Source organism: Nocardioides coralli (assembly GCF_019880385.1).
Classification (GTDB): domain Bacteria; phylum Actinomycetota; class Actinomycetes; order Propionibacteriales; family Nocardioidaceae; genus Nocardioides; species Nocardioides coralli.
This window is the reverse complement of sequence record NZ_CP082273.1, coordinates 1,012,137-1,068,277: the sequence shown is the minus strand read 5'-3', so window position 1 is coordinate 1,068,277 and position 56,141 is coordinate 1,012,137. Positions and strand designations below refer to the sequence as shown.

The 56,141-nt window shown below is 73.0% G+C and carries 56 protein-coding genes (1 of these 56 only partly in view); 20 read left to right on the top strand and 36 right to left on the bottom strand.

The window, feature by feature from the left end; genetic code table 11:
* The first annotated feature begins 89 nt into the window (after positions 1–89).
* A complete protein-coding gene (locus K6T13_RS05205) occupies positions 90–638 on the top strand; it encodes a 2'-5' RNA ligase family protein (protein ID WP_222897465.1) in 549 nt (182 codons plus the stop codon).
* On the opposite strand, the gene K6T13_RS05200 is transcribed toward K6T13_RS05205, so the two are convergent.
* From K6T13_RS05200 to K6T13_RS05190, 3 genes are all read right to left on the bottom strand, one after another.
* Positions 611–1,285, bottom strand: coding sequence for a lysophospholipid acyltransferase family protein (locus K6T13_RS05200; RefSeq protein WP_249423944.1), 675 nt, complete (start codon positions 1,283–1,285; stop codon positions 611–613). The genes K6T13_RS05205 and K6T13_RS05200 overlap by 28 nt on opposite strands.
* A 1,002-nt stretch (positions 1,286–2,287) precedes the next feature.
* The gene (locus K6T13_RS05195) at positions 2,288–2,668 is read right to left on the bottom strand and encodes a response regulator (protein ID WP_222897463.1); all 381 of its coding nucleotides are present in this window, start codon (positions 2,666–2,668) and stop codon (positions 2,288–2,290) included.
* Complete coding sequence (locus K6T13_RS05190) at positions 2,665–4,755, bottom strand: ATP-binding protein (protein WP_222897462.1); 2,091 nt, start codon at positions 4,753–4,755, stop codon at positions 2,665–2,667. Before K6T13_RS05190 ends, K6T13_RS05195 begins: the two co-directional genes overlap by 4 nt.
* A 152-nt stretch (positions 4,756–4,907) precedes the next feature.
* Between K6T13_RS05190 and K6T13_RS05185 the strand changes: the two genes are divergently transcribed.
* Positions 4,908–5,582, top strand: coding sequence for a hypothetical protein (locus tag K6T13_RS05185; protein ID WP_222897461.1), 675 nt, complete (start codon positions 4,908–4,910; stop codon positions 5,580–5,582).
* Here K6T13_RS05185 and K6T13_RS05180 read toward each other — a convergent pair.
* The 6 genes from K6T13_RS05180 to K6T13_RS05155 are packed head-to-tail and all read right to left on the bottom strand — an operon-like array spanning position 5,522 to position 12,671.
* The gene (locus K6T13_RS05180; protein ID WP_222897460.1) at positions 5,522–6,913 is read right to left on the bottom strand and encodes an amidase; all 1,392 of its coding nucleotides are present in this window, start codon (positions 6,911–6,913) and stop codon (positions 5,522–5,524) included. The two genes, K6T13_RS05185 and K6T13_RS05180, sit on opposite strands and share 61 nt — an antisense overlap.
* Entirely contained in the window at positions 6,910–7,536 is a 627-nt protein-coding gene (locus K6T13_RS05175; protein ID WP_222897459.1) for an SRPBCC family protein, read from the bottom strand. Before K6T13_RS05175 ends, K6T13_RS05180 begins: the two co-directional genes overlap by 4 nt.
* Positions 7,533–9,926, bottom strand: a complete 2,394-nt coding sequence (gene cutA / locus K6T13_RS05170; RefSeq protein ID WP_222897458.1) for an aerobic carbon-monoxide dehydrogenase large subunit — start codon at positions 9,924–9,926, stop codon at positions 7,533–7,535. The genes K6T13_RS05175 and cutA overlap by 4 nt, the downstream gene beginning before the upstream one ends.
* Positions 9,923–10,417 (bottom strand): (2Fe-2S)-binding protein, encoded by a 495-nt coding sequence (locus K6T13_RS05165; RefSeq protein ID WP_222897457.1) that lies wholly within the window; start codon positions 10,415–10,417, stop codon positions 9,923–9,925. The genes cutA and K6T13_RS05165 overlap by 4 nt, the downstream gene beginning before the upstream one ends.
* Complete coding sequence (locus tag K6T13_RS05160) at positions 10,414–11,250, bottom strand: FAD binding domain-containing protein (protein ID WP_222897456.1); 837 nt, start codon at positions 11,248–11,250, stop codon at positions 10,414–10,416. The genes K6T13_RS05165 and K6T13_RS05160 overlap by 4 nt, the downstream gene beginning before the upstream one ends.
* Entirely contained in the window at positions 11,247–12,671 is a 1,425-nt protein-coding gene (locus K6T13_RS05155; RefSeq protein ID WP_222897455.1) for a uracil-xanthine permease family protein, read from the bottom strand. Before K6T13_RS05155 ends, K6T13_RS05160 begins: the two co-directional genes overlap by 4 nt.
* Positions 12,672–13,060: 389 nt before the next feature.
* Between K6T13_RS05155 and K6T13_RS05150 the strand changes: the two genes are divergently transcribed.
* A complete protein-coding gene (locus K6T13_RS05150) occupies positions 13,061–14,479 on the top strand; it encodes an HNH endonuclease signature motif containing protein (protein WP_222897454.1) in 1,419 nt (472 codons plus the stop codon).
* On the opposite strand, the gene K6T13_RS05145 is transcribed toward K6T13_RS05150, so the two are convergent.
* Genes K6T13_RS05145 through K6T13_RS05135 form a run of 3 tightly spaced genes read right to left on the bottom strand, consistent with a single transcriptional unit; the run spans position 14,378 to position 16,562 of the window.
* Positions 14,378–14,974 carry an alpha/beta fold hydrolase gene (locus K6T13_RS05145; RefSeq protein ID WP_222897453.1) on the bottom strand — a complete coding sequence of 199 codons (597 nt, stop codon included), beginning with the start codon at positions 14,972–14,974 and terminating at the stop codon, positions 14,378–14,380. The two genes, K6T13_RS05150 and K6T13_RS05145, sit on opposite strands and share 102 nt — an antisense overlap.
* Entirely contained in the window at positions 14,965–15,306 is a 342-nt protein-coding gene (locus K6T13_RS05140) for an alpha/beta fold hydrolase (protein ID WP_222897452.1), read from the bottom strand. The genes K6T13_RS05145 and K6T13_RS05140 overlap by 10 nt, the downstream gene beginning before the upstream one ends.
* Positions 15,303–16,562, bottom strand: coding sequence for a PucR family transcriptional regulator (locus K6T13_RS05135; protein WP_222897451.1), 1,260 nt, complete (start codon positions 16,560–16,562; stop codon positions 15,303–15,305). Before K6T13_RS05135 ends, K6T13_RS05140 begins: the two co-directional genes overlap by 4 nt.
* A 78-nt stretch (positions 16,563–16,640) precedes the next feature.
* On the opposite strand from K6T13_RS05135, the gene K6T13_RS05130 reads away from it, so the two are divergent.
* The 3 genes from K6T13_RS05130 to K6T13_RS05120 are packed head-to-tail and all read left to right on the top strand — an operon-like array spanning position 16,641 to position 20,163.
* Positions 16,641–17,402 carry an oxamate carbamoyltransferase subunit AllH family protein gene (locus tag K6T13_RS05130; RefSeq protein ID WP_222897450.1) on the top strand — a complete coding sequence of 254 codons (762 nt, stop codon included), beginning with the start codon at positions 16,641–16,643 and terminating at the stop codon, positions 17,400–17,402.
* Positions 17,399–18,772 carry an AllF/FdrA family protein gene (locus tag K6T13_RS05125; protein WP_222897449.1) on the top strand — a complete coding sequence of 458 codons (1,374 nt, stop codon included), beginning with the start codon at positions 17,399–17,401 and terminating at the stop codon, positions 18,770–18,772. Before K6T13_RS05130 ends, K6T13_RS05125 begins: the two co-directional genes overlap by 4 nt.
* Entirely contained in the window at positions 18,769–20,163 is a 1,395-nt protein-coding gene (locus tag K6T13_RS05120) for a YlbE family protein (RefSeq protein ID WP_222897448.1), read from the top strand. The genes K6T13_RS05125 and K6T13_RS05120 overlap by 4 nt, the downstream gene beginning before the upstream one ends.
* Here K6T13_RS05120 and K6T13_RS05115 read toward each other — a convergent pair.
* The 4 genes from K6T13_RS05115 to moeZ form a co-directional block, all read right to left on the bottom strand.
* Positions 20,090–20,470: an MGMT family protein gene (locus K6T13_RS05115; protein ID WP_222897447.1), complete on the bottom strand. Its 381-nt coding sequence runs from the start codon at positions 20,468–20,470 to the stop codon at positions 20,090–20,092. The two genes, K6T13_RS05120 and K6T13_RS05115, sit on opposite strands and share 74 nt — an antisense overlap.
* Before the next feature lie 25 nt (positions 20,471–20,495).
* On the bottom strand, positions 20,496–21,350 hold the full coding sequence (locus tag K6T13_RS05110) for a hypothetical protein (protein WP_222897446.1): 855 nt from the start codon (positions 21,348–21,350) through the stop codon (positions 20,496–20,498).
* Between the two features lie 66 nt (positions 21,351–21,416).
* A complete protein-coding gene (locus K6T13_RS05105) occupies positions 21,417–22,316 on the bottom strand; it encodes a hypothetical protein (RefSeq protein ID WP_222897445.1) in 900 nt (299 codons plus the stop codon).
* A gap of 119 nt (positions 22,317–22,435) precedes the next feature.
* Entirely contained in the window at positions 22,436–23,635 is a 1,200-nt protein-coding gene (moeZ, locus tag K6T13_RS05100) for an adenylyltransferase/sulfurtransferase MoeZ (RefSeq protein WP_222897444.1), read from the bottom strand.
* Between the two features lie 145 nt (positions 23,636–23,780).
* Here moeZ and K6T13_RS05095 point away from each other — a divergent pair, with 145 nt between their 5' ends.
* The 3 genes from K6T13_RS05095 to K6T13_RS05085 are packed head-to-tail and all read left to right on the top strand — an operon-like array spanning position 23,781 to position 24,960.
* On the top strand, positions 23,781–24,419 hold the full coding sequence (locus tag K6T13_RS05095) for a TetR/AcrR family transcriptional regulator (RefSeq protein ID WP_249423943.1): 639 nt from the start codon (positions 23,781–23,783) through the stop codon (positions 24,417–24,419).
* A gap of 24 nt (positions 24,420–24,443) precedes the next feature.
* Entirely contained in the window at positions 24,444–24,665 is a 222-nt protein-coding gene (locus K6T13_RS05090; RefSeq protein WP_222897443.1) for a DUF3107 domain-containing protein, read from the top strand.
* A gap of 13 nt (positions 24,666–24,678) precedes the next feature.
* Entirely contained in the window at positions 24,679–24,960 is a 282-nt protein-coding gene (locus K6T13_RS05085) for a hypothetical protein (protein ID WP_222897442.1), read from the top strand.
* Between the two features lies 1 nt (position 24,961).
* Here K6T13_RS05085 and K6T13_RS05080 read toward each other — a convergent pair whose 3' ends face one another.
* The gene (locus tag K6T13_RS05080; RefSeq protein WP_222897441.1) at positions 24,962–25,675 is read right to left on the bottom strand and encodes a ferritin-like fold-containing protein; all 714 of its coding nucleotides are present in this window, start codon (positions 25,673–25,675) and stop codon (positions 24,962–24,964) included.
* Positions 25,676–25,813: 138 nt separating this feature from the next.
* Here K6T13_RS05080 and K6T13_RS05075 point away from each other — a divergent pair, with 138 nt between their 5' ends.
* The gene (locus K6T13_RS05075) at positions 25,814–27,268 is read left to right on the top strand and encodes a DEAD/DEAH box helicase (RefSeq protein WP_249423942.1); all 1,455 of its coding nucleotides are present in this window, start codon (positions 25,814–25,816) and stop codon (positions 27,266–27,268) included.
* Between the two features lies 1 nt (position 27,269).
* On the opposite strand, the gene K6T13_RS05070 is transcribed toward K6T13_RS05075, so the two are convergent.
* The gene (locus tag K6T13_RS05070) at positions 27,270–27,926 is read right to left on the bottom strand and encodes a L,D-transpeptidase (protein ID WP_222897440.1); all 657 of its coding nucleotides are present in this window, start codon (positions 27,924–27,926) and stop codon (positions 27,270–27,272) included.
* A 2-nt stretch (positions 27,927–27,928) separates the two neighbouring features.
* Complete coding sequence (locus tag K6T13_RS05065) at positions 27,929–28,702, bottom strand: ParA family protein (protein WP_222897439.1); 774 nt, start codon at positions 28,700–28,702, stop codon at positions 27,929–27,931.
* 61 nt (positions 28,703–28,763) lie between these two features.
* Between K6T13_RS05065 and K6T13_RS05060 the strand changes: the two genes are divergently transcribed.
* Positions 28,764–29,522 carry an SDR family NAD(P)-dependent oxidoreductase gene (locus K6T13_RS05060; RefSeq protein ID WP_222897438.1) on the top strand — a complete coding sequence of 253 codons (759 nt, stop codon included), beginning with the start codon at positions 28,764–28,766 and terminating at the stop codon, positions 29,520–29,522.
* A 33-nt stretch (positions 29,523–29,555) separates the two neighbouring features.
* Entirely contained in the window at positions 29,556–30,362 is an 807-nt protein-coding gene (locus K6T13_RS05055) for an alpha/beta fold hydrolase (RefSeq protein ID WP_222897437.1), read from the top strand.
* Here K6T13_RS05055 and K6T13_RS05050 read toward each other — a convergent pair whose 3' ends face one another.
* The 5 genes from K6T13_RS05050 to K6T13_RS05030 form a co-directional block, all read right to left on the bottom strand.
* The gene (locus K6T13_RS05050) at positions 30,363–30,992 is read right to left on the bottom strand and encodes a DUF6758 family protein (protein ID WP_249423941.1); all 630 of its coding nucleotides are present in this window, start codon (positions 30,990–30,992) and stop codon (positions 30,363–30,365) included.
* A 42-nt stretch (positions 30,993–31,034) separates the two neighbouring features.
* Positions 31,035–31,568, bottom strand: a complete 534-nt coding sequence (locus K6T13_RS05045) for a MaoC family dehydratase (protein WP_222897436.1) — start codon at positions 31,566–31,568, stop codon at positions 31,035–31,037.
* A 68-nt stretch (positions 31,569–31,636) separates the two neighbouring features.
* On the bottom strand, positions 31,637–31,810 hold the full coding sequence (locus tag K6T13_RS05040) for a DUF5302 family protein (RefSeq protein ID WP_222897435.1): 174 nt from the start codon (positions 31,808–31,810) through the stop codon (positions 31,637–31,639).
* A gap of 84 nt (positions 31,811–31,894) precedes the next feature.
* Positions 31,895–32,626, bottom strand: a complete 732-nt coding sequence (locus K6T13_RS05035; protein ID WP_222897434.1) for a sulfotransferase family 2 domain-containing protein — start codon at positions 32,624–32,626, stop codon at positions 31,895–31,897.
* Positions 32,627–32,666: 40 nt separating this feature from the next.
* On the bottom strand, positions 32,667–33,722 hold the full coding sequence (locus tag K6T13_RS05030) for a sulfotransferase family protein (RefSeq protein ID WP_222897433.1): 1,056 nt from the start codon (positions 33,720–33,722) through the stop codon (positions 32,667–32,669).
* A 100-nt stretch (positions 33,723–33,822) separates the two neighbouring features.
* On the opposite strand from K6T13_RS05030, the gene K6T13_RS05025 reads away from it, so the two are divergent.
* On the top strand, positions 33,823–36,162 hold the full coding sequence (locus K6T13_RS05025; protein ID WP_222897432.1) for a glycosyltransferase family 4 protein: 2,340 nt from the start codon (positions 33,823–33,825) through the stop codon (positions 36,160–36,162).
* 16 nt (positions 36,163–36,178) lie between these two features.
* Here K6T13_RS05025 and K6T13_RS05020 read toward each other — a convergent pair whose 3' ends face one another.
* Complete coding sequence (locus K6T13_RS05020) at positions 36,179–37,309, bottom strand: hypothetical protein (RefSeq protein WP_222897431.1); 1,131 nt, start codon at positions 37,307–37,309, stop codon at positions 36,179–36,181.
* 145 nt (positions 37,310–37,454) lie between these two features.
* Here K6T13_RS05020 and K6T13_RS05015 point away from each other — a divergent pair, with 145 nt between their 5' ends.
* Positions 37,455–38,582, top strand: a complete 1,128-nt coding sequence (locus K6T13_RS05015; RefSeq protein ID WP_222897430.1) for a hypothetical protein — start codon at positions 37,455–37,457, stop codon at positions 38,580–38,582.
* On the opposite strand, the gene K6T13_RS05010 is transcribed toward K6T13_RS05015, so the two are convergent.
* The 10 genes from K6T13_RS05010 to K6T13_RS04965 all read right to left on the bottom strand — a co-directional run bounded on the left by K6T13_RS05010 (position 38,567) and on the right by K6T13_RS04965 (position 50,889).
* Positions 38,567–39,763, bottom strand: coding sequence for an acyl-CoA dehydrogenase family protein (locus K6T13_RS05010; RefSeq protein ID WP_222897429.1), 1,197 nt, complete (start codon positions 39,761–39,763; stop codon positions 38,567–38,569). The two genes, K6T13_RS05015 and K6T13_RS05010, sit on opposite strands and share 16 nt — an antisense overlap.
* Positions 39,764–39,828: 65 nt before the next feature.
* Entirely contained in the window at positions 39,829–40,881 is a 1,053-nt protein-coding gene (locus K6T13_RS05005; protein WP_222897428.1) for a hypothetical protein, read from the bottom strand.
* Positions 40,881–41,099 (bottom strand): hypothetical protein, encoded by a 219-nt coding sequence (locus tag K6T13_RS05000; protein ID WP_222897427.1) that lies wholly within the window; start codon positions 41,097–41,099, stop codon positions 40,881–40,883. Before K6T13_RS05000 ends, K6T13_RS05005 begins: the two co-directional genes overlap by 1 nt.
* Complete coding sequence (locus K6T13_RS04995) at positions 41,096–42,379, bottom strand: DUF6752 domain-containing protein (protein WP_222897426.1); 1,284 nt, start codon at positions 42,377–42,379, stop codon at positions 41,096–41,098. The genes K6T13_RS05000 and K6T13_RS04995 overlap by 4 nt, the downstream gene beginning before the upstream one ends.
* Positions 42,376–43,926, bottom strand: coding sequence for a class I SAM-dependent methyltransferase (locus K6T13_RS04990; RefSeq protein ID WP_222897425.1), 1,551 nt, complete (start codon positions 43,924–43,926; stop codon positions 42,376–42,378). The genes K6T13_RS04995 and K6T13_RS04990 overlap by 4 nt, the downstream gene beginning before the upstream one ends.
* Before the next feature lie 73 nt (positions 43,927–43,999).
* The gene (locus K6T13_RS04985) at positions 44,000–46,882 is read right to left on the bottom strand and encodes an RCC1 domain-containing protein (protein WP_222897424.1); all 2,883 of its coding nucleotides are present in this window, start codon (positions 46,880–46,882) and stop codon (positions 44,000–44,002) included.
* A 93-nt stretch (positions 46,883–46,975) separates the two neighbouring features.
* Complete coding sequence (locus K6T13_RS04980; RefSeq protein ID WP_222897423.1) at positions 46,976–48,385, bottom strand: phospholipase D-like domain-containing protein; 1,410 nt, start codon at positions 48,383–48,385, stop codon at positions 46,976–46,978.
* A gap of 74 nt (positions 48,386–48,459) precedes the next feature.
* Positions 48,460–48,834 carry a hypothetical protein gene (locus K6T13_RS04975; RefSeq protein WP_222897422.1) on the bottom strand — a complete coding sequence of 125 codons (375 nt, stop codon included), beginning with the start codon at positions 48,832–48,834 and terminating at the stop codon, positions 48,460–48,462.
* Positions 48,835–48,913: 79 nt separating this feature from the next.
* On the bottom strand, positions 48,914–49,789 hold the full coding sequence (locus K6T13_RS04970; RefSeq protein ID WP_222897421.1) for a glycosyltransferase family protein: 876 nt from the start codon (positions 49,787–49,789) through the stop codon (positions 48,914–48,916).
* Positions 49,786–50,889 (bottom strand): endonuclease/exonuclease/phosphatase family protein, encoded by a 1,104-nt coding sequence (locus K6T13_RS04965; RefSeq protein ID WP_222897420.1) that lies wholly within the window; start codon positions 50,887–50,889, stop codon positions 49,786–49,788. Before K6T13_RS04965 ends, K6T13_RS04970 begins: the two co-directional genes overlap by 4 nt.
* An 86-nt stretch (positions 50,890–50,975) precedes the next feature.
* Here K6T13_RS04965 and K6T13_RS04960 point away from each other — a divergent pair, with 86 nt between their 5' ends.
* From K6T13_RS04960 to K6T13_RS04945, 4 genes are read left to right on the top strand one after another with little or no spacing between them, the layout of a single operon-like run.
* A complete protein-coding gene (locus K6T13_RS04960; protein WP_222897419.1) occupies positions 50,976–52,244 on the top strand; it encodes a magnesium transporter MgtE N-terminal domain-containing protein in 1,269 nt (422 codons plus the stop codon).
* Positions 52,237–52,761 (top strand): DUF1003 domain-containing protein, encoded by a 525-nt coding sequence (locus K6T13_RS04955; RefSeq protein ID WP_222897418.1) that lies wholly within the window; start codon positions 52,237–52,239, stop codon positions 52,759–52,761. Before K6T13_RS04960 ends, K6T13_RS04955 begins: the two co-directional genes overlap by 8 nt.
* 54 nt (positions 52,762–52,815) lie before the next feature.
* Complete coding sequence (locus K6T13_RS04950; protein WP_222897417.1) at positions 52,816–53,979, top strand: Mrp/NBP35 family ATP-binding protein; 1,164 nt, start codon at positions 52,816–52,818, stop codon at positions 53,977–53,979.
* Between the two features lie 3 nt (positions 53,980–53,982).
* Positions 53,983–54,318 carry a sec-independent translocase gene (locus K6T13_RS04945; RefSeq protein ID WP_222897416.1) on the top strand — a complete coding sequence of 112 codons (336 nt, stop codon included), beginning with the start codon at positions 53,983–53,985 and terminating at the stop codon, positions 54,316–54,318.
* A 12-nt stretch (positions 54,319–54,330) separates the two neighbouring features.
* Here the strand turns inward: K6T13_RS04945 and K6T13_RS04940 are convergent, their stop codons facing one another.
* The gene (locus tag K6T13_RS04940; RefSeq protein ID WP_222897415.1) at positions 54,331–54,864 is read right to left on the bottom strand and encodes a hypothetical protein; all 534 of its coding nucleotides are present in this window, start codon (positions 54,862–54,864) and stop codon (positions 54,331–54,333) included.
* A gap of 103 nt (positions 54,865–54,967) precedes the next feature.
* Between K6T13_RS04940 and K6T13_RS04935 the strand changes: the two genes are divergently transcribed.
* Complete coding sequence (locus K6T13_RS04935) at positions 54,968–55,663, top strand: LysM peptidoglycan-binding domain-containing protein (protein ID WP_222897414.1); 696 nt, start codon at positions 54,968–54,970, stop codon at positions 55,661–55,663.
* A 2-nt stretch (positions 55,664–55,665) separates the two neighbouring features.
* Positions 55,666–56,141: the 5' portion of an Rv3235 family protein gene (locus tag K6T13_RS04930; RefSeq protein ID WP_222897413.1), read on the top strand. The gene runs 25 nt beyond the window's last position; the window shows 476 of its 501 coding nt (coding positions 1–476); it begins with the start codon at positions 55,666–55,668; its stop codon lies off the right edge, out of view.

Genomic DNA, 56,141 nt, shown 5'->3' with positions numbered 1-56,141 from the left:
GGTCTGCGACGGCACATCCTGCCGACGGACCCCCATCCGCTTGTCAGCACCTGCCAGCCCCGCCGCAGCCGGCGTGCTGGGATGTGGGCATGGTGCAGGCGCTGGACGTGACCTTCGACCGCCCGAGCGAGGCCCGGGTCCGGGCCGCGTGGGAGGAGCTGCGCGACGCCGGGCTGCCGAGCCTGGCGCGGCACACGGCGCCCAGCAACCGGCCCCACCTCACGCTGGACAGCCGCGACGCGGTGCCCGCCGCGGCGGAGGCGGGCCTGGCCGTGGTCGCCGCCCGGCTCCCGCTGGAGGTCCGCATCGGCTCGCTCGTGCTCTTCCGCGCCCGTCAGCGGTGGGTGGTGGCCCGCCACGTGGTCGTCGACCGCCCGCTGCTCGAGCTCCACGAGCACGTGCACGCCGTGCTCGGGCCCGGTGGGTCACCGCTGACCCTGCCCGGTCAGTGGGTTCCCCACCTGACCCTGGCCCGGGGGGTCACGGACGACGACCTCCCGCGGGCGCTCGCGCTCGCCGGCGCGGCACCTCCCTTCACCGCCACGGCCCTGCGGCTGCGCCGCTGGGACGACGAGGCCGGGGAGGCGTGGGACGTCCACGCGGTGGAGGGTCAGACCCCGAGCGAGCGCTCGTTGTAGGTCCCGGCCTGCTCCTGGCCGGACAGCCGCGCGATGGCAGCCATGATCTCGTCGGTCGCCTCCCGACGGGCGCGACCCGAGGGCACCCCGTCGAACCGGCCGGTGAAGTCCAGCGGCTCCCCGAACCGCACCGTGACGTCGGCCAGCCGGGGGCGGCTCGACCCGACGGGTTGGATGTCCTGGGTCCCCTGCAGGCCCACCGGCACGACCGGGCAGCCCGCGGTGAGCGCCAGGTGCGCCACGCCGGTGCGGCCGCGGTAGAGGCGCCCGTCGCGCGACCGGGTGCCCTCGGGGTAGATGCCGAAGGCCTCACCCCGGCCGAGCACCTCCAGGGCGGTGTCGAGGCTCGCGAGGGCGGCGCGGCTGTCGTCACGGTCGACCGGCAGCATCCCGATCCCCTCGAACCACAGCCGCCGGACGGTGCCGCGGACGCCGGTGCCGGTGAAGTAGTCGGACTTGGCGAGGAAGACGACCTTGCGCGGGACGACGCACGGGATGACGACGCTGTCCACGAAGCTCAGGTGGTTGCTGGCGAGGATCACCGGTCCGGTCCGGGGGACGAGGTCGAGGCCCGTCACGGTCGGTCGCCACACCGCCCGGAGCACCGGCGGCACGATCGAGTGGAGCACGCGGTACGTCGCCGTCACCGGCTCATCATGGCACCCCGGCGGAGGAGGTCGACGGAGTCCGGCACGCTGGGGACCTCGGGCGCGCGGGACCCCGCCGACCACCGGGTTTCCGCGACAGGGGGTCCGCGGAAATAGGAGAAGGGCCCTCATAGGTATGAGCTACAAGGGCCCTTCCGACGGTGTCGGCCTCGGCCCGAAGGCTTGCGGCGGCACCGCTGACCGGTACTGGTGACGCTCCCGGTCGATGCACTCCTCGACGCGGGTCCCGGTCGCCCCGTCACCTGGCGGCCGCGGCGGCCCGCCGGCGTACCGGCTGCCGCCCGATGGACCCTCGTCTCCGAGCCATCCCGCCTTCCCTCGCAGGTCGGCGTGGGAGAAGTTCTATGCCCTGCAACCCCCGTGCCACAAGGGGTCTCGCGGAGATTTCTTCACGTACTCCGGGTTCCGGCGTGTCGTCCCCAGGCGGCACCGGGGTTCCCCACAAGATGGCCGGCTCCCTCCACAGCGCTGCCGACGCCCTGTGGATCGATGGCACGCTGGACTGGACAGCCCCGGCGGGGCTCGTGGGACGATTTCCCCGACCGGACGACGGCACCGGGTCGCCTGGCTCCGGGAACGGCGAAGGGCCCTCGTGAGTATGAGTCACGAGGGCCCTCCGGATCGCGGGAGGACGGCGGGCTGAGCCCGACTCCTCCGCGCGCTGCGACCGGTACTGGTGATGCTCCCGGTCGACGTGCTCGGAGGTCCCGGTCCCGGCCACCACATCACCTGGCGGCCGCGGCGGCCTGCCGCCGAAGCAGCTGCCGCCGGACGGACCCTCGTCTCCGAGCTCGTCCCGCCACCCCTCTCGGGTCGGCGTGGGTGAAGTTCTACGTTGCGGAACCCCGCTGCCACAAGGGGTTCGGCGACCTTTTCTTCACGTACTCCGGGTTCCGGCGCGTCGTCCCCAGCATGGAGCGGCTCGTCCCCAGCAACGGCCCCGGCGTCCACATCTTGTCCACAGCCCGCTGTGGATGCCGGTCAGTCGTTCCACCCGAGCAGGTCGCCCACCTCCCGGGCCAGGGTCATGGGGTCGAAGGGCTTGGCGATCACTCCCGCCACGGCCAGGCCCTCCCAGTCGGGGTGCTCGCCGTAGGCGAGCTTGGCCGTCACGAGCACGACCGGGATGTCGCGCGTGGCCGGGTCGGCCTGCAGGAGCCGGAACGTGGTCAGCCCGTCGAGGCCCGGCATCATCACGTCCAGCAGGATCGCGTCGATGCCCGGGCCGGGAGCCATCGCCAGGCAGGCCTGTCCGGAGTCGGCGGAGAGCACCTGCCAGCCGCCGATCGACTCCAGCGCCACGGAGGCCACCATCCGGATCGACTCGTCGTCGTCGACGACCATGACCCGGCGACTGCTCACGCCAGCACCTCGGGCACCCGGTCGCCGGTCGCGGCCGGGAGGGTGAAGAGCATCGTCGTCCCCTGGCCGGGTCGGCTCTCGGCCCAGATCCGGCCACCGTGGTGGTCGACGATGGCCCGGCAGATGGCCAGGCCGAGCCCGGTGCCGCCCTTCTCCCGGGCGTCGGAGGAGTCGACCTGGGCGAACGGCTCGAAGATCAGGCCGAGCTTGTCGCCGGGGATCCCCCGCCCCTGGTCGCGCACCCGGAACAGCACGTGCTCGCCCTCGACGGCGGCGCTGACCACCACCTCGCCGCCTGCCTCCGAGAACTTGATGGCGTTGCCGAGCAGGTTGGCCAGCGTCTGCAGCACCTGGTCCTCGTCGCACAGCACCCGACCCTCGCTCGGGCCGGCACTGACGACGACGTCGCGCGGGACGGCCGCGCCCTCCATCTGGGCCACGGCGGAGCGGACCAGATCGCCCGCGTCCACGGCGGTCAGCCGCAGCGCCCGGCCGCCGGCTGTGATCCGTTCCATGTCGAGCAGGTCGTTGATCAGCCGGGTGAGCCGCTCGCTGCTCTCGGACGCCACGCTCACCATGGCCGCGGCGCGCGGGTCGAGCTCGCCGACCGCACCCCCGGCCAGCAGCCCCAGCGAACCCCGGATGGAGGTGAGCGGCGTCCGCAGCTCGTGGCTGACCACGGAGAGGAACTCGTTCTTCATCCGCTCGACCTCACGGCGCTGGGTGACGTCGCGGAACACGACCACGGCTCCCACGGGGTCCTCGCCCTCGCGGTGCACCAGCGGGCTCGCGGTCACCTCCACGGGGAACGCCCGCTCCCCGACCCGCCGGTACTCGTCCTCGATGTCGCTGCCCGCCGTTGCGGCATGGACCGCCAGGTGCACGTAGCACTCCTCCACGTCGTGGTCGCTGTGGAAGAGTCCGTGCGCCTCGCGCCCGAGCAGCTCGTCGGTCCGGAAGCCCAGCGCCTCGGCAGCGGACGGGTTGACGAAGCTGATCCGGCCGGAGCGGTCCACGCCGTAGATCCCGTCGCCGACCGAGGTGAGCAGCAGCTCGTTCTGTGCGGCGAGCCGGGCCAGGTCCGCGGTCTGCTCGTCCACACGCCGCTGCAGCCCTCGGCGCAGGGAGTCGTTGACCACCGACAGGATCGCCTGCCGGACGCCGGCGAGCAGCACCAGCAGCAGCCAGACGATCGCCAGGTTGCTGCCGCGCAGCTGCTCGCCGAAGCGGACCTGCACCACGCCCGCCACCAGGAGGACGCCGAAGACGAGGACGGACCCGCGGGTGTTGGAGGGATGCGAGTCCACCGGCGCGGCCTCGCGGCTGGGCAGCAGCGCCGCCAGGGAGACGACGAGGTAGCCGGCGATCCAGCCGAGGTCCAGCCGGGTCCCGAAGTCGAAGCTGCCCTCGGAGACCAGGACGGCGTAGGCGAGGTCGGCGCTGCCGTACATGAGGAAGCCCGAGGCGATCAGCACCAGCGTGGGGCGGTCCGGGCCGTGGGCGCGGATGAGCAGGGTCAGCGCCACCGTGATGAGCACGACGTCCAGCACCGGGATCAGCAGGGAGGCGGCGAACGCGGCCGCGCCCGCGGTGCCGCTCTCGAGCAGGTTCGGGTAGATGAGCACCGCGACGATGGTCAGCACCCCGCCGCCGGCAACCAGTCCGTCGAGCACCGCCATCACCTGGCTGGAGCCGCTGTGGCGTACGCCCGGGAAGCCGATCAGGCCGATGATCACCAGCAGCAGGGCCCCCACGATCCCGAAGTCGCTGACCGAGCTGGGCTCGATGGAGGTGTCGGTGCCGAGGAGCACGCCGTAGAGGTTGGAGGCGATGGCGAGCCCGCTGGCCGCGACGAAGAGCAACCAGGACCGCCGGCGGCGGCCGCTGGTCTGGCGGGCCCGGTAGTAGCTGCACGCGCCCCCGGCCACCCCCGCGAGGAGCAGCAGGATGCCGCTGCTGGACTGCCGGGTCGCCTGGGGCACCGAGGGATCCAGGAGCGCGGCTGCGATCCCGACGACCGTCAGGGCCGCGGGGACGGCGACCGCGAAGACGACGCGTTGGGTCCGCTGGGGCAGGGGGGCACCCATGGGTGTCACGCTACGGCAGCGAGCCGGTTCCGGAGGGGATTCGCCCCGAGGACACGAGAACCCGCGCGAACTGCCGTCGTCGCCCGTGTCCGCGGTCTACCGTCACGCTGACACGGGGCGGTACCGGTGCCGCCCACGCGGGAGGGGAACGCATGCGCGGAACGACCACGGCCCTGTTCGCGGCAGCTGCTGGCTGCTGGACCGCTGGGCAGGCGGCCCTGCCCGACATGGGCACGACGACCGGTGCCCGGTACGACGCGGTGGCGGCATCGCCGACCGCGGAGGGCGCGGCGACCGCCCTGCTGCTCGCGGCAGGCATGCTGCTGGTCCTCGCGGCGCTGTCCGGCGCGCGTCGCGTCGAGGCGTCCGGGCAGGGCGGCCGGCTGTTGCGCGTCGGCACTGCGCTCGTCGCCCTCGGTGGCGTCTGGCTCGTCGCGGGTCGCGGCGCGTTCAACCTGCTCTTCCTGCGACTGACCGCGCCCGAGGTGCCGCGCGAGGTCGCCGTCCGGGTCCTCGACGACGCCGGCGGCCCCGCCTTCGTCGTGCTGCTGCTCACCTTGCCCTGCCTGCTGGTCGGACCGGTGCTGCTCGGGATCGGGCTGCGCCGGGCGGGCGCCACCGGGTGGCTGCCCGTCGCCTGCTGGGTGGCGGGGATCGCGGTCTTCCTGGTCACCGAGTTCAGCCTGAAGCTCGGCGAGGCGGCCGGCGTCGCCGTCGCTGGGGTCGGGCTGGTGCTGCTGGGTCGAGGCCTCGAGGCGCTGGGGGGTCAGCCGCCGGTGCGGGCCAGCTCGAAGGCCGCGGCGACCTCGAGCAGCCGCCGGTCCTGACCGTGCGGCGCGACCAGCTGCACGCCCACCGGTAGCCCCTCGGGGGTGGTGCCGGCCGGGACCGACACGGCTGGGCACCCGGTCACGGTGACGACGTACGCCGACCGCATCCAGTCGAGGTAGGACTCCATGGGGCGGCCGTTGATCTCGGTGGGGTACTCCTGCTCGACCGGGAACGGCGGCACCTGCGAGGTCGGGAGCACGAGCACGTCGTAGCGGGTGAAGAACTCCCGCATGACCTCGCCCAGCGTGGTGCGGGCGGCGAAGGCGCGTGCGACGTCGGCACCGGTGAGGCGTTCACCCGCCCGGATGTTGTCGGCCAGGGACGGCTTGATGTCGTCGGGATGACGATGCAGCAGCTCGCCGTAGCTGGCCTGGAAGTGCCAGGCCCGCAGCGTGCGGAAGGCGTCGTCGGCCAGCGAGAGGTCGGGGTGGTCCTCGAAGACGCGGGCCCCGGCACCCACGAGGAGGTGCCCGACCGACGCCAGGACGCTGGCGACGCGCTCGTCGACGGCGAGCAGGCCGCCGAGGTCCACCGACCACCCGACCCGGAGACCGGCCAGGGTCCCGGCGACGGGCGGGGCGAAGACGTGGCCGGGCTGCGAGAGCGCCAACGGCACCCGCGGGTCGGGGCCCGCCATCACCGACAGCAGCAGCGCCACGTCGGCGACGGTGCGCCCCATCGGCCCGCTGACCGAGGTCGTCTCCCACTGGTTGGCAGCAGGCCACGTCGGCACCCGGCCCAGGCTCGGCCGCAGCCCCACCACCCCGCAGAACGAGGCCGGGTTGCGCAGGCTGCCGCCCATGTCGGAGCCGTCGGCGAGGGGGACCATGCCGCTGGCGAGCGCGGCGGCCGCTCCCCCGCTGGACCCGCCGGCGGACCGCTCCGGGTCGACCGGGTTGCGGGTGGTCCCGAAGACGCGGTTGAACGTGTGGCTGCCGGCGGCGAACTCCGGCACGTTGGTCCTCCCGACCAGCACCGCCCCGGCCCGCCGGATCCGTTCCACCACCAGGTCGTCGCGGTCCGGGACGTGGTCGGCGAAGAGCGGTGAGCCGTACGTCGTGCGCCACCCGGCCACCGCGTGGGTGTCCTTGATGGCCATCGGCAGCCCGTGGAGCGGGCCGACCTGGTGGCCGCGGGCGAGGTGGTCGTCGGCGGCGGTCGCGCCCTCGCGGGCCCGCTCCTCGTCGAGGGAGACGATCGCGTTGAGCTGCGGGTTGCGCTCGGCGATGCGGGCCAGGTGGAGCTCGAGGAGCTCCCGCGCCGAGATCTCACGGCGACGTACGGCGTCGGCCTGCTCGCGCGCCGGCGAGTCGACGGTGAGGGTCACCGGCGTCGTCCGAGCAGCACCCCGAGGGCCACCAGGCCGGCGCCGACGGCGACCCCGGCGAGGAAGTCGCGCTGCGAGGACACCGCCGCCGGACGGGCCGGGGCGGTGAAGACCCCGGGCGCGGACTCGGTGGTGGCGGAGGCCGCCGCGGCCTCGGGTGCGCCAGGGCCCGCGGCGCCGGTGACGACGTCGTCGACGTTGCCGAAGAACTCGCCCGCCATCCGCTTCGACACCGAGCTGAGCATCCGCTGCCCGACGCCACCGATCATCCCGCCGACGGTCGCGTCGGCGTCCCACGCCACCGTGGTGGACTCCCCCGAAGGCTGGAACCTGACCTGCACCGTGGCCCCGATCGTGCCGGGGGCGCCGGCCCCGTCGAGCTTCATCACGAGCGACTCGTGGGGCTGCAGGTCTGAGAGCACGCAGGTCCCCGAGTAGGTCCCGCGGATGGCGGCGACGCCCGCGGTGACGGTCATGGCGTAGGCGTTCTCCCCCGCCTCGGACGGGAGCGCCTCGAGCCGCTCGCAGCCCGGGATGGTGCGCACCAGCACCGCCGGGTCGAGCAGGGCGTCCCAGGCCTGCTCGACCGGGGCGTGCAGGGTGTTCTCTCCGGCGAACTTCATGTCGTCTCCTGCTGCGTCTGTCGCTGGGTCCGTAGGTCGAAGAGCTCCGAGGGCGAGATCGGCATCGCGGTGATCGGGATCCCCTCGGCGTCCTCGATCGCCGCCGCGAAGACCGCCGCGGACGGGATCACCCCGGCCTCGCCGGCGCCCTTGATGCCGAGCGGGTTGAGCGGGGAGGGCGTCTCGAGGTGGTCGATGTCGATGCCGGCCGGCACCTCGGTGACGTAGGGCATGAGGAAGTCCATGAAGGAGGCGTTGAGCAGCTGGCCCGACTCGTCGTAGGCCATCCGCTCGTAGAGCGCACCGCCGACCCCCTGCGCCACCCCCCCGTGGATCTGGCCCTCGACGATCATCGGGTTGATGAGGTGGCCGCAGTCGTGGACCACGGCGTACTTGAGGATCCTGATCTCCGCGGTCTCGGGGTCGGTCTCCACGATCACCGCGTGCATCCCGCTCGCATAGGTCGACCGCTCCGGGGAGTAGAAGTCCTTGCCCTCCAGGCCCGGCTCGTCGTCCTCCGCGACAGGCGGCTTGCCGGGATCACCGACGGAGAACTGGGTCGCGGCCTTGGAGGCCTCGTCGAAGGCGTAGCGCAACGGGTTGGACAGCACCGCCACCGTGCCGAGGTCGATGCCGGTCTCGGTGCCGCGGACCCGGACCGTGCCGTCGACCAGCTCGAGGTCGGCCTCGTCGGCCTCGAGCGCGTCCGCCGCGATGCGGAGCGCCTTCTCCTTGGCGCGCTGGGCGGCCAGGTGGATCGCCGAGCCGCTCATCACCGCCGCGCGCGAGGCGAAGGTCCCCACGGCGTACGGCATCCGGCGCGTGTCGCCGGTGGTGACCTCGACCTGCTCGAACGGCACGCCCAGCTCGTCGGCCACGATCTGCGCGAACGCCGTCTGGTGGCCCTGGCCCTGGCTGGTCAGGCCGGTGGCGACCTTCACCTTCCCGGAGGTCTCGATGTGGACGTGGGCACCCTCGTAGGGGCCGACACCGGTCCCCTCCACGTAGCAGGCGAGGCCGATGCCGACGCGCCGTCCCTGCGCCGCCATCTCCTCGCGGAAGGCCGGGAACTCCTCCCACCCGACGAGGTCCTTGAGCCGGTCGAGCAGGGCGGGGTAGTCGCCGGAGTCGTACTCGAGCTCGCGCCCGTCCTGGAAGACCAGGCCCTGGTCGAAGGGGAACTCGTCGGGCTGGATGAAGTTGGCGGCACGGACCTCGGTGCGGTCGCGCCCCAGGGCGGCGGCGATCGCGTCCATCGTCCGCTCCATGACGAAGCAGCCCTGCGGCCGGCCCGCCCCGCGGTAGGGCGTCACCATCACGGTGTTGGTGTAGAGGCTCTCGAACCGCACCCGGTAGCTCTGCGGCTTGTAGGGGCCCAGCAGCTGGGTCGAGGTGATGATCGGGACGATCAGGCCGTAGGGGATGTAGGCGCCGTGGTCGTGCCAGAACTCCACGTCGAGGCCGAGGATCCGCCCCTCGTCGTCGAAGCCCACCTCGACGTGGTGGACCTGGCCCCGCTCGTGCGCGGAGGAGATGAAGTGCTCGCGCCGGTCCTCGGTGAAGCGCACCGGGACGCCGAGGGTCCGCGCAGCGAGGGGCACCAGCAGCTCCTCCGGCCACGGGTGGTTGATCTTGACCCCGAAGCCGCCGCCGACGTCGGGCGTGATGACGTCGACCTGGCCCAGGTCGAGGCCCAGCTTGGCGGCCACGCAACCGCGTACGCCGGTGGAGGTCTGCGTCGAGGACCACACCGTCATCCGGCCCAGGTCGGGGTCCCAGCGGGCGACGACGCCGCGCCCCTCCAGGGGCTGGCAGGCCGAGCGCTCGATGGTGAGGTCGAGCGAGAGCGTGTGGGGTGCGTCCGCGATCGCGGCGCGCGCGTCGCCGTTCTCCTGCTCCATCCGGGCCGCGACGTTGTCGGGGACGTCGTCGTGGACCGCCTTCTGCGCCGCGCGGGCGGCCTCCACGCCGACGACGGGCTCGAGGACCTCGTAGTCGACCCGGATCCGGGTCACCGCGTCCTCGGCGACGTAGCGGTCCTCGGCCACGACGAACGCGACGGCCTCGCCGACGTAGTTGACCTCGTCGCGGGCCAGGGCGTACTGGGTGCGGCCGTGGGTGAGCGTCGGGTGGGGGATCAGGAGCGGGAGCGGCTCGGCCATCGCGCCCTGCAGGTCCTCGTGGGTCCACACGGCGTGCACGCCGTCGACCTCGAGCACGTCGCCGACGTCGATGTCGAGGATGCGGGCGTGGGCGTGCGGGGAGCGCAGCACCGCGGCGTGGAGCACCCGCTGGCCGACCAGGACGTCGTCGGCGTAGCGGCCCTGGCCACGCAGCAGCCGCTGGTCCTCGACCCGGGGGACCTTGCTGCCGAAGAGCTTGGTGGTCACGCGGGCTCCTCGTCGGCGGCCAGCTCGGCGGCGCGGCGGACGGCCGCCACGATGTTCTGGTAACCGGTGCAGCGGCACAGGTTGCCGGCGATCATGTCGCGGGCCTCCTCCTCGGAGGGATCGGGGTTGTCACGCAGACCGGCAGTGATGGTGGTGAGGAACCCGGGCGTGCAGAAACCGCACTGCAGCCCGTGGCAGTCGGCGAAGGCCTGCTGGACCGGACCGAGCGTGCCGTCGTCACGGGTCAGGCCCTCGACCGTGGTGATGTCGGCGCCCTCCGCGGAGACGGCGAACACCAGGCACGAGCGGACCGCCCGGCCGTCGAGCAGCACGGTGCAGGCACCGCACACGCCGTGCTCGCACCCGACGTGGGTGCCGGTGAGGCCGCAGTCGTGACGCAGCGCGTCGGAGAGCAGCCGACGGGCCGGCACGCGCACCGCGTGGGTGGCGCCGTTGACGATCAGTCGGAGGTCGTGGAGCTCTTCGGTCATGGCTGTCCCGCGTCGTCGGTGGCGGCCGCCAGCACCCGCCGGGTCAGGACCCGCACCAGCTGGGCGCGGTAGGCGGCGGTGGCATGGATGTCGGCCTCGGGCTCGAGCACCTCGAGCGCCCGGTCGGCCGCGGCGTCCGGCTCGAGACCCGTCACGTCGACCACGGTGGGCACGTCGTCGACCGAGAGGTAGCCCAGCCGCGCCTCGGCGAGCCGGTCACCCTCCCGACGTACGACGCCGGCGACGCCGACCAGGGCGTAGTCACCGTGACGCCGGGCGATCTCGGCGAAGCCCGAACCCTCCCCCGGTCGACGGGCCGGGAAGAACGCCTCGGTGGCGACCTCGTCGGCCGCCAGGGTCGACTCGAGGGGTCCCGCGAACAGCTCGGCGGCCGGGATGGTGCGTGTGCCCCGCACGGACGCGACCGTGACGGAACCGTCGAGGACCGCCAGCACCGTCGGCATCTCGGCCGCGGCGTCGGCGTGCACGATCGAGCCCACCGTGGTGCCGCGGTTGCGGATGGTCGCGTGCGCCACGTGGGAGAGCGCCCGGGCCAGCAGCGGCTGCGCCTCGCGGGCGCCCTCGTGCGCGAGGACGTCGGCGTGGCGGGCGAGCGCCCCGACCCTGACCCCGTCGTCGGAGACCGTGACGTGGTCGAGGTCGGGGAGCCCGTTGATGTCCACCAGCGCCGGTGGCGCCGCCAACCGCATGTTGAGCAGGGGGACCAGGCTCTGGCCCCCGGCCAGCACCTTGGCTCCCGGCTCCGCCGCCAGGGCCTCGAGCGCCTCCTCGAGGCTCCCCGGACGGCGGTAGCGGAACGGTGCTGGCTTCATCGGGTGTCGGGGTCCCCCTTCGAGGCCACGTCGTCGACACCCTCGTCGTAGTCGGGGTGGCTCAGGTTGCGCGTCACTGCGCCGACGCCCGTACCGGTGCGGCCCTTGACCAGGTGGAAGTAGACGATGACGAGGATCGTGCCGAGGGCGATGCCGGTCAGCTCGAAGTCGTCGGTGATCTGCAGGCTCACGTTGCCGACGCCCGCGATGATGCCGGCGGCCAGGCCGACCATGTTGACGGGGTTGCCGAAGTCGACCCTGTTCTCGACCCAGATCTTGGCGCCCACGAGTCCGATCATGCCGTAGAGCACCAGCGTGATCCCGCCGAGCACCCCGCCCGGCGTCGCGTTGACGATGGCACCGAACTTGGGGCACAGGCCCAGCAGGATCGCCACGGCCGCGGCGACGTAGTAGGCGGCGGTGGAGTAGACGCGCGTCGCGCCCATGACGCCGATGTTCTCGGCGTACGTCGTGGTCGGCGAGCCGCCGAACGACGAGGCGAGCGCGGTCGCCAGGCCGTCGGCACCGATGGCCCGCCCCATGTAGGGGTCGAGGTCCTCGCCGGTCATCTCCGCGACCGCCTTGACGTGACCGGTGTTCTCGGCCACGAGCGCGATCACGCCCGGGAGCACGAGCAGGAAGAAGGTCAGCGAGAAGGAGGGCCCGTGGACGGCGGACACGCCGTCGGCGAGGGTGCCGCTCGGGAGCCCGATCCAGTCTGCGGCCTGGACACCGGCCCAGCTGACGCGGTCGTGCTCGACGGCCTCGCCGTTGCTGGTCGGCAGGACGGAGGTGATGGGGCCGAGGAGCCCGTCGGCGACCCAGGACAGCAGGTAGCCGAAGATGAGGGCGAGGAACACCGCGATGCGGGACCAGAAGCCGGGGAGCATGACCGCGGCGACGACCATGAACGTGGCCGTGATCAGGGCGATCCACTGGTCCTGCGGCCAGTAGATCTGCGCCACGACGGGGGCCAGGTTGAAGCCGATCAGCATGACGACCGCACCGGTCACCGCCGGGGGCAGGATCCGGTGAATCATGCCAGCGCCGGAGAAGTGGACCAGGACGCCGACGAGGGCCAGCACCAGGCCACCCAGCAGGATCGCGCCGGTGACGTCGGCGGAGTCGCCGCCGAGCCCCCGGATCGCCGCCACGCTGGCGACGAACGAGGCACTGGTGCCGAGGTAGCTCGGCACCTTGTTGCTGCAGATCAGCAGGAACAGGATCGTGCAGATGCCCGAGAACATGATGGCGAGGTTGGGGTCGAGCCCCATGACGATCGGGAACACGAAGGTGGCGCCGAACATGGCCACGACGTGCTGCGCGCCCAGGCCCACCGTCTTGCCCCACGGCAGCCGCTGGTGCGGTGCTACGGACTCACCGGGCGCCGGATCGACGACGTCCCACTTGAACATTGACATGACCCCTCCTGGCACTTCGTGTGGGCCCGAGGCACCACAAGGTAGTGCGGCCCATTGGACACCCTCGACGGCGACAAGTGCCGAAGGAACGCCGTGGGCGCTGGCACGTGTTGTCGCGCGCCGCGCCGGTCGAGGCACAAGTGGGACGCGGCCGGTGGTTGAGGTGCGAGCGCCAGCGAGCCTCGAAACCCCCGGCGCGTACGACGCCACCTCGACCCCACGCCACGTCGGTCGAGGTGGTCTCGACAGGCTCGACCAGCGTGTAGTTCCGTGGCGTTCACACCGTCTCGACCCCACGGAGGTCGAGCCTGTCGAGACCCTGGTCCGGGGTGTGGAGAACCGCTCAACCACGGGGGTTGGTGTCAGTGGTGAGTGCTTGAGTAGGGGTCATGGCGATCACCACCTCCGAGCAGCCCGGCACCCTGCCGGATGACGCTGCGGGGGTGCTGGCGGCGGCGCGGGCCGAGACCGCGGCCGCGGACCGCGCCGAGGCCCGCAAGCTCCAGCTCGCGGTGCAGTGGGCGATCATCCACCCCGCCGAGAGCGTGCAGGACGCCGAGACCTACACCTTCCGCTCCGGCCTGGAAGGCGTGATCCCGATCGCCGGCCCCGGCGCCCCCCTGGTGGCAGAGTTCAGCGTCGCCGAGTACGCCGCCGCCCTCGGCCTCTCCACCGAGGCCGGCAAGCACTACCTCGGCCAGGCCGTCGAGCTCCGCTACCGACTCCCCCGCCTGTGGGCACGGGTGGTGGCCGGGGACCTGCCGGCCTGGAAGGCCCGCCGGGTCGCCGACGCCACCATCGGCGCCGACCTCACCCCCGAAGCCGCCACGTTCGTCGACCAACACGTCGCCCCGGTGGCCCACAAGATCCGCCCCACGGCCCTGGACCGGCTCGTGGAGGAGGCGATCGGCCGGTTCATGCCCGACCAGGCCGAACAACGCCGCCGCGACGGCCTCGACCGGCGGCACTTCACCGTCGACCGCAACCACGTCTCCTTCGACGGCACCGCCTACGTCACCGGCGAGCTCGACCTGGCCGACGCGATCGACCTCGACGACGCCGTGCGTGGGCTGGCCACCCAGCTGGCCGACCTCGGCTCCGAGGCGACCCTGGACCAGCGCCGCGCCCTCGCGGTCGGCGAGCTCGCCCGCCGCCAGCTCACCCTCGACCTCACCCCGCCGGAGGCTGGGGGCTCGAGGTCGGAGGTTGAGGTGCGAGCGCAGCGAGCCACGAAACCCCCGGCCCCCACCCGCACACCGGTCCGCAAGACGGTGCTCTACCTCCACCTCAGCACCGACGCCCTCACCAGCACCGGCGACGGGATCGGTCGCTGCGAGACCACCCGCAAGCCGGTCACCGCCACCCAGATCCGCGACTGGTGCGGCCACCCCGACACCCACCTGGTGGTCCAGCCCGTCATCGACCTCAACCAGCACGTCCACGTCGACCAGTACGAGATCCCCCACCGCATCACCGAGCACGTGGCCCTGCGCGACCTCACCTGCGTCTTCCCCCACTGCACCCGACCCGCCCGCCGCCTCCACCCCGAGGCCCACGGCTGCGACCACGACCACATCCGGCCCTACGCCGAGCAGCCCCACACCTGCAGCCACGGCATCGCGCCGCTGTGCCGACGCCACCACCGCCACAAGACCCACGGCCACTGGCACTACGAAACCCCCGAACCCGGCACCTACCGGTGGACCTCACCCCACGGCCACCACTACCTCCGCGACCACACCGGCACCACCGCGATCGATCCCGCGGACGACGGCCGGCCCGAGCAGCACCCACCTCCGCGAGATTGACCCCGCCCCACACCCCGCCCACCACAGGGCGGGGCCGTGAGCGTGTCCAGTCAGGCGTCGAAGCCGGACCCCACACCGCGCAGTGCTTCCCTCAGCAGGGCAGCAGCCTCCCCCAGGCCGCTCGACCGACGGGAGGTGACCAGCCCACGGGAGCGTCACGTGCCGAGCCCCCGGGATCCGGGTCGCCAGCAGCCGTGCAACCGCCCGGAAGTGATCCATGTCGTGTCCGCCCTCGACGACGACCGCCGGGATGTCGAGGGCGGCGAGCTCGACGTCCACCACGCCGCGCTCGGGCTCGGGTGTGCTCCCCTCCGCCGCCAGCTGGACGTCGAACGCGTGTCGCTGCATGGTCGACACCCGGTCGCGTGTCCCGGGCGACGCCTCCGGCCCCAGCCAGGTGTCGACGTTGAGCCGCACGGCCCCGTCGACGTCGCCGGCCTCGAGCAGTTCGTCCTCCTCCTCCCCGAAGGCCCGCGCCGACGCGGTCAGCGGCACGCCGCGCAGGGCGGCACACACAGCACCAAGGCCGAGACCCGCTCGGGATGCGCCGTGGCCAGCTCGAGGGCGACCCGACCACCCAGCGACGACCCCACGACGGCGACCCGGTCGATGGCCAGGTTGTCCAGGAGCACCACCAGGTCGGCCACGTCGGTGAAGTGCTCCCCCGGGAGCGGACTGTCACCGAAGCCGCGCAGGTCGGGTGCCACCACGCGGTAGTCGTCGGCAAGGGCGGGTGCGACGTCCGCCCACATGCGACGGTCGGTCACCCCCGAGTGCAGCAACAGCACCGGTGGCCCCGCGCCGAGGTCGTCGTGGGCGAGAATCATCCGCTGATCTCCAGCACACGCAGCGCCACGGCGACGTCGAGCCGCAGGTGCGGGTCCGACGACAGCGGCCCGAGCAGCCGCTCGAGCTTACCGACCCGGTAGCGCATCGTGTTGTAGTGGAAGAACTGCAGCCGCGCGGCCTCGGCGACGTTGAAGTTGGTGTCGAGCAGCACCTGCAGCGTCTCGCGCAGGTCGGCGGCCGCGGCGGTGCGCTCGGCGAGCGGCCCGAGCACGTCGTGGGCGAAGGCGCGCAGCTCGGCCTGGTCGGGGACCAGCGCGATCAGGCGGTGCAGCCCCAGCTGGTCGAAGTACGTCGTGGAGCCGGTCCCCCGCACCCGACGGCCGACCTCGACCGCCCGGCGGGCCTGGCCGTAGCTGTCGGCGAGCTCGTCGAGGGACGCGGCCACCCGGCCGACCCCCACGGAGAACGATCGCCGGCCGCCGCCCTTGTCGCCGGCCACGGCGGCCACCGCCCGGCCGACCACCTCCTCGCCGGGGTGGGCCTCCGCCGCGCCCGTGACCGGGAGCAGCGAGACCACCTCGGAGGAGAAGTCCACCGAGGGGACCCCCGGATCGACCGCCTGGGTGACCTGCCGCCACGCCGCCGAGAACCGGCTCTGCCAGCGACGTCGTTCCAGGCTCGTCGGCTGCTCCACGTCCGGGTCCGGCGGGTCGAGCTCGGCGACGACGGCCACCAACGGCCGGTCCAGGTGCCAGCCGAAGGCCTCCGCGTGCTCCTCGACGTACGTCGCGTCGCGGGCCCGGCCGGCGAACAGCTCGCGCAGGAAGTCGCCCTGGTACTTGTTCTCGACGGCCGTGATCGACTCCTCGCGGGTGATGAGCAGCGCCGCGACGGTGGCCGCGCGTTCGAGGGCGTGGACGTCGGCCTCGGGGATCGCACCCCCGGGACGCACGCACACCAGCCGGCCGAGGTCGGAGCCGCCCGCGGCGACCCGCGCCGCGCGGACCTCCCCCTGGTCCACCGGCGCGCCGTCGGCCCCCACCCGCTCGACGCGGACCCGGCCCGTCGGGTCGACCAGGTCGGCCCGCTCCAGGGCGCTGCGGTGGTCGTCGTCGAGGTGCCCCGCGCGCTCCCGGCCGTCGGTCGAGCAGAACAGGACACCGGCCCCCAGCACCCGTGCGACCTCGGCGGCGATCCGGTCCAGGTCACCGCCCTCCAGCACGATGTGGGTCAGCGCGGTGTGCAGGGCGTCGACGCGGGCGAGGGCGGCACTGGCCTCATGGTCGGTTATCACGAGTTGCCCTCGAATCCGCTCGACGTTGGCACAACCTCACATCGCCAACGTATCGGCCGCGCACTAGCGTCGGTAAGCGTGATCCCCGTCGCCGCACCTCCGCGTGTGCGCGACCGGCTGTCGGCAGCCGCCGACGGGCCGCTGCCGGTCCTCCACCACACCGGAGGGGCGCTCTACGTCGACGTCGGGGGCTGGTGCGTGGGCGTGGTCACCACCGGCGTGACCCGGGTCCCCAACGCACTGCGGCTGCCCCCCGGACAGGGTTTGCCCGTTCCCCACCGGCCGGGACGACCGGCGGCGTACCTTGAGCGTGGGACGCTCCACCTCGGCAGCACACCGCTGCCGGTCGGTCGCCTCGAGGCGCCCCGGGTGCCGCGGCTCGGCGACGGAGAGCTCCCGCGCAACACGGCGTGCCCGGCCACCGTCCAGGTCACCCCCCCGACCACGGTGGCCGGGTTCGTCGCCACCCACCTCCCCGACCGCCGCATCGACGCGGCTGCCGTGCCGAGGCTGATCGGGCGTGGTGAGGGGCTGACCCCGCTCGGGGACGACGTGCTCGCCGGCTGGGTCGCGCTCCACCGGGCGGCCGGGATCGCGTCCCCCGAGGTCGACGACGCGGTCCGCGCACACGCTGCCCGCACCACGCTGCTCTCGGCGACCCTGCTCGACTGCGCGGCCCACGGCGAGGTGCTGCCCGAGTACGCCGCCTGGGTGGCCGCGCTCGGGACCCCCGACGAAGCCGACCGGGCCCGGGCCCTCCACCGGGTCGGCGCCACCTCCGGCGCCGGCCTCCACCAGGGCGCGCTCATCGCCCTCGACCAGCTCCAGGAGGCTGCGTGACCGACCACGTCGAGCTGCGACCCGGTGCCTACGCCGACTCGGTGACCCTGCTCCAGGTGAGCCGTGACGTCCAGGGCACCCCCGGGGTCCTCACCGCCCAGGTCGCCATGGCGACCCCCCTCAACCTCGAGGTCCTGGAGGGCCTGGGGTTCGACGTCCCGGAGGCCTCGCCCAACGACATGGTGGTGGCCCTCCGCCTCGGCGAGGACGGCGACCTGGACCAGGCGCTCGCCGCGGTCGACCGGGCCCTGGCACCGGCCCGGGGTCCCTCCGGTGCCCGGGAGGAGCAGCCGCCCCGGACCACGGCGGCCGCGCTCGCGGGACGTCCGGGCCTGGCCCTGGTCTCGGTGCCCGGCCCCTCGGCCCTGGTCGAGGCGATGGACGCCCTCGACGCCGGGTGCGACGTCATGGTCTTCAGCGACCACGTCCCCCTCGAGCAGGAGGTGGCCCTCAAGCGGGTCGCGGCAGAGCGGCAGCTGCTCGTGATGGGCCCCGACTGCGGCACGGCGGTGGTCGGTGGCGTGGGGCTCGGGTTCGCCAACACGACACGCCCGGGACCGGTCGGCATCGTGGCCGCCTCCGGGACCGGCTGCCAGCAGCTGCTCGCCCTGCTCGACCACGCCGGCGTCGGCGTCGGCTCCGCCCTCGGCGTCGGGGGCCGCGACCTCTCCGCCGAGGTCGGCGGACTGGCGACCCTCGAGGCGCTGCGGCGGCTGGACGCCGACGACGAGGTCGACCTGATCGTGCTGGTCTCCAAGCCCCCCGCCGACGAGGTAGCCGCCCGCGTGGAGGAGTACGCCGCCGGCCTCGCGACCCCGGTCGAGATGGCCCTCCTCGGGCCTGGCCGTCCCGACCTGACCGCGGCGGCGGAGCGGGTGCTGGCACGGCTCGGCAGCGACGTACCGACGTGGCCGGTCGAGGGTTCGACCCGTGAGGGCTCCGGCGGGCTGGTCCGCGGCCTCTTCGTGGGGGGCACCCTGTGCAGCGAGGCTGGACTGATCGCCGGGGGCGAGGGCCACACGTTCGTCGACTTCGGCGACGACGACTACACCGAGGGCCGTGCCCACCCCATGATCGACCCGACCCTGAGGCTCGAGCACCTCCGGCGCGCGGCCGCCGACCCGGAGACCGGGGTGCTGCTGCTCGACGTCGTACTCGGCCACGGCGCCGAGCCCGACCCGGCCGCCGGCCTCGCCCCTGTCCTGGCCGACCTCGACGTTCCCGTCGTGGTGAGCGTCGTCGGCACCGGCCTCGACCCCCAGGACCGACCACGCCAGGTCTCGGCACTCGTGGCGGCCGGCGCGGAGGTCCACCTGTCCAACGCCTCGGCCACCCGCCGGGCCCTCGAGATCGGCGGAGGTGGCCGATGAAGGCGCCCGACCGCGTCGTCGCCGCCGGTGCCGACCTGCTCGCCGAGGCCGTGGCCGGCCAGGCCGTCGAGGTGGAGCGGGTCGCGTGGCGACCCCCGATGGCCGGCACCGAGGCCGACCTGGCGGTCGTCGCCGCCGACCCGAGGCGCCACGACGCCAACCGCCGCGCCGTGGAGGCGATGCTCGGGGTCACCGCACACCTGGTCGACGTGGCTCCGGCTGCCGAGGTGGTCGGGCTGGAGCGTGGGCAGTTCCTCCACGCCGGGCCCCCGATCACCTGGGACCGCGCCTCGGGCCCGCTGCGCGGCGCGCTCCTGGGGGGCGCCGTCCTCGAGGGGCTCGCCGAGGACCCCGACTCGGCGATGGCGCTGCTGGAGCGCGGCGACGGCGTGAGCCTCGAGCCGTGCCACCACCGCGGTGCGGTGGGACCGATGGCCGGCGTGGTCACCCCGTCCATGTGGATGTTCGTCCTCGAGGACCCGGCGACGGGTCGGCGTACGCACTGCACCCTCAACGAGGGCCTGGGCAAGGTCCTGCGCTACGGCGCCTACGGCCCGGAGGTGCTCGAGCGGCTGCGCTGGATGAGTGAGGTGCTGGGGCCGCTGCTGCAGGCAGCCGTGCGCCAGACCGGCCCGGTCGACGTCACCGGCATCCTCACCCAGATGCTGCAGATGGGCGACGAGGCCCACAACCGCAACCGGGCCGGCACCCTGATGCTGCTGCGCGACCTCTCCCCCGCCATGGTCACCAGCGGCTTCGACGGCGCGGACGTCGCGGAGGCGCTGCGCTTCATGGGGGGCAACGACCACTTCTTCCTCAACCTGGCGATGCCTGCCTGCAAGCTCGCGCTCGACGCGGGTCGCGACGTGCCGGGGTCCACGATGGTGGTGGCCATGGCACGCAACGGGACCGACTTCGGGATCCAGGTGTCCGGCACCGGTGACGAGTGGTTCACCGGCCCCGCGCAGCTGGCCGACGGCCTCTTCCTCGGCGACTTCGGGCCCGAGGACGCCAACCCCGACATCGGCGACTCCGCCATCACCGAGACCGCCGGGATCGGCGGGTTCGCCATGGCCACCGCGCCGGCCATCGTCCGCTTCGTCGGCGGGTCGGTGCCCGACGCGCTGGCCACGACGCGACGGATGCACGAGATCACCCTCGCCGAGAACCCCCGCTGGTCGGTGCCGGTCCTCGACTTCCAGGGCGTCCCCACCGGCATCGACGTCACCCGGGTGTGCCGGACCGGCATCCTGCCCCAGATCAACACCGGCATGGCCGGCAAGGAGGCGGGGGTGGGTCAGGTCGGCGCCGGGCTGGTCACGCCTCCCGCCGAGATCTTCCCGCAGGCCCTGGCGCGGCTGGCCGAGCTCGCCCGGCGAGCGTCGGCCTGACCAGGGCCCGGGCCAGGTCGACGTTGCCCGACGGACGCAGCGGCGTGCCCTCCTCGAGGTAGGCCTGCCGCGCCGCGTCCTGGTGGCTCGGCGGCAGCGAGCCGTCGGAGCGGACCACCCGCCACCACGGGACCGGTCCACCGTGGCGGGCCATCACCGCACCCACCTGGCGCGGTCCCCCACCACCCAGCAGCGCGCCGACCACCTCGGCGATGACGCCGTACGTCGTCACCCGGCCGCGCGGCACCTGCTCGGCGCACCGCAGCACGAGCTCGACGTACTCCTCCGGGTCGACGCGTGGGGACACGCGCCGAATCTAGCCTCGTCGCGTGTCACGGGACGGCGGCGAACGGCTCGGTGCCCCTCACGAGGCGCAGCCCCCGGATGCCCGACCACCGCTGGGCGAAGGCCAGCTCACGCTTGAGGGTGCCGACGCCGTTGCTGCCGGCGAAGGGGGCGACGGCGACCGTGGACACACTCCCGACAGCGCGTCCACGGTCGTCGAGGACGCCGCTGCCGGAGTCGCCCGGGACCCCGGGCGTGGCCGTGTAGGCGTCGAAGGCCCAGCCACCGTAGGTGGTCCCGAGCGAGACCCCCGTCTTGGGCGAGAGGACGGTGGTGGGGCGCAGGCTCGACTCGCCCCAGCTGTGGACCTGCCTGCCCGCGCCGGGCGCACCGGCCAGGCCCGTGGGGCCGCCCCAGAACGGCACGGTCGGGTTGACCTTGTCCTCGTGCTTCCTCCCGACGCGGACCAGCGCGAAGTCGTTGCCGTGGCAGATGTGGTGGCCCGTCGTACCGAGGGCCTGCATCGTCTCCCACGAGCTGTAGGCGAGCCGGCCGCGACCCACGGTCGTCCCGCCGGTTGCCGCCGTCGCCCCCGAGGCGAAGCGGACCTTCGTCCCCAGCGGTAGCGAGGGGTTGCGGCAGCCGTTGATGTCGGTGGCCTCGCCCGTGCCGGCGCAGTGGGCGGCGTAGCCGACGTAGACGCGGCGCGCGGCGTCGGTGAACACGAAGTTGCCGGTGCACTGCGCACCGCGGGTGAACATCTGGACGCCCGGCGTGATGGGGGCCTGCTCGGGGGCGGCCCAGCGGCCGGCCCTGGAGCCTGCGTCCGCCGGTGTCGGGAGGAGCGCTGCCAAGACCAGCGAGGCGGTGGCGACCAGGGAAGCGGGTGTCCGCAGCTGCATGTCCGGCCAACGACACAGGCCCCGTCCGGTGACGGACGGGGCCTGCGGTGGTGGTGTGTCAGGTGGTCACGGGAGCGGGGAGAACGGCTCCGTGCCGGGGACCAGGGCCAGGCCGCGGATGCCGCCGTACCGCTGGGCGTAACCCAGCTCCTTGGCCAGGTCGCTCACGCCGTTCGAGCCGGCGAACGGGGCGAGCTGCACGGTCGACAGCGTCCCGAGCGCCTCTCCCCCGGCCCCGAGGAACGCGCTGCCGGAGTCGCCGGGCACACCGGGGGTGGCGGTGTAGACCTGGTGGTTCCAGCCCTTGCCGGTGGAGCCCAGGCTGGTGCCCCGCTTGGGCGACAGCGCCTCGACGCCACCGCGCAGGATCGAGTTGCCGTAGGAGTAGACGTCCTCGCCGGTGGTCGTCCCGTCGCTGTCGAGACCCACCGGACCACCCCAGAACGGCACCGAGGGGTTCACCTTCGACACGTCGGCGGCGTCGACCTTCACCAGGGCGAAGTCGTTGTAGTCGCAGGCGTTGGGGTCGGTCTCGTTGCGCTGCCCCATGGTCAGCCACGAGGAGTAGGCCAGGGTGCCGCTCCCGACGTGGTCCCCGCCGGTCACGAGTCCGCTGTTGCGCTCGAACTCCACCCTCGTGCCCAGCGGCAGGGACCCGGCGTCACAGCCGTTGGTGTCGGTGGCCTCGCCGGTCCCGGCGCAGTGGGCGGCGTAGCCCACGTAGACGTTGCGACGCCGGTCGGTGAAGACGAAGTTGCCCGTGCACTGGGCCCCGTCCGTGAACATCTGCACGCCGGGGGTGATCGTCGCGGTGTCGGCCGGTGCCCAGGAAGCCCCTGCGGGCTTCCCCTTGCCGCCCTTGGCGGCGGTGGCCGGTGCGGCGGAGACGAGGGCGCCGGCCAGCACCGCGCTGGACAGCACCGAGACCAGACCGAGCAGACGACGAGACGTCGTGGTCGAGCGCATGTGGTGATTCCTCCCGATGGCGCGCCGACCCCGAGTGGGCGGCGCTACGACAGGAGACCAACGACGCGAGTCGCGAGCGGGTTACGCCGCCACGCGCGACAGCCGCCGCGAGCGCCGCGTCAGTAGGCGGGCTGTGACGGGTCGATCTGGTTCACCCAGGCGACGACGCCGCCGCCGACGTGCACGGCGTCGGCGTACCCCGCGCCCTTGAGCACCGACAGCGCCTCGGCGGACCGCACACCGCCCTTGCAGTAGAGGACCGCCGGCTTGTCACCGGGCACCTGCTCCAGCGCATTCCCGTTGAGGAACTCGCCCTTGGGGATCAGCACCGAGCCCGGGATCCGGTTGATCTCGTACTCGTTGGGCTCGCGGACGTCGATGAGGACGAAGTCACGGCTCCCCTCCTCACGCTCCTTGAGCATGTGCTCGAGCTCGGTCACCGAGATCGTCGAGCCCGCAGCGGCGTCCGCGGCCTCGTCACTGATCGCGCCGCAGAAGGCGTCGTAGTCGATGAGCTCGGTGACGGTCGGGTTCTCCCCGCAGAGCGCGCAGGCGGGGTCCTTGCGGACCTTGAGCTTGCGGTACTCCATCTCCAGGGCGTCGTAGATCATCAGCGACCCGGCGATGGGCTCCCCGACACCGGTGAGCAGCTTGATCGCCTCGTTGACCTGGATCGAGCCGATCGAGGCGCACAGCACGCCCAGCACGCCGCCCTCGGCGCAGCTGGGCACCATCCCCGGCGGTGGCGGCTCGGGGTAGAGGCAGCGGTAGCAGGGCAGACCCTCGCCGAGCATGGGCGCGAAGACCGACGCCTGGCCGTCGAAACGGTAGATCGAGCCCCACACGTACGGGATGCCGAGGAAGTACGCCGCGTCGTTGACCATGTAGCGGGTCGCGAAGTTGTCGGTGCCGTCGACGATGAGGTCGTAGCCCTCGAAGACCGACATCACGTTGTCGTTGTCGAGCCGCTCGGGGTGGAGCACGACCTCGACCAGCGGGTTGACCTCTGCGATCGACGCCCTGGCCGACTCGCCCTTCGGGCGACCGACGTCGGACTGACCGTGGATCACCTGGCGCTGCAGGTTCGACTCGTCGACCTCGTCGAACTCGGCGATGCCGATCGTGCCGACCCCGGCGGCGGCGAGGTAGAGCAGTGCCGGGCTGCCGAGGCCCCCGGCTCCGATCACCAGCACCTTGGCGTTCTTCAGCCGCTTCTGACCGGCCATGCCGACGTCGGGGATGATGAGGTGGCGGCTGTAGCGGCGTACCTCGTCGTTGGTGAGCTCCGCGGCAGGCTCCACGAGCGGCGCGAACGGCACGATGACACTCCTCGGTGGTTCGGTTGCGTACCTGCCCAACACCGGCGGTACGCACTCATGTTCCCCAGCCGCCACCGGCGTGACCTGCGTGTCCCGGGATCCGGACTGGCGATAGGCTCGGCATCCCGTCCACGAAGGAGCACCTGTGACCCTCAGCGGAGAGGCGCCGATGGGCGCGACCCCCCGCGGCGCGCGGCTGCCGCGCCAGGAGCGCCGCGCCCAGCTGCTGGAGTCCGCGCTCGAGGTCTTCGTCGCACAGGGCTACCACGCGGCGGCGATGGATGACATCGCGGAGCGGGCCGGGGTGTCGAAGCCGGTGCTCTACCAGCACTTCCCCGGCAAGCTCGAGCTCTACCTCGCCCTCCTCGACTCCTCCTGTGACGCGATCATCGACAGCTGCCGGGCAGCCCTCGAGTCGACGCAGGACAACAAGCAGCGCGTGGCGGCGGCGATGGAGGCCTTCTACGACTACATCGCCTCCCACGACGGTGCGTTCCGCCTGGTGTTCGAGTCCGACCTGACCAACGAGCCGGCCGTGCGCGCTGCCGTGGACCGGGTCACCACCGAGTGTGCGGCGATGATCGCGGACGTGATCCACGACGACACCGGGCTGCCCGACGAGGCTGCCCGGCTGCTGGCGGTGTCGCTCGTGGGAATGGCCCAGGTCAGCGCACGGTTCTGGGTGACGGACGCCGCCGGCATCAGCCGACCGGACGCCGTCGCGCTGGTGTCGGGACTGGCGTGGCGCGGCATCCGCGGTTACCCGCTGACCGACGAGCACTGAGACCACCCCGACCGGAAGGACCCCATGGAGATCAAGATCGGCGTGCAGCACACCTCCCGCGAGCTGGTCGTGGAGACCGACGAGTCGGTCGACGACGTCCAGCGCCGGGTCACCGAGGCGCTCTCGGGCGACGGCGTGCTCGCGTTGACCGACAGCAAGGGCCGGGTCACGCTCGTCCCGGCCGCACGGCTCTCCTACGTCGAGATCGGCGGCGGCGTCAGCGGACAGGTCGGCTTCCGCTCCTGATCCGCGGGCGACCGTGCTCTCCACCCTCCTGGTCACGCTGCTCGGCGGACTGGTCGTCGGCCTCCTCGGGCGCTACCTCGCCCCGGGCGGCCGCGACAACATCCCCCTGTGGCTGACCGTCGCCTGCGGCATCGGCGGCATGCTGCTGGGCAGCTACCTCTATGCCGGGCTCTTCGACTGTGCCGAGGCCACCGACTGCACGCCCGGCGTCGACTGGTGGCGGCACGCCTGGCAGGTGGGCCTCGCCGCGGTCCTCGTCGTGGCCGCCGCCACCGCCACCGCACGTCGGCGGTGAGCTAGGAGTCGAGCCCCAGCCGGGCCATCCGCTCCGCGTGCAGCTCGGTGATCCGGGCGAACATCCGCCCGATGGCCGCGAGGTCGAGCGCCGGCCGGTCGACACCGCCGGCCAGCAGGGCCGACAACGCGTCGCGGTCGGCCGCGACCCGCTGGGCCTGGGTGAGGGCCTCCCCCATCAGCCGGCGGCCCCACAGGGCGAGCCGGCCACCGAGCCGGTGGTCCTCGGCGATGGCTGCCTTGACCCGGTCGACGACGAACTCGGAGTGGCCGGCATCGCTGAGCGAGGCCAGGACGACCTCGCGGGTCCGCGGGTCGAGGTAGGCCGCGATCTCGCGGTAGAAGTCTGCGGCCAGACCGTCGCCGACGTAGGCCTTGACCAGGCCCTCGTACCAGTCCGAGGGCGCGGTGTGCTCGTGGAAGAGGTCGACCGCCTGCTGGAAGGGCGCCATGGCGGCGTACGGGTCGGCGCCCAGCTCGGTCATCCGGTCCCGCAGCAGCCCGACGTGCCCCAGCTCGTTGCCGGCCATGGCGGCGATGGCGAGCTTGTCCTCGAGCGAGGGCGCCAGCTTGGCGTCCTCGGCCAGCCGCTCGAAGGCCGAGATCTCGCCGTAGGCGATGGCCGCGAGCAGGTCGACCACCGCCTGCCGGTAGTCGGGGTCGTCGAGGGCGGATGACTCCCCGCCGACCCCCTCGGCACCGGTGGATTCCGTCATGCGCGCAGCGTACCGATACCATGACCAGCGGAGACGACGCCCGTTGCGCCGTCCGTCGCCGGAGACGGCGAACCGCATGTGCGCGGCTGAGTGCGTTCAGCCGCAGGCAGACACACTCACCGAAAGCGAACAGAACACTTGACGACGTTCCGTGACCTCGGGGTGCTCCCCGAGATTTGTGACCCCCTCGAGCGCGCCGGCATCACCACGCCGTTCGCCATCCAGGAGATGACCCTCTCCGTCGCCCTCATGGGCACCGACCTGATCGGCCAGGCCCGTACCGGCACCGGCAAGACGCTGGCCTTCGGCATCCCGGTCCTGCAGCGCTCGGTGGCCCCCAAGGACCCCGACTACTCCGAGATCCCCCAGGGCAAGCCGCAGGCGCTCATCGTCGCCCCGACGCGCGAGCTCGCGCTCCAGGTATCCGGCGACCTCGCCCTGGCCGGCGAGGACCGCGGCCTGCGGGTCCTCACGGTCTACGGCGGCGTCGGCTACGAGCCGCAGCTCGACGCGCTCTCCGCCGGCGTCGACATCGTCGTCGGGACGCCGGGACGGCTGATCGACCTGGCCAACCGCCGCGCCCTCGACCTCTCCCACGTCCACGCGCTGGTCCTCGACGAGGCCGACGAGATGCTCGACCTCGGGTTCCTCCCCGACGTCGTGAAGCTGATCGGGATGACCCCGGAGACGCGCCAGACCATGCTGTTCTCCGCGACGATGCCCTCGGCGATCGTCTCCCTCGCCCGCACCCACATGCGCCACCCGATGAACATCCGTGCGGAGTCGTCCTACGAGAACGCCACCGTGCCGGCGACCGCGCAGTTCATCTACCAGGCGCACGACCTCGACAAGCCCGAGATCGTCGGCCGGGTCCTGCAGGCCGAGGACATGGGCAAGATGATCGTTTTCACCCGCACCAAGCGGCAGGCGCAACGCATCGCCGAGGACCTGCAGGAGCGGGGCTTCAGGGCCTCCCCGCTGCACGGCGACATGGCCCAGGTGGCCCGCGAGAAGGCGCTGACCAGGTTCCGCGACGACAAGATCCTCGTCCTGGTCTGCACCGACGTCGCCGCCCGCGGTATCGACGTCCAGGGCGTCACGCACGTGGTCAACTACACCTGCCCCGAGGACGACAAGACCTACGTGCACCGCATCGGCCGCACCGGTCGTGCCGGTGCCTCGGGCATCGCCATCACCTTCGTCGACTGGGCGGACCTCCACCGCTGGAAGATGATCAACAAGGCGCTCGACCTGCCCTTCGACGAGCCGGTGGAGACCTACTCCACCTCCGAGCACCTCTTCCACGATCAGGGCATCCCGCCGGGCACCCGCGGCCGCCTCGTCGACCCCGCCCCGCGGGAGCCGCGGGAGGAGCGCTCGGAGCGTCCCGCGCGCAGCCGCAACCGCGACCGCAAGCGCACCCGCACCAGGAGCGGCAAGCCGGTGGGCGAGGGCACCGACAGCGCCGGTGGGCCCGCCCAGGCCGGTGCGAAGCCGGGCGGCGAGTCCGCCGGCAACGGCCAGCGCCGACGCCGCCGTCGGCGTCGTTCGTCGTCGAACCGTCCGCCGCAGGGGACCCCGAGCGACTCCTGAGTCAGGCGGTGACGACCACGGTCGTGCCGAGCGGGGCGAAGTCCCACATCAGGCGCGCGTGCTTGCGCTGCTGCCGGATGCAGCCGTGGGACGTGGGGGTGCCGAGCTCCTCCACCCCCTGCAGGGGCCTGCCGTCGTCGACCGGGATGTCGTGGAAGCCGATGGCGGCCCCGGTGTCGCCGCGGGCGAACCGGACGAAGTAGCGCATCGTGCCGGAGTCGTCGATCCCGATCGCCGTCATCGACCGCGAGTAGACCTGGTAGGTACCGGGATCGAGGTTGTCGTGGATGCTGCCCGAGACCAGGTACGTGCGGCGCACGCGCCCCTCGCGGTTGACGAGCCAGACCCGCTGCTGGCCCTCGCTGAACACCACCCGCCGGCCCTCGCCCGAGTCGGCCGGCAGCAGGTCCCGCGGCGTCGTACGGGGCAGCGGCGCGGCCACCGAGACCTCGGACGGCACCGGCCGGGCCGACGTCGTCCTCGGAGCGGGTGCCGGAGCGGCTGCCGGCGAGAGCGCCGGAGTGTCGGCGGCGGGTTCGGCGGCCGAGGGCAGCACGCCGATCCCACCGAGCAGGGCCACGCTCGTGATGCCGACCGAGGAGGCCAGCGCCGTCAGCCGCCCGTAGCGGGGTCGCACCTCGCGCCGACGTGCCCCCACGGTCAGCCCTGGACCCGTGCCAGCAGGTTGGCCGCCACCTCGCGGTAGGCCTGGGCCCCCTTGCTGCTGCGGCTCGTGGCCAGGATCGAGCGCCCCGCCGCGGGCGCCTCCGCGAACTTGATGGTCTTGGGGATGGGCGGCTCGACCACGTCGAGCTCGTAGGTCTCGGCGATCGTCTCCAGGACCGCGCGGGCGTGGTTGGTGCGGCCGTCGTAGAGCGTGGGGAGCACACCCCACACCGCCAGCTTCCGGTTGGTGAAGCGACGGACGTCGTGGACGGTGTCGAGCAGCTGGCCGACGCCCCGGTGGGAGAGGGTCTCGCACTGCAGCGGGATCACGACGCCCTGAGCGGCGGTGAGCGCGGCGACGGTGAGCACCCCCAGCGACGGCGGGCAGTCGAGGAGCACCCAGTCGTAGTCGAGGTCCTCGTCGTCGAGCAGCTCCAGCGCGGCGCGGACGACGTGCTCGCGCCCGGTCCGGGTCAGCAGGTCGGCCTCCGCCCGGGCCAGCTCGATGGTCGCCGGGAGCAGGTCGACGCCGTCCTCGGTCTCGATGACGACCTCGGCGGGCGAGAGCCCCTTGGTGAGGACGTGGTGGACCGAGACCTCGAGGTCCTCGGGGTCGATGCCCAGCGAGAACGTCAGGCACGCCTGTGGGTCCAGATCGACCAGCAGCACCCGCTGGTCGAGCTCGGCGAGCGCCGCCCCGATGGAGGCGACGGAGGTGGTCTTGGCGACGCCGCCCTTCTGGTTGGCGACGGCAAGGGTGGTGGTCATGGTGGGCCCATCATGCCGCAGCCGCTTGCCCGATCTGCGACGACACCGCTTTGCTGGAGGCATGTCGTCCCCCGGAACCGCCCTCGTCACCGGTGCCACCGCCGGCATCGGCCTGGAGTTCGCCCACCAGCTCGCCCGCCGCGGCCACGACCTGGTCCTGGTCGCCCGCGACGTCGAACGGCTCGAGAAGGTCGCCGCCGAGCTGCGCGCCACCGGCGTCGAGGTCGAGGTGCTGGCCGCCGACCTCGCCGACCGCGACGAGCTGGCGGCCGTCGAGCTGCGCCTGGCCGACCCCGACCGCCCGGTCGAGCTGCTGGTCAACAACGCCGGCTTCGGGCTCAAGGGCAGGTTCCTCGACAACGACGTCGACGCCGAGCAGGCGATGCTCGACGTGCTGGTCACGGCCGTGATGCGGCTCTCGCACGCCGCGCTCCGGGCGCAGGCGGCGCGCGGCCGCGGTGGGGTCGTCAACGTCTCCAGCGTCGCCGCGTTCCTCCCGCGCGGGACCTACTCCGCTGCCAAGGCGTGGGTCAACCAGTTCGGCCGGTGGGCTGCCGCGGAGTACCGGGCGGCCGGGGTCACGGTGACGACGCTGTGCCCGGGCTTCACGACCACGGAGTTCCACCAGCGGATGGGCGTACGCCGTGGCAGCGGGTTCCTGTGGCTCGAGCCGGAGCACGTCGTGGCGAAGGCGCTGGCCGACTTCGACCGCGGCGTCGTGATCTCCGTCCCGGGCGCGCAGTACCGCGTCATCACCACCGCCACCCGCCTCCTCCCCTCCCGGGCGCTCCAGGCCTTCCAGTCGATGGGTCGTCGCTGAGCCGACCGGCCACACCGGTGGTTGGATGGCCCCATGACGGACGGCTGGGGCCGGGTCGAGCGGCCCGACGCCGAGATCTGGTACCACGACACGGCCGGCGACCTCCCCGTCATCGTCCTGCTGCACGGCCTCGCCGGCTACGCGCTCGAGTGGGGGGCGGTGATCGCCGGGCTGTGCGAGGACTTCCGGGTGGTGTCGGTCGAGCAGCGGGGCCACGGCAGCAGCACCCGTCGGCCGGCCGACGTCTCCCGCACGGCGTACGTCGCCGACGTGGTCGCCGTGCTCGACGACCTGGGAGTCGGGGCGGTGCCGGTCGTGGGCCACTCGCTGGGTGGCCACACCGCGATGCTGCTCGCCGCGCACCACCCCGACCGGGTGAGCGACCTCGTTCTGGTGGAGAGCGGGCTCGGAGGTGGCGGCGAGGCCGACCTGGCGGGTGTCGCCGGCTGGTTGCGCGGCTGGCCCGTGCCGTTCGAGGACCGCGAGGAGTTCCTCGCGTTCTTCGGCGGCGGCCGCAGCGTGGCCGAGGGCTGGGCCGACGGGCTGGCGGAGCGCCATGACGGTCTGTGGCCCCAGTGGGACCCCGACACCCTGGTCGCGGCCCTCGCTCCCGTCGCGCTCCACGAGCACCTCGAGGAGTGGTCGGCCGTCCACGCCCCCACGCTGCTGGTCCGGGGCGAGCACGGCTCGGTGCCGGAGCGGCAGGTGGAGAGCATGTGTGCCCTGCGTCCTGACACCGCGCTCGCCGTCATCGCCGGCGCCGGGCACGACGTCCACCTCGAGGCCGCGGAGGCGCTGCTGCCGGTGCTGCGGCGGTTCCTGGCCCTGCGGCGCGGCTGACTACCAGTCGGGCCCCGGGCCGGAGAAGGGCAGCTCCACCAGCGGCGGACCGATCCCGGAGACGTCCCTCAGCAGCCACTCCTCCTGCAGCAGCAGGATCGCGGACGCGGGGTGCATCACGAGCCACAGCCAGCGCCCGTCCGCCTCCCCCGCGACCACGGACCGGTCGAGGTCACCGGCGGCGTGACTGGTCGACACCGGCCACACCGGGACCGACTGGCTTCCTACCCGCAGCCGCGCAGCCGGCGGCCCTTGGCCGAAGTCGGCCCCCGGGTCCGCACCCGGCAGCCCGGCGCAGCGGCCCCCGAGCCCTACTCCCGCCTCCTCCGCCACGACGAGCACGTCCACCCGACCGTCGACCTCGGTCGTGCCGCTGCAGCAGGTCACCGTCGCCAGGGTCCGATCCGCACCGTCGACGACGACGCCGAAGTCGGACACCGACCAGCCGGGACTCAGCGGCCAGGGCAGCAACGTCGGGAAGCGGCCAGCCGTGCGCAGGTGCTCGGCGAAAGCCTCGTACGCCGGGACCCGGGGCCGCCAGAGCCGCGGCTGCGCACCGTGGACGGGGCACTCGTCCCGGTCGCCGTCCATCGGGAGTCGGCACCGGGGACAGGAGCCGGTGAGGCGCATGACGCCACGGTGCTGAGCGCCGGGCGTCGCGTCAAGAGGCGGTCAGGACCCCTGCGGGCCGGGCCAGTTCTTGTCCGGCTGCGGGACGGGGCGTCCGGGCTGCTCGCCGCCTCGGGCCTCGAGGTAGTTCCGCTTGGGAACCATGACCTTGCGGCGGAAGATGCACACCACGGTGCCGTCCTGGTTGTAGCCGATGGTCTCCACGTGCACCACGCCGCGGTCGTCCTTCGAGGTCGACTCCCACTTGTCGAGCACGGTCGTCTCGCCGTAGAGCGTGTCGCCGTGGAAGGTCGGGGCGACGTGGCGCAGCGACTCGATCTCGAGGTTGGCGATCGCCTTCCCGGAGATGTCGGGCACGCTCATGCCGAGCAGGATCGAGTAGACGTAGTTGCCCACGACCACGTTCCGACCGAACTGGGTGGTCTCCCCCGCGTAGTGCACGTCGAGGTGGAGGGGGTGGTGGTTCATCGTGAGCAGGCAGAACAGGTGGTCGTCGTACTCGGTGACCGTCTTGCCCGGCCAGTGCTTGTAGGTCGCACCGACCTCGAACTCCTCATAGCTGCGCCCGAACTGCATGGGGCACATCCTTGCCGACACCGGACCCACGCCGACACCCCGGCCGGGGTGGGCTTGCTCACGAGGCCTCAGGAACCGCCCCCGCCGGCCTTGCGGCGGTGGACCTTGGGGCCGGCCCCGCCGTGCACCTCCGAGCCGTGCGCCTTCTCCCGCACGGGGCCGTCCTCGTGGACTCCGTGCTCGTCGGAGTTCTTCTTGTCGAGCGCCGCGCGCATCTTGGCCTTCAGGTCCTCGTTCGCCACGTCTCCTCCTGAGCCGTCGTCAGGAGGTCCACGATGCCACCGCCCCGCCGGGCCGTCGACCGGGTTCGGCGCCGGCCGTCGTCGTCAGTAGCCGAAGACCTGGTAGTCGATGCGGTACTGCTCCTCGATGATCGAGCGGAGCTCGGCCGAGGCGTTCTCCCGCGTGACGCCCCGCGGTGTCGACTGGTTGCGCCGCTCGGGGACCCGCTCGGGCAGGCCGACGACGCGGCAGACGTGGGCGAAGTCGGCGTCGAAGGTCTCCATCCGACCCAGGTAGTCGAGGTGGGTGAGGTCGACCATCCGGGTCTGCAGCCGGATGTGCCGGTCGGTGTCCGCGGACCCGAGGTCCTGCTCGGCCACCCAGGCAGCGAAGTTCTCGATGGTCTGCATCCGCTCGCGGGTGGGCGGGTCGAACCGGAAGTGGTTCTGCCGGTGGACCTTGTCCTGCCACGAGGAGATGAACCGGTCGAGCGGGTGGCGGACCAGCGCGAACTTGAACCAGTCGGCGAAGGCGTGCACCGGGTAGGGGATCGCGGAGGCGACCAGCAGCTCGGTGTCGTCGTGCTGCTCGAGGAGGTAGGTGAGGATCGTCCTGGTGCCCACCTTGGCGTTGCGGAACCACACGAACCGGTGGGTCTGGCTGATGGCGATGTTGTAGGGCCGCGCCGAGAGCGCACCCGCGCGGTCGCGGTGGCCACCGAGCCGGGCCAGGAGCTCCTTGGCCTCGGGGGCCAGGGTCATCGGACGGCCCGGGCGGGAGCGGAAGACCGTGGGGTCGAGGCCGGGCGCGGCCTCGCCGTCGGCTGGTGCTGCCATGCGCTCGCTGGTGTCCTCTCGCCCGGGTGAACGGGTCATGCTACCGGCGGCTGCGTCCGCGCAGCCGCGACACCAGCCCGGCCACCCCGCCCGCGGACCGGGGCGCCGTCGGCTCCTTCCGCTCCTGCTCCCGCAGCGCCTTGCGCCGGCCCTGTCGGTGGCCGGCGCGGCGTGCGTGCTCGGCGGAGGACTGGGCGAGCGCCTCGGCATCGGTGTAGAGCGTCACGTAGCGGGCGCGGATCTCGTCGAGCCGTGCCTGTGCGGCTGCGTCGTGGCCGCCGCTGCGGGCGAGGACGACCAGCAGGTCCCAGACCTCCTGCGCCATCTCGCGCACCTCGTCGGGGCAGTCGATGTCGGACCAGGACGTGCGGACACGGCGCAGGTCGGGGTCGACGAAGTCGTCCACCTCGGCGGCCGCCTCGGGGCTGACCTCGGCCGACCGGAGGTCGAGCTCGGCGACGACCCGGTCCACGACGGCCCGCCAGTCGTCGAGGAGGTCGTTGTAGAGGACGAAGGTCCGACGGGCCTCGCGGGTCCCGTCCTCGGTGAAGAGGGCGACGTTGAGCCAGCTCGCGACCCGGGTGGTCTGGGCGTGCCGCATGGTCTCGCCGGCGTTCAGCCCCTTGTAGTACTTGTCCTTGCTGCCGACCACCTCGGCCGGGTGGCGCAGCATGGTCAGGAACGCCGGTTCGGCTCCGGCGGCCTCCGCGGCCCGCGCCCACATGGGCAGGAACCAGCTGGAGCGGGGGTCCTTCACCACGAGGTCCTGGCCGTCGGCGGTGTGCTCGGCGAGCCACCCCGTCACCTCACCGTGGACGTCGTCACCGCCGGCCACCTCCGCCGCGTCGGCGAAGGCCGCCGGTCTGGAGTCGGTGAGCACCACCGAGGCCCGTCGGAGCAGCCGGGTCTGCAGGTCGACAGCCCAGCGCGGCTCGAAGAACCCGCGCGGGTTGGTGCGGTTGCCGGGGATCTCCGGCGGCGGTATCCGCAACCCGACCAGCTTGAGGACGCCCGCGATCGTGCTGGTGCCGCTGCGCCCGGAGCCGGCCACCACCACCACGCGCGGCGGGGGTGCGGAACCGTCGGTGGGGGTCATGCGGGCGAACCTCCGTGGTCGGGTGGGGCGGGGTGCGGGCCCGGGCCGTGGCCTGCAGCGGACACCCTAAACTGACCGCGTCCCGAGCGAGGAGTCCTCTTTGGCACAGCGCGTCCACCTGCACGTCGGCACCCCGAAGTCCGGGACCACCTACCTGCAGGCAGCACTGTGGGCCAACCGCACCGAGCTGGCGGCTCGCGGCCTCCTCTACCCGGGACGCCGCCCCTTCGACCAGAACCGCGCCTCCATGGACGGCCGGCAGGGACGGCTGGACCCCGACCACTCCCCTGCGCCCCGGGTGTGGCCGCGGATCCGCTCCGAGGTCGCGGCGTACGACGGCAGCGCGGTGCTGAGCAACGAGTGGTGGGTCGCGGCGTCCGAGGAGCACGCGCGGGCCGCGGTCGACAGCCTCGGCGGACCGGACCGGGTGCACGTGGTCGTGTCGACGCGCAGCCTGGTCCGCCTGGTGCCGGCCGCGTGGCAGGAGTCCCTGAAGGTCGGCCGGGGCCATGCCCTCGGCGACTTCGTCCGCGGACTCGACGACCCGGGCAACAAGTGGAGCTGGGACGTCGTCGACCCGGCCCGCGTGGCCGGGGCCTGGGCCCGCGTGGTCGGGCCGGACCACGTCAGGGTGGTGACTGTGCCCGAGGCACCGACGACGGGCGACCTGCTGTGGCAGCGGTTCGCGGCGAGCGTCGACGTCGACGTCGCCGGCCTCGAGGTGCCCGCGCGCACCGCCAACGAGTCGCTCTCGGTGCAGGCCGCCCGCCTGCTGCAGGACTACGGCCCGGCGCTGCGCGAGGAGGTCGACGCGCTGACCACCGGCACCGCGTCGTGGCGGGCCCGGGCCCGCTGGCTGCGCAACACGGTCGTGCGCAGGGCACTCGTGGACGTCCCGGGTGACCCCATCGGAGTGGACGACGCCCTGCTGACGGAGCTGCGTGACCGGGGCGAGGCCTCGGTGTCACGGTTGCGCGACCTCGGGTGTCAGGTGGTCGGCGACCTGTCCGACCTGCTGGACGGCACCAACCGCTCCGGCAGCCGCCACCCCGACGACGTCTCCGCGGCCGAGCTGGTGGAGGCCGGCAGGGTCCTGGCCGTGGGGTTGCTCCGCGACCGGATCGAGGCAGGCGACAGCGCCGCCCGGACCGACGACCCGGACGGCCCCGGGGACCCTGACGACACCGGGGACACCGAGGAGGCCGCGCCGGACCCCGCCGAGGGCACCCTGCGCCGCTTCACCTTCCTGGTCCCCTCCGCCTACGCCCCGGGCGGGATCGCCCGCGTCGTGTCGACCGTGGCCAACGAGCTGGTCCGTCGCGGCTGCGAGGTCTCCGTCATCACCCTCGTCCGGCCGACCGCCGAGCCCTACTTCCACTTCGACCCGGCGGTGCGACTGCTGCCGCTCCAGGACCGCTACGACCCCGCCCGCCCCCACCGGCAACGCCCCCGGGCCCGCAACGACCGGCACGCCGACGAGCGGGTCCGGCAGCTCGACAGCCAGCCGTCGGCCCTGGCCGACGGGGCCCGCAAGACCTTCACGGCCTACGTCGACCTGCTGCTCCAGGAGTGCCTCGAGTCGATGCCGCCCGGCGTCTTCGTGTCCACCCGGCCCGAGTTCGCCGTGGCGGCCTCCCGGTGGGCCGCCCCCGGCTCGGTCCTGCTGCACCAGGAGCACCTGTCCTTCGTGCCGCGGCCGGTCCACCTGCGCGAGGCGCTGCGGGACACGGTGCTCGGCCGCGACGGCACGCGCGCCCTCGACGCGTTCCTCACCCTCACCGACGCCGACCTCGAGCGGTGGGTCGAGTTCCTCGGCCCGACCGCCGTGCGCACCGACGTCATCCCCAACCCGATCCCCTTCACCATCGGCGAGCCGGCCCCGCTCACCAGCAAGGTGGTCGTCGCTGCCGGCCGGCTGACGATGCAGAAGGGGTTCGAGCGCCTGATCAGCGCCTGGGCCCCGCTCGTCGGCACCCATCCCGACTGGCGTCTGGACATCTACGGCGAGGGCGGCCTGCACGACGACCTGGCCGCCCAGATCGCCGACCTCGGCCTGGGGGACCGGGTGCGGTTGGCCGGTGTGACGCCCGAGTTCGAGGCTCGGCTGGCCGAGGCGTCCATCTACGCCATGTCCTCACGCTTCGAGGGGCTGCCCATGGTGCTGCTCGAGGCGTGCAGCAAGGGTGTGCCGCCGGTGTCCTTCGACTGCCCCGAGGGCCCGCGTCAGCTGATCGAGGACGGGGTCAACGGGCTGCTGGTCCCCGAGGGCGACATCCCTGCCCTCACCGACGGGCTGCGCAGGCTCATGGACGACGCAGCCCTGCGACGCCGACTCGGAGCCGGTGCCCTCGAGACCGCCCGCAACTACCAGGTGGAGGCCGTCGCGGACCGGTGGCTGGAGCTGGTCGACGAGGTCGCGCCCCGGCCGGCCGTGACCTGAGGGTCCTCGGCGACCCTCAGCGGCCGAGCCGGCGCCGCACCCGCGCCGCCAGCAGGCGCAGCCGCGATGCGGTGGCCCCATTGGGGGCCGTCTCAGGGCGCCGACCGCGGCGGCGTCGGGGCTCGCGCAGCGCCAGCGGCACCATCACGTCGAGGGCGAGGTCGAGCAGCTGGGAGTCGGTGAGGTCCGCCGGCACGGTCCCGTCCTCGCGGATGGCCGGGGTCAGGTCGGCGAGGTCGCCCACCACCCGGTAGCCGCCCTGGCGCAGGCTCGTGACCATCTCGTCGGCCACCTCGACGGTGCGTGCCCGGTGGTCGGCCGGCACCGTGAGCATCCCGGCGGTCCGGTGCTCGACCAGCTCCTTCTGGGCGAGCCGCCGCTTGATCAGCCGGGAGTGGGTCGGCCACGGCAGGTCCTCGGGCAGCCGTGCGGTCAACCGCCGCAGCAGCTCGGTCTCCGCGGTGCCGAGGGAGGGGTTGGAGGTCTGGGTGGACGGCTGGTAGTCCGCGTCGGGGAGCCCCACCGCCTCCGCGAAGCGGCGCCACAGCTCCCCCGGCGCCGCACCGGAGGGTGGCACCGTCACCAGGATCACGTTCTCGGGCCCGACCACCTCGCCCCAGCGTCGGGCCAGGGCGGCGAGGTTCTGCGCCGTCCAGATCCCGGCGCTGCTGGTCTCGGCGCCCTCCCACTTCGCGAAGGTCCGCCGGACGAAGGCCGCATAGGGCACGGTGCTGCGGTTCTTGACGTTCTCCTGCCAGGCGGCGGGGATCTGCCGGCCGAGGTCGCGGCAGGTCAGCACGACCCTGACCCGCCGACCGGGGAAGGAGTCCACGGCTCGCCTGATGACCTCGGTCGACGCGCCGCCCAGGATCTCGTGGGAGATCAGGGCTGGTCCGTCGTAGGCGAGCACCTCGTCCGCGGTCGCCTGCCAGGCCCCCTCGGACTCCCGGTAGTGGTGGCCGCCGAAGCCTCGCTCCCGCAGGTCGAGGGCCGCCATGAAGTGGGCCGCGTGCTTGGCACCGGGGTAGAGGTACCCGTGGCGCCGGAGCAGGGCCCGGTTGTGGGCCAGCTCCCCCTGCAGGTAGGTGGTCCCGCTCTTGGGGGTGCCCACGTGCAGGAAGACCTCGTGACCCAGCGCCTCCGCCACCGGCAGCAACCTCCCGCTCGCAGTCCCTCGCCGCCCACGCTGACCCGCGGTCCGACGTCGGCGATCACTCTGCCAGAGCGGGGCACCGGGCACCGCACCAGCCCGGTCCCGCCGGTGACGCGACGTGCTCGATAGCATCCGCGCCATGAGCCCCCGCCCGCTGTACCTCCACGTGGGCGCGAGCAAGACCGGCACCTCGGCCCTGCAGCGCGGGCTCTTCGACTCCGTGGCGGCCCTCGCCGAGCAGGGGGTGGGGATGCCGCTGGCCAGCCGCGACGACCACGTCCGACGGGTGCTGCGCCCCCTGGGGTGGGTGACCGCGGCCGGCTTCACCCAGGACGTACGCCGCGAACGACTCGCCGAGCTCGGGCCGCTGCTCGCCTCGGCCGACGGTGAGCGGTTGCTGCTCACCTGCGAGGACGTCTGCGAGGCCGACCCGGAGCGGATCGCCGCCCTGGTCCAGGTGGCCGAGGAGTCCGGTCACGAGGTGCGGGTGGTGCTGTCCCTGCGTGGCCTGGCCGCGGTCATCCCCTCGGAGTGGCAGCAGTTCCTCAAGCACCGGATGGCGCTGGACTACCCGACGTTCCTGCGACGTCTGCGCGAGCGGCGCGGTCGCTGGGCCACCCACTTCTGGCAGCGCCAGGACGTCCCGGAGATTTGCGGCCGGTGGGCCGAGGCCGTCGGGTCCGACCGGCTCGACGTGGTGGTCACCCCGGACCGCACCCACGACCCCGACGGGCTCTACCGCACGTTCGGCCAGGTCGTCGGCTTCGACCCGGCGGCCTTGTCCTGGCCCACCCGCAACGTCAACGCCTCCTGGGGCTACGTCGAGGCGGAGCTCTACCGGCGGGTCAACGAGGCGCTCGGACGTGACCGGCTCCCCCGCTACGAGCGCGACTACCAGCCCGGGCTGCGCTGGCCGCTCGTGCAGGGGGTGTTGCCGCGCAGCGCGAGCGAGCGCATCCCGCTGCCCACCGACCAGCTGGAGTGGGTCACGGAGGTCGCGCAGGGTCACGTGGCCTGGCTCCGGGACTCCGAGATCCGGGTGCACGGCGACCTCGACCGGCTCGTGCCGACCGCCCGCGACGTGGCGGACCTCCCGGAGCTGGACGAGGCGGCGGTCGCACGCGCGGCCGTGGACACCCTCGCCAACTTCGCGGAGTTCACGTGGCGTCGCCACCAGCGGGCCACGGCGCCTGCTGCCGGGCGGGGCGGGATGATCACCAGGGCCCGACGTCGGCTGCGCCGCCGGCGCCGTCAGCGCAGCTTGTAGGTCTCCAGCAGCCGACGGCCGATGATCATCCGCTGGATGTCGGCCGTCCCCTCGCCGATGAGCAGCATCGGCGCCTCGCGGTAGAGGCGCTCGATCTCGTACTCCTTGGAGAAGCCGTAGCCGCCGTGGATCCGGAAGGAGTCCTCGACGACCTCGGCGCAGTACTCGGACGCGAGGTACTTGGCCATCCCGGCCTCGAGGTCGTTGCGCTCGCCCCGGTCCTTCATCCGGGCGGCCTTCACCATCATCGCGTGGGCGGCCTCGACCTTGGTGGCCATCTCGGCGAGCCGGAACATCACGGCCTGGTGGTCGGCGATCTTCTTGCCGAACGTCTCACGCTGCTGTGCGTAGGCGATGCCGAGCTCGAAGGCCCGGTTGGCGACGCCGCAGCCGCGGGCTGCCACGTTGACGCGGCCCACCTCCACGCCGTCCATCATCTGGTAGAAGCCCTGGCCCGGCTTGCCGCCGAGGACCTGGTCGGCGTCGATCCGGTGGCCCTCGAAGACCATCTCGGTGGTGTCGACACCCTTGTAGCCCATCTTCTCGATCTTGCCGGGGATCGTGACCCCCTGCGCGGTCTCCCCGAAGCCCTCGTCCTTCTCCACGAGGAAGGTCGTCATGTTGCGGTAGACGGAGTCGGCGCCCTCGTCGGTCTTGACGAGCACGGCCACCAGGTTGGAGGAGCCGCCGTTGGTCAGCCACATCTTCTGACCGGTGATCTCGTAGGCACCGTCCCCGGTCTGCTTGGCCTTGGTCTTGATCGCGGAGACGTCGGAGCCGCAGCCCGGCTCGGACATGGAGAAGGCGCCCCGGACCTCGCCGGTCGCCATGCGGGGCAGGTACTTCTGCTTCTGCTCCTCCGTGCCGTGCTGGAGCAGCATGTAGGCGACGATGAAGTGGGTGTTGATGATGCCGCTGACGCTCATCCAGCCACGGGCGATCTCCTCGACCGCGAGCGCGTAGGTGAGCAGCGACTCACCGAGCCCGCCGTACTCCTCGGGGATCATCAGTCCGAAGACACCCAGCTCCTTGAGCTCCTCCACGATCTCGGTGGGGTACTCGTCGCGGTGCTCGAGCTCCGTCGCGACGGGGAGGATCTTGTCCTCCACGAACTGCCGGATCGTCTTGAGGATCTCCTCCTGGACGTCGGTCAGTCCCTCGGTCTCGCAGAGTCGGCGCATCTGGTCATCCTTCCACGGCCTGGGCCTGGCGACGGGGTGGGCGAGGGCAGGCTACTGGCGAGCGGTCACCGGGCGCTGTTGCGCCGGTCACGGTCCTTGACCGTACGTCGCGCGAGCTGCGTGACGGCGTACTCGACCGCGTCGAGGGCTGCCTCGAGGTGGTCCTCCACGCTCAGGTCCTCGGGCTGGGCTCCCGGCACCGGCGCGCACCGCAGCTCCTCGAGGTCGCCGACCACACGGGCGCCCAGCGCGGCGAGCCGCTCGAGGTCGCGGTCGCCCTTCTCGACCACCCAGGCGGCCTGGTGCCCGAGGCGCGGGTCGCCGTCGCGTCCTGCCAGCCCGCGCTTGGCCAGCAGCTGCTTGACGATGCGCTCGTAGTGGCGGGGGCTCATCGGGGGCGTCTGCGCGTCGACCCGGAGGTTGAGGCGACGCAGCACCTCCAGGGATGCCAGCCCGAGCGAGGGGTTGGACCGCACGTCCAGGTCGAGCCCTTCGGACTCCACGGGGACGATGGAGGCGAACCGCTGCCACAAGAGGTCGTGGGGGGCTCCCGGGGGTGGCACCGTCACCACCGTGACCTGGTCCGGCCCGGCCGCCTTCTGCCACGCCTCGACGATCTCGGGGGCGTCCTGACGCGTCCAGAACGCCCGCCCGGGTCCGGGCCGCGACCGGTCCTCCGCCTCGACGCCTGCGACGTACTCCGCCCAGGTCCACGTGCTGCGGTTCTGCACCGACTCCTGCCACATCGCCGGGATCGAGCGCGCCAGGTCGCGCACCGTGACGACGACCTCGACCTCGGCGGGCGCGAGGTCGGCGATGATCTGGCGTGCCTTGGCCACCCCCCGTGGAGCGAGGAACTCCATCGAGACCACGGCCGTGCCGGGCCACTCGGCCACCTCGGCCACCAGCGAGCGCCACGGCCCGTCGGCGGCCAGCTTCGGCTGACCACGCAGCCCGCCACCCGTGACGTCCTTGACGGCGTCGACCTGACGGCGCCAGGGACTCGGGTAGAGGATCCCCTGCCGTCGGAGTCCCTTGCGGTTCTGGCGCAGCACCCGTTGGAGGAAGCTGGTGCCGGACTTCATCAGCCCGATGTGGAGCACGACCCGCTCGGCCACTAGCGGCTCTCCTCACGGGCAGCCGGTCCGCCGTCCCCCGCGACGAGCTCGACCAGGGTCGGCTCGAGGTCGTCGAGGTGGGCGTGCAGGGCGGGGAGCATGCCGACGTGCTCGGCGACACCCAGCTCGAGCTCGTCGAGGCGGGCGGCGAGGTCCGCGACCGCGTCGCCGCGGATGATCCGGTTGCGCACGAGCGAGACGTGCAGCGGCCGGCTCACAGGCTCTCGCTCCGGTAGGTCCGCAGCGCCTGGCGCAGCCGCTCGCCGTCCTGCTGGGCGGTCGGTACCAGCAGCTCGTTGACGAGGTCGGTCAGCGCGGCGACCCGTTCGTGGAGGCGTCGCCCGTCCTGCAGCTCCTTCTCGGCGGCCCCCAACCGTGCCGTGAGGTCGTCGAGGACGGCACGGGCCCGTCTCCCCCGCACGTCGACCACGACGGACCCCCGCAACCGCTCGGCGGCCGAGGTGTCGTCGGCGGGCGCCGCGCCCAGGCTCGCCTCGCGCAGCTCGAGCAGCAGCCGGGCGATGGTGCGGACGGCGACGTCGAGCAGCTCCTCGGCGGGCACCTCCTCCGGCAGCCGGCCGTCGCGTCGGGTCGCGGTCACGTCGTCGAGGTCGCCGTGCACCTGCCACCCGGCCTCCCGGATCCTCGCGACGGCGGCCCGGGCCCGTGCCTCGGCCTCGGCCAGCTGCGCCTCGGTGATGCCCATCGGCTCGTCGTCGAGCCCGGCCAGCACGCCGTGGGCCAGCGTGTCGCGCAGCCACCGCGACTGCTCCCGGGCACCCCTGATCGGTCCCAGCTCCTGTTCGTTCACCTTGCGCAGAACCTCCGCTGCCTTGGCTCCGAGCGACTCGTTCGCCGGAGGGATGGCCAGATCGATGTCGATGTCGAGCAGGTCGCACGCTGCCGCGAACCGGTCCCACAGCTCGCGGGGAGGACCGCCCCGGGGCGCGGTCACCACGTGCACCTGCTCGACGGGCAGGTCGGCACCCCAACGGTCGGCGACCGAGGCGGGGTCCATCGTGCGCCATCCCCACTCGGCGCGTGGTCCCAGCGACTCACCCGGGGGCTGCCACTGTCCGAGCGGCACGTCGAGGGCGAACTTGAGCCGCTCCTGCCAGGCCGACGACACGGCGCGGCCGAGGTCGCGGGTCGTGACGACGACGTGGGTCTCGAGCCCGTCGAACCGGGCGAGCGCGGCGCGGGCCTGGCGGCGGCGTGCTCCTGCCAGCAGCTCATAGCTGATGATCGCGGTGTCGCCCGGGAAGTCGTGCACCTGTTCCACGACCCGGTCCCAGGCGCGGTGGGCCCGCTCGGGCAGCCGCTCGAGCCGGGCGTCCTCGCGGACGACGAAGCCGGCGTGCACCAGCTCGACGTGGGTCCGCCCGGCCACCAGCACCCCCTGCTCGGCCAGGCCGTCCCGGTTGTGCCGGAGCACCCGTTGCAGGTAGGTCGTCCCCGACTTGGGACTGCCGACGTGCATGTAGACGCGGCGGGTCATGACCACTCCGCGACGAGGTGCCACGACGGTCGCGGCCGGCCGAGGTCGGGAGCCGGCCGGCGGGCCCGGTCCGCGGTCACGAGGCGTGCCCCGAGATCCTCCAGTCGCTGCCGGACCTCCTCGGGATCCACCCGGAACCGGAGGGGGTAGTGGTGGTCGCCCGGATCCGGGGTCCCGCCGTCGGGGATCTCCAGGTAGGCCCGGCCTCCACCGCGCAGCGACGTGGCGGTCAGCCTCCAGAAGGCCTCCAGTCCGCGCGGGTGCAGGCTGTCCAGGACGAAGCGCGCGAGGACCACCCGGGTGGGCCGCGGCCGCAGCCGCTGCATCGCGGCCTGGGTGAGGGCGTCACGCAGGTCGTAGAGGTTGACCACGCCCAGCTTGAGCGGGAGGTCACGCTCCCGGAGCGCCCGGTCGGCGGCACCGAACGAGTGGCGGGCGAAGTCGTAGGCCTCGACCCGGTGGCCGGCCTCGGCCAGCCGGACCGCGTCTGTCCCGTTGCCGGCTCCGATCTCGAGCACGCTCACCGGCTCGGGGTGGTCGGCGAGGACACGCCGCGCGAGCTCGGACGCCTCGCCGAGCTCCGCGTGCTCGGTCCACCACGCCTCCCAGCCGCGCCGGGCCGTCATCATGTTGCCGAACCACCCCTCGAACCGGGCCACCGTCCCGGCGTCGGGCTCGTGACGGAACGAGGGGTCCGGCACCCGCCAGCCGGGACCGTAGGACGCCGCGAGCAGGGCCGCCGGGTCGGCGGGCGCGGGCAGCTCCCGGCCCTCGAAGCCCAGGGTCGTGAGCGGCAGGATCGCCTCGCGCGGGATCCGCTCCCGGAGCGTGGCGGTCTCGTGGAGGACCCCGTCGACGTAGAAGCAGGCGTAGACGTCGATGCCCAGCGGCGCGCCGTCGGGTCCGGGGACGAGCACGGTGACGAAGCTGCCGGACTTGACCACGGCCTGGAGGCCCCGGCGGGTGAGCGCACGCTTGATCGCGTAGCACTCCTGGTTGATGCCGGCCATCGTCGGCTGCTCGCTGAGGTAGAGGAGGTCGGAGTCGGAGTCGTGCCCGATCGCGCCGCCGTCGCGAGCGGCCCCCAGCAGGGTCCCGAAGGCCATCCAGGCCTCCAGGCCGCACTCCTCACGCACGATGTCGATCACCTCGCGGGTGCGCTCGGCCAGCGCGTCGGTGACCGAGGAGCCGCGGGTGCTGAACGGGCGCTGGACGATGCCCCACTTGTCGATGACGACGGGGCGGTCGTCCTGGTCGACGAAGCGGATCGGCTGGGTCCCGCCACGGAAGGTGACCGGTCCGACGGAGATCACCGCCGGCTCGGAGTCGTCGACCGGCGCGGTTGCCTGACGGAGCGTCACCTCGGCGCGGCCGCGCAGCCAGCCGCGCATCGCGCGCGGCCAGCGGATCCGGTAGGCGCCTCGTCGTCGCGGCGTGCCGTCACCGGTGGTGAAGGACCAGACCGGCTCGCCGTCGAAGAGCACGTCCCAGGCGCCGGCGAGGTCCACGGGCAGCACGATGCCGTCGTCGTCCGCGCGAACCTTCACCTGCCACCTTCCGCCCACCTGCCGGCCCGGGGCCCGGGCGCTGTCCGGGACAGCCTGCCATGCCGGCGTGGGGTCAGGGCACCGAGACCCGGGTCCGCAGCACCGCGTGGTCGGTCATCAGCCTCACCAGCGGAGACTTGTCCTCGCGGTAGCGCGAGTAGGTCGCCTCCGGGGAGCCGAAGATCCAGTCGACCCGGGTGAAGCCGCTCGGCGGCCGGCACCGACCGTCGTGGCTGCCACCCCGGGGCGCCACCAGTCCGAGCTTGCCCGTGACCTCGCAGAAGGCCCGGTCACGCTCGTTGAAGTCACCCACCAGGAACACGGGGTCACTCCCGCCGACGACCTTCTGCAGCCGGGCGATCTCGCGTGCCGTGGCCGTCTCGCGCTGCGACTGGTAGTCGCGTGGCGCGTTGTGGACGTTCATCACCCAGATGTGGCGACCGGTCTTGCGGTGCTCGAGCTTCACCAGCGGCATGTGCCGCTTCTGCGTGATGAAGGGGATCTCGACGGTGTCGCCCTTCACGAAGCGCCACAGGTCCCGCTTCCACGCGAGCGTCGTCTGGAGGCCCTTGCCGCCCAGCGAGGTGCCCGGCCACACGTCGTAGTCCGAGCCTGCCGTCGACCGGAACCAGTCGAGCTGGTCCCGCTGCAGCTCCTGGAAGCCGACGACGCCCGCGTTGATCGAGCGCAGGTAGTCGACCGCCCACTCGGTGCGCACCCGGGCCGGGCTGAACTCGCCCGCGTTGCTGCGCGGGGTCGTGTGGTTGCTGCCCAGCACGTTGAACGTCGCCAGGGTGAAGGTGAACCCGCCCTCGCTCCTCGCCGCCTCCGTCGTACGGCTCCGCGAGGGGGACGGCCCCAGCTCGCCGGTCTCGTCGGATCCCCAGCACGTGGGACGGGCACCCGGACCGTGCAGGCCGCAGGCGAAGAGCCAGCCGAGGTCGAGCTGCGCCCAGGACGTGCCCGCCCGCACCGGGACCGGCTGCTCGCTCGACGGCGCACCGTCGAGCTGACCCGACCGCCCGGTTCCCCAGCACCACATCTGCTGGCTCGTGTCGAGCGCGCAGGAGAAGTTGACCCCGGTGTCGAGCGCGGACCAGCTCCGACCGGGGGCGACCTCACGGGGCGTGGCCGAGCCGCCGAAGCCACCGCCGCCCACCTGGCCGCCCTCGTTGCCGCCCCAGCAGCTCAGGCTCCCGTCCTGGCGCAGCCCGCAGCTGTGCGTCCACGCGGGGGCGACCCGGGCCCAGTCGGTGCCCCCGCCGACGCGGGCCGGGTTGAGCCGGACCGTCGTGGTCCCGTCACCGACCTGCCCCCGGCTGTTGCGACCCCAGCACCACGCCTCGCCGGACTGGTTGACCCCGCAGGTGTGCCATCCGCCTGCCGCGAGCTGCTGCCAGACCATGCCGCGGGTGACGGCGACCGGCTTGCGGGAGTCGCTGCTCCCACCATTGCCGAGCTGCCCGTGGTCGTTGTCGCCCCAGCACCAGGCGGACCCGTCCACCCGGGTGGCGCAGGTGTGGACCCACCCGGCCGACACGGTCGCCCAGCTGCGGCTCTTCCCCACCCGGTGCGGCTCGGTCTTGTCGGTGCGACCGCCCAGCCCGAGCTGGCCGCGGTAGTTCAGTCCCCAGCACCAGAGGCTGCCGTTGTCGCGGACGCCACAGCTGTGCATGCCGCCGGCCGACACCCCGGCCCAGTCGTCGCGGCTGCCGACCTGCCGCGGGGTCGCCCCACTGGTCTTGTCGCCCACCCCGAGCTGGCCGTAGCCGTTGGCGCCCCAGCACCACAGCGTGCCGTCGGGCCGGACCTCGCAGGTGTGCCGTCCCCCGGCGCTGACCTGTGTCCGTGCCGCCGGCTGGATCGTCACCGTGAGCGTGCCCGGCATCCGCCGGGACAGGGCACGTGACCGTGCGTTGTGCACGGTGAAGGCGAGCTCCCAGGTCCCCGCAGCGGTGGGGGTGCCGCGCAGCTCGCCGCGGGAGGTGAGGCTCAGTCCGGGTGGGACCCCGTCGACCGCTGCGAAGCGGAGGCGCTCGCGGGCCGATGGGGCGACCTTGACCTTCAGCCGGTGGGTGAGCAGCAGGCCCGCGCGTCCGGTGGCCTCCTGCCCGGCCACAGGACGCGGCCAGAGGGCGGTCCGGGCGCCGAGGCGCCGACCGATCTCCGTCAGGCGGGTGGCCACGGGGCCCTCGTCGTAGGAGGCGTGGATCCGCTTGGCGGTCCGGAAGGGGGTGCTGCCCAGGTCGCAGGCAACGTCACCCCGTGTGCAGACCGCGTGGACGGGGGGGTACCAGCCCTGCCCGGGCACCGCGGTGGGTCGGGGGCGCGAGAAGCGCGTCGTGACACCTCGGGCTCCCCGGTCGGCCGCCGGCGTCCCCACGAGGGGGCCGCGGGAACCAGCGACGCGGGCCGGGTCGCCCACGAGCACGACCCCCACCGTGCGGCTCCGCAGGTCGGCGTCCGCGCCCTCGACCAGACGGTGGACCGCCTCGGCCCCCTGGGAGTAGCCGACGAGGTGCACCAGGACGTCGGGACACGCGTCGACCGCAGCGTCGAGTGCTGTCGCCAGGCCGGCTTCGAGCTCCGCGGCCGGAGCGCGCCAGGTCTGCCAGGCAGCGCTGGTCACGGCACGACCGGCGGGAGTCCGCGCGCCGCCTCGACCCTTGAGCCGCGCGGGGCCGGTGGTCCCGGTGGAGACCACCTGCAGCTCCGCCGATCGCGAGACCGACCCGGCCTCCGCGACGATCGCGGCCGTCAGGCCGGACAGCGTCGGACCCGGGTCGTCGGCGCGCCCCTGCCCACCGCCTGTCGCGGCGAGCACGACGGCGTCCGGGCAGGGTGCGGTGGCCGGGGCCGCCGCAGCAGCCGGGGGTGCGGCTGGGGCGCCGAGCCCGGGGATGCCTCCGAGCACGAGGGGGAGCGCCAGCAGCGCGCACGGCACGAGTCGTCGCACGACAACGCCTCCGTCACAGTGGTCACACGAGTCACAGGGATGCTACCCGGCTCGTGGCCTCCGGTCAGGCAGTCTGCGAGATCGGTCCCCCGCTCAGCGGGACGAGGCCTCGGTCAGCCCGAGCTCCTCCTTGATCAGGGCGTACGGGTCGACCCCCCGGGCCCGAGCGATCCGCAGGGTGGCCCGCGGGGAGGAGCTGGTGCTGCTGGGCGAGCGCGGCGGCGGGTTCCGGTGGAGCCAGTCGACCCAGCGGGCGTAGGTCCCCTCGGCGCCGCTGCGGCGGATGATGAACCCCTGCTCGTCGCTGACCTCCGCGACCTGCGACCAGTTCTCCGACCCCTGCCAGGCGATCCGCGCGCTGCGGTTCTTGCCGTAGCGACCGCTCACGGCCATCACCTTGGCGTGCAGGTACCGGTCGTAGACCCCGTCCTCGTCCCAGTCCTGCACGATCTGGCGCATCGGGACCCTGCCGCGGCTGGTGTTCTTGAGGATCTGCCGGACCTGCTTGCCCATGAGGGCGAACACGATCTTGATGTTGCAGCCGGACTGGTACTTGTGGCGCAGCACCCGGGCGATCTCGATGCCGCGGTTGTTGATGATCGCGTCCTGGGCGATCCGGATCCGGGTCCGGCCGTTGATGCCGGTCCCGCCGCGGGCCCCGCGGCAGCTGATCCGCCGCAGCTCCTTGATCACCCGGTCGCCCTTCGCGCCGGGGCCCCGCCACGGGTAGACGTAGGCGGCCACCGACTTGCCCTCGAAGGTGCGGTACTGACGCTTGACCGGACGGTCCGCAGCAGCCTGCTTGAAGACGTCGGCGAACCCGTCGTGGATGCGCTTGTTGTTGGCCAGGGTGAACATGTCGTTCCACTGGCGGTAGACGGAGACCTCGGTGGCGTTGGCGGAGGTCGACATCACGACGTTCCGGGCCTTGCCCGCCTTGGAGAAGATGAAGAACTTGGAGTGGGCGATGCCGCTCCGGCCGCGGCAGGAGCTGCTGCAGCCCCGGGCCCAGCTCTTCATGCCCTTGCTCCGCTTCTTGTTCTTGTCGCGCAGGTTGCGCTTCAGCGAGTAGAAGCTCCCCTGCTTGGACTGCCCCTTGGCCTTCCGCTTCGACATCAGGAGCCGGACGCTGACCCCGCGGTCGTGGGCGCGGATGAGGGCCTTGATGAACCGCTTGCTCACCAGGTTCCACGTGATGATCCGGATCCGCTCGCCGCGCGGAGTCGCGTCGATGGTCCTCAGCAGGTGACCCATGATCCGGTGCTTGCTCTCGCCGAGCGGGTTGGTGACGATGACGCCGGTCCCCGGCGTGTACTTCTTCTTCTTCTTCTTGCCGGCGGCCAGCTCCAGGTCGGCGGCCTCCACGGTGGCCGCCCCGTCCGGGGTCGACGTGCGGGTGGTGTCGGCTCCGGGGATGGCGACCAGCGAGACGGTGACGGCGAGGGCGACCGCGGCCACCCCCGGGGTCAGCCCGCGGCCGAGTCCTCTGAGCTGCTTCTGCACGTTGTCCCCTTGATCGCGTTGATGGTGGCGGCCACGCCAGGCGCGTGACCGGTGTCGACCTGTCGGTCGTCCTCTCAGCCGCAGGACCTGACGGCCCGTCGGTACTGATTGCTGTCGTCGAGTGGTCCACCCACGTCGTTGACCACAGCCCCCTTGGCGCCGTAGAAGCGGTCGCCGTAGGTGACCAGGACCTGCCCCGAGGCACATCGGCTGGTCGCCGCCTTCACCCAGGCGTCGTCCTGGACGCAGCCGCGGTAGCTCCGCGGCAGGTCCGCGCCGTCCACCCAGACCTCGTCGCACGCCGGGCCCTCCGGCACGCTCGACGGGCTGCCCGACGCGGACGTGCTCTCCGAGCCGGTCGCCTCCGCCGGTCCCCCGGCGTCGTCGCCGCACCCGCCCAGCCAGAGGCCGAGCAGGCAGGCGAGAACCGGAAAGCCGCCGCGACGCATGCAAGAACGGTAACAAAGGAGAACCCTCTTCACCGCCACGACGACACGTCCGGACGTGCCGTTGCGGCGCGGGCCGGCCTCACACCAGGTTGTGGAAGCGCTCCGGCACGGTGACCATCGGCTGGCCGCGCATCGCGTTGACCTGGCGGCGACCGTGGGCGCGATAGGTGCCGGAGTCCGTCGGCCGGACGATCTTGGCCAGCTGCCGGGGCCGCGACCGGTAGGGCTCCACCGTCCCGGGGTCGACGTCGCGGGTGATCTCGTCCACGAGGTCGACGAGATCGCCGCCGGCGTACTGCCAGGCCGTGGCTGCGGCTCGTCCCTCGGCCTCGACCAGGGCCTTGCGGTGGTCGCCGGTGGTGCGCAGGTGGTCGCGCTCGGCGAACTTGAGGTGGAAGAGGTAGAGGTCGGGATCGACCTCGAACGGCACGGTGGTGCCGTGCGAGGCGGCGACCCACGGTGCGGCGACCCGCTTGATCGCGGGCTTGCACATGAGGGGGACGAACTTGGCCCACGTGCGCTGTCCGAGGACCGGTCGCCCCGGGTCGAGGGCCGGCTCCCCCGGCGCGTGCACGACGTTGAGGCCCTGGGCACCGACCACGTCGCGGTCCGGTCGGTCCAGCAGCAGCTCCCGCAGCCCCCCGTACCGAGCCGGGTCGGCGAGGAGGAACTCGTCGGCGTCGGCGAAGAGCACGGCGTCGTAGGCCTCCAGGAGGCCCGCCGCGAAGCTGCTCACCACCCGCATCCGGGTCGTCTCGAAGTGCTTGTCCCCCCAGGAGGGGATGCGGATGACCGAGCAGGGCAGGTCGTCGGTCGAGCCGTCGGAGGAGCTGTCGTCGATGACGAAGAGGTTCTCGACACCGCACTCGCGGCCGTAGTGCGCCACCCAGCGCGGGAGCATCGTCTGCTCGTCGCGGACCATGGTCAGGGCCGCGAGGCGGAGGTCCGGGCTCACGACAGGCTCAACCTGCTGTAGAGGACCGCGTGGTCGGTGATGCTCGGGACCGGCGCGTCGCGCGTCACCCGGTAGGACTCGACCGCGAACGCCGGCGAGGCGAAGATCCAGTCGACGCGCATCTGCTGCGGCGGCGGATAGCAGTTGCCGCCCCCCACGGCGCTCTGGAGCCCGGTGGAGGCCGTGATCCGGCACAGGACCTCTTGCTTCTCGTTGAAGTCACCGGTGACCACCACGGGGACACCGGTCGCGATCAGCTCGTTCAGCTTGGAGATCTCGATGGTCTCCGCCCGGTCGCGCTCGCCCTCCAGCCGGTGAGGCGAGTTGTGCACGTTCATCACCCAGATCTCGGTGCCGGTCCCGGTGTGGGCCAGCTTGACCACGGGCTGCGGCCGGATCTGTCCGCTGAAGGGGATGTAGATCTCGGTCGCCTCGACGAGGGACCACACCCGGGTGTCCCAGGCCACCGACTGCGGCACGCCCTTGCCGCCCAGCGCCGTACCGGGGTAGACCGCGAAGCTTGGGGCGTTGCGGCGGAAGACCCCGAGCTGGTCGGTCTGGATCTCGGAGAAGCCGATGATGCTGACCCCCTGGGCCAGCAGCATCCGGGTCGCGGTGTAGGCGCGGTTGACGCCCGGGGCGTAGCCGCCCTTGCCGCCCTGCGTGTGGTTGCTGCCGAGGATGTTGATCATGGCCACCCCGAACTCCGGGATGGTGTCCTGGGTGGCGCTCTGCCGCTCGACCCGCTCGGCCAGCTTCGCGCGCTTCGGCTCCTCGGGCGCCGGCTTGAGCCTCGTGGCGTCGACCACCCGGAACCGGGGCCGCAGCATGGTCCCGGCCGTGGCCTCCGGGGCCTCGCCGCTCGCGGTCGTGGGTCGGGCCGGGTCGGAGACGACCAGCGCCTCCCGGTCCCCGGCACCCGGACCACCCAGCGCCGCGATCGCGTCGCCCACGACGCCGCCCGCCAGGCCCTGCGCGGCGACCAGACCCACGAGCGCCAGCGCCGCTCCGCCGAGCAGCCCTGCGCGCCGCGACCGCCGGACGGGTTGCCCGGTCACGTCGGCATGGCGCGGCTGTACGCGCTTGCGGGACCCGGGCACGGGGCCATAGTACGAGCCGCGACGCGCCCTCGGCCACGCGGCGTCGACGACGCTGGCGGGGCGCGCGGTGACGCTAGCGTGGGCCCGTGAGCACCGCCGCGACCCGCGTGTATGCCGCCCGCCTCGTGGGGCTGCCGATCTTCGACCCGCAGGGCGACCAGGTGGGCAAGGTGCGCGACATCGTGGCGGCCGTCCGGTCGGAGGTGAACCAGCCGCGGGTGCTCGGCCTCGTGGCCGAGGTGTTCGGCCGGCGCCGGATCTTCGTGCCCATGACCCGGGTGACCACCATCGACAGCGGCCAGGTCTACACGACGGGGCTGCTCAACATGCGGCGCTTCGAGCAGCGTCCGACCGAGACCCTGGTCATCGGACAGATGCTGGACAAGACCGTCTCCATCCCGACGTCGGGCGTGACCGGCACGGTCTTCGACGTCGCCCTGGAGCAGGCTCGTACCCGCGACTGGCTGCTGTCGCGCGTGGCCGTCCAGGAGCCGGGGAGCACCTTCCGCCGCCGTGGTCAGACCCACGTGGTCGCGTGGAGCGAGGTCACCGGCCTCACCACGCCCGACCAGTCCCAGGGCGCGACGCTGCTGATCGCCCAGCTCGCCGAGATGAAGCCGGCCGACGCGGCGAGCACCATCCACGACCTCCCGCAGGAGCGGCGTTCCGCCGTGGTGGAGGCGATGGACCTCGAGCGCCTGGCCGACGTGCTGGAGGAGCTGCCGCCGGAGGACCAGGTCGAGCTCCTGGGCCACCTCGACCCCGAGCGCGCCGCCGACGTCCTCGAGGAGATGTCGGCCGACGACGCGGCGGACCTGATCGCCGACCTCCCCCCGGACCGGGCGGCCGCTCTGCTCGAGCTGATGGAGTCCGAGGAGGCCGAGGACGTCCGGCGCCTGATGTCCTACCCGGAGGAGACGGCCGGCGGCATGATGACGCCCGAGCCGGTGATCCTCGGCCCCGACGCGACGGTGGCCGACGCACTCGCGCACGTCCGCAACCCCGACCTGCCAGTGTCGCTGGGCGCGATGGTCTACGTGTGCCGCCAACCCCTGGAGACGCCCACCGGGCGGCTGCTGGGCTGCGCCCACATCCAGCGCCTGCTGCGCGAGCCGCCCTCCTCCCTGGCCGCCGCCGCCATCGACGCCGAGCTCGACGCCCTCCGCCCCGAGGCCTCGATCGTGCAGGTCGCGGCGCACCTGGCGACCTACAACCTGGTGGCCGCACCCGTGGTCGACGACCAGGGACGGTTGCTGGGGGCGGTGACCGTCGACGACCTGCTCGACCACATGCTCCCGGAGAACTGGCGCGACCTGGCCACCGGAGCCCAGCCGACCGGGACCAGCCATGGCTGAGCCCCGCCGCGACCGGCTCGACACCCCGCTCGAGGGCGGGCGCAGGATCCGGCGCCCCACCTACGACGCGGACGCCTTCGGCTCCTTCGCCGAGGGCTTCGCCAGGTTCATGGGCACCGCGCGCTTCCTGCTCTACATGACGCTGTTCGTCAGCGTGTGGCTGGTCTGGAACTGGCTGGCTCCCGACGACCTCGCCTGGGACCTCTACCCCTTCATCTTCCTCACCCTGATGCTCAGCCTCCAGGCCTCCTACGCCGCCCCGCTGATCCTGCTGGCGCAGAACCGCCAGGAGGACAGGGACCGGGTGATCGCCGAGAGGGACCGCCGCGCCAACGCCCGCGCCCACGCCGACATGGAGTTCCTCGCACGCGAGGTCGCCTCGCTGCGGATGGCGATCGGCGAGGTGGCGACCCGCGACTACGTCCGCTCCGAGCTGCGCTCGCTGCTGGCCGAGCTCGACGAGCGGGCCCGGACCGAGGACGGGCACGACGAGACGGGCGCCACTCCCCCGGCGTGAGACCCGCCACCGGGGGCACCGGTACGACGGGACGGCAACTACGCTGGGTGCATCATGAGCACTTCCCTGCTGGACCGCGTCAACGCCGCGTTGGCGACCGTCAACGACCCCGAGATCAAGCGTCCGATCACCGACCTCGGCATGGTCGACTCGGTCGAGATCGACGAGTCCGGAACCGTGCACGTCACGGTCCTGCTCACCGTCGCGGGCTGCCCGCTGAAGGACACCATCAACCGTGACGTGACCAGTGCCGTCTCGGCCGTCGACGGTGTGACCGGCGTGCACCTCGAGCTCGGGGTCATGACCAGCGAGCAGCGCTCCGGCCTGCAGGAGAAGCTCCGTGACGGCCAGGCGCAGCGCGAGATCCCCTTCTCGCAGCCCGGCTCGCTCACCAAGATCTTCGCGATCGCCAGCGGCAAGGGCGGGGTCGGCAAGTCCTCCGTCACGGTCAACCTCGCACTCGCGATGGCCGGCCAGGGACTCAAGGTCGGCATCGTCGACGCCGACATCTACGGCCACAGCATCCCGGCCATGCTCGGTGTCGCCGACCACCGGCCCACCCAGGTCGAGGACCTGATCATGCCGGTCCCCACGCCCTCGGGGGTCTCGGTGATCTCGATCGGCATGCTCAAGCCGAGGCGTGACCAGGTGGTGGCGTGGCGCGGTCCGATGCTGGACCGAGCCCTGGTGCAGATGCTCGCCGACGTCTACTGGGGCGACCTCGACGTGCTCCTGCTCGACCTGCCGCCCGGCACCGGCGACATGGCGATCTCGCTGGGGCAGCACCTCCCGGGCGCCGAGGTGCTGGTGGTCACGACACCGCAGGAGGCAGCCGCGGAGGTCGCCGAGCGCGCCGGCACGATGGCCTCGATGATGCACCAGCGCGTCGTGGGGGTCGTCGAGAACATGAGCTGGCTCGCGTGCCCGCACTGCGCGGAGCAGGGATCCGAGCACCGGCTCGAGCTCTTCGGCTCCGGAGGAGGGGACCGCGTCGCCGCGACGCTGTCGCAGCGCTTCGGCTACGACGTACCCGTGCTGGGGCAGGTACCGCTGGACACCTCGCTGCGCGAGGGCGGCGACGTCGGCAAGCCCATCGTGGAGTCCGACCCGACGGCGCCGGCCGCCGTCGTCCTCGCCGACGTCGCGCGACGGCTCGCCGGGCGCGGGCGCGGTCTGGCCGGGATGCAGCTGGGGCTGACGCCGACCAGTAAGTTCTGACCTGTGTTCGGAGTCGGGCTGCCCGAGATGGCGATCATCGCGCTCGTCGCGGTGATGGTCTTCGGCCCCGACAAGCTGCCGGAGTTCGCGCGCGAGGCCGGCCGGTTCCTGCACCGGCTGAAGGTCTTCGCCACCGGCGCTCGTGACGAGCTGCGCGCCGAGCTGGGTCCGGACTTCAAGGACCTCGAGCTGCGCGACCTCGACCCCCGCAGCATCGTGCGCAAGCACATCGTCGAGGCGATGGAGGAGGCCGAGGCGGAGGAGGCCGCGTCACGGCGGAAGAAGGCACGCGGGCTCCTGGACGGGGAGGTCCCTCCCTACGACGTCGAGGCCACCTGACGCCAGCGCGTCTCAGACCCGGCTCTGCACGGCCGCGAGTGCCGTGAACGGCACGAGCTCCACGCAGCCGGGACGCGGCTCGACCTCCACGAAGTCCTGACCCACGCGCCGCAGCAGCGCCTCGCGCCGGCTGCCGTCGACCCGGTGGACCAGGCACTGCTCCCCTGCCTCTGAGAGCCGCCTCAGCGCCGAACCCAGGCCGAGGCGGGTGAGCGCGGACCACGCCACCTCCGGCACGGCCCGGTCCGACGCCCCGGTCACCGACACGATCCCGGCGAGGGGGACGACCCAGTGCCCCGAGGGGGCGTCGAGCAGCAGCCACCCCCGAGCCACGCGACGCAGGGTCCCCGTCACCGTCCCGATCCCGGCCACGTGGAGCGTCAGGTCCCGGTCGGTCGAGGCCATCAACCGCGCCGCGACGGTGACCGCGCCGTACTCCGCACGACTGCGGTCGGCGAGCTCAGCCTCTCGCTCGGCGTCGTAGAGCGCCTCCGCCTGCTGCTCGAGGTCGTCGAGCACCGCGAAGAGGCGTTCGTCCCAGTCCATCGCGCGCGAGCCTGCCACATCCGCCCCTGTGGACGTGAGGGTTGCCAACGCAGCCCAAACGGTCTCTACTGACGCAAACGGATACAAACGAAAGGTTCGTGGCATGTCTCGGGATCGCGTCGCTCCGCCCCGGTCGTCCTCGAGCTCACCCTCGCGGTCACGGTGCCTGGCGGTGTGGCTGGTCGCGACGGCGGCGGCCGCGACCGTGCTGGCCTGGTTGCTCCCTGCTGGCGCCTCGTCACCGCCCCCGTGGTCGACGGCGACCTCGGGCGGCGCCTCCTTCGCGCCCCTGCTGGTGGCCGGCTGCGAGCTCGCAGCGGCGGCCGCGGTGTCGTGGTTGTGGCTGCTGGTCAGCCTGGTGGTCCTCGAGGCACTGGACCGTCCCGCGCCGACGGGTTCGGTGCCCGTAGCCCTCCGCCGCCTGGTGCTCGCCTCCTGCGGGCTGTCCCTGGTCGGAGGTCTGACGGTTCCGGCCCACGCGGGCGCCCCTGGCCCCGGGCAAGGTCCGGGCGATGACCTCGTGGGGCTCCCCGTTCCCGACCGCACGTCGGCCGCCGCCTGGCAGACCGCCGCCCTCCGCCCACCGCCCGCTCCCGCGCGGAGCACCGTCGTGGTCGCGCCCGGCGACTCGCTCTGGCGTCTCGCCGCGCGGACCCTGCCGACCGGGGTGGACCCTCGGGCCGTCGACCGCCGCTGGCGCGCGATCTACCGGGCCAACCACCAGCTCGTCGGGGCCGATCCCGACCTGATCCACCCCGGCCAGCGGCTGCTGCTGCCGGAGCACGACGGAGAGGAGTAGCCATGTCGCCCTACCACCCGAAGGTCGTGCCGCTGCGGCACCCCGTCCCGGTCGCCAGCGTCCAGGGCACGCTGGCCCTCGACCTCGCGGGCGGTCCGCCGGAGCCTGCGGACCCGCCGCCGATGGTGCTGCTCCGCACGGCGGGCGATCGCGAGCGGGACCGCCTGGAGGCCTGGGCCCACCGGTTCACCCAGGCAGCCGTCGAGATCGCCGGTGGCGACCGGCCCGTCGCACAGCTGCTGCGCTGGACCACACCCGGCGTCTACCAGGACCTGGCCCGGCGGGCCCAGCTGGTGCGGGCCGCCGCCGTGCGCGACCCACGCTCCCCCGCGCGCATCCAGCAGGTCCGGCCGCAGCTGGCGAGCCTGCACACCTGCTGGGTCGACGACGAGACCGCCGAGGTCAGCGCCCGCGTGCGCTACGGCCGCCGGTCACGGGCGGTGGCCGTACGGTTCGAGCACCTGGCCGGCCGCTGGCA

Excerpts from the sequence above, each read along its gene's own strand:
- K6T13_RS05205 (WP_222897465.1), top strand. The coding sequence starts at position 90 with ATGGTGCAGGCGCTGGACGTGACCTTCGACCGCCCGAGCGAGGCCCGG.
- K6T13_RS05190 (WP_222897462.1), bottom strand. The coding sequence starts at position 4,755 with ATGGGTGCCCCCCTGCCCCAGCGGACCCAACGCGTCGTCTTCGCGGTC.
- K6T13_RS05185 (WP_222897461.1), top strand. The coding sequence starts at position 4,908 with ATGCGCGGAACGACCACGGCCCTGTTCGCGGCAGCTGCTGGCTGCTGG.
- K6T13_RS05175 (WP_222897459.1), bottom strand. The coding sequence starts at position 7,536 with ATGAAGTTCGCCGGAGAGAACACCCTGCACGCCCCGGTCGAGCAGGCC.
- K6T13_RS05165 (WP_222897457.1), bottom strand. The coding sequence starts at position 10,417 with ATGACCGAAGAGCTCCACGACCTCCGACTGATCGTCAACGGCGCCACC.
- K6T13_RS05160 (WP_222897456.1), bottom strand. The coding sequence starts at position 11,250 with ATGAAGCCAGCACCGTTCCGCTACCGCCGTCCGGGGAGCCTCGAGGAG.
- K6T13_RS05155 (WP_222897455.1), bottom strand. The coding sequence starts at position 12,671 with ATGTCAATGTTCAAGTGGGACGTCGTCGATCCGGCGCCCGGTGAGTCC.
- K6T13_RS05150 (WP_222897454.1), top strand. The coding sequence starts at position 13,061 with ATGGCGATCACCACCTCCGAGCAGCCCGGCACCCTGCCGGATGACGCT.
- K6T13_RS05140 (WP_222897452.1), bottom strand. The coding sequence starts at position 15,306 with ATGATTCTCGCCCACGACGACCTCGGCGCGGGGCCACCGGTGCTGTTG.
- K6T13_RS05120 (WP_222897448.1), top strand. The coding sequence starts at position 18,769 with ATGAAGGCGCCCGACCGCGTCGTCGCCGCCGGTGCCGACCTGCTCGCC.
- K6T13_RS05110 (WP_222897446.1), bottom strand. The coding sequence starts at position 21,350 with ATGCAGCTGCGGACACCCGCTTCCCTGGTCGCCACCGCCTCGCTGGTC.
- K6T13_RS05105 (WP_222897445.1), bottom strand. The coding sequence starts at position 22,316 with ATGCGCTCGACCACGACGTCTCGTCGTCTGCTCGGTCTGGTCTCGGTG.
- K6T13_RS05090 (WP_222897443.1), top strand. The coding sequence starts at position 24,444 with ATGGAGATCAAGATCGGCGTGCAGCACACCTCCCGCGAGCTGGTCGTG.
- K6T13_RS05080 (WP_222897441.1), bottom strand. The coding sequence starts at position 25,675 with ATGACGGAATCCACCGGTGCCGAGGGGGTCGGCGGGGAGTCATCCGCC.
- K6T13_RS05065 (WP_222897439.1), bottom strand. The coding sequence starts at position 28,702 with ATGACCACCACCCTTGCCGTCGCCAACCAGAAGGGCGGCGTCGCCAAG.
- K6T13_RS05060 (WP_222897438.1), top strand. The coding sequence starts at position 28,764 with ATGTCGTCCCCCGGAACCGCCCTCGTCACCGGTGCCACCGCCGGCATC.
- K6T13_RS05055 (WP_222897437.1), top strand. The coding sequence starts at position 29,556 with ATGACGGACGGCTGGGGCCGGGTCGAGCGGCCCGACGCCGAGATCTGG.
- K6T13_RS05050 (WP_249423941.1), bottom strand. The coding sequence starts at position 30,992 with ATGCGCCTCACCGGCTCCTGTCCCCGGTGCCGACTCCCGATGGACGGC.
- K6T13_RS05045 (WP_222897436.1), bottom strand. The coding sequence starts at position 31,568 with ATGCAGTTCGGGCGCAGCTATGAGGAGTTCGAGGTCGGTGCGACCTAC.
- K6T13_RS05035 (WP_222897434.1), bottom strand. The coding sequence starts at position 32,626 with ATGGCAGCACCAGCCGACGGCGAGGCCGCGCCCGGCCTCGACCCCACG.
- K6T13_RS05030 (WP_222897433.1), bottom strand. The coding sequence starts at position 33,722 with ATGACCCCCACCGACGGTTCCGCACCCCCGCCGCGCGTGGTGGTGGTG.
- K6T13_RS05015 (WP_222897430.1), top strand. The coding sequence starts at position 37,455 with ATGAGCCCCCGCCCGCTGTACCTCCACGTGGGCGCGAGCAAGACCGGC.
- K6T13_RS05010 (WP_222897429.1), bottom strand. The coding sequence starts at position 39,763 with ATGCGCCGACTCTGCGAGACCGAGGGACTGACCGACGTCCAGGAGGAG.
- K6T13_RS04995 (WP_222897426.1), bottom strand. The coding sequence starts at position 42,379 with ATGACCCGCCGCGTCTACATGCACGTCGGCAGTCCCAAGTCGGGGACG.
- K6T13_RS04975 (WP_222897422.1), bottom strand. The coding sequence starts at position 48,834 with ATGCGTCGCGGCGGCTTTCCGGTTCTCGCCTGCCTGCTCGGCCTCTGG.
- K6T13_RS04955 (WP_222897418.1), top strand. The coding sequence starts at position 52,237 with ATGGCTGAGCCCCGCCGCGACCGGCTCGACACCCCGCTCGAGGGCGGG.
- K6T13_RS04950 (WP_222897417.1), top strand. The coding sequence starts at position 52,816 with ATGAGCACTTCCCTGCTGGACCGCGTCAACGCCGCGTTGGCGACCGTC.
- K6T13_RS04940 (WP_222897415.1), bottom strand. The coding sequence starts at position 54,864 with ATGGACTGGGACGAACGCCTCTTCGCGGTGCTCGACGACCTCGAGCAG.
- K6T13_RS04935 (WP_222897414.1), top strand. The coding sequence starts at position 54,968 with ATGTCTCGGGATCGCGTCGCTCCGCCCCGGTCGTCCTCGAGCTCACCC.